Source organism: Alkalibacillus filiformis (genome assembly GCF_030814115.1).
GTDB lineage: Bacteria > Bacillota > Bacilli > Bacillales > Alkalibacillaceae > Alkalibacillus > Alkalibacillus filiformis.
On sequence record NZ_JAUSUP010000006.1, the window covers coordinates 57,672 to 110,685 of the forward strand.

The 53,014-nt window shown below is 38.1% G+C and carries 47 protein-coding genes, 9 tRNA genes, 1 rRNA gene and 1 riboswitch (1 of these 58 running past the window's edge); of the genes, 16 read left to right on the plus strand and 41 right to left on the minus strand.

Annotated elements, in window-relative coordinates; genetic code table 11:
- Together J2R98_RS10230 and J2R98_RS10235 are read right to left on the minus strand one after the other, a co-directional pair.
- Window positions 1-973, minus strand: partial view of a cation:proton antiporter gene (locus tag J2R98_RS10230; RefSeq protein WP_307068674.1) — the 5' portion only. It extends 176 nt beyond the left edge of the window; 973 of the gene's 1,149 nt are visible here — the first part of the coding sequence; the start codon lies at window positions 971-973; its stop codon lies off the left edge, out of view.
- Between the two features lie 5 nt (window positions 974-978).
- Complete coding sequence (locus tag J2R98_RS10235) at window positions 979-1,470, minus strand: cation:proton antiporter regulatory subunit (protein WP_307068676.1); 492 nt, start codon at window positions 1,468-1,470, stop codon at window positions 979-981.
- Between the two features lie 116 nt (window positions 1,471-1,586).
- Here J2R98_RS10235 and J2R98_RS10240 point away from each other — a divergent pair, with 116 nt between their 5' ends.
- From J2R98_RS10240 to J2R98_RS14540, 6 genes are all read left to right on the plus strand, one after another.
- A complete protein-coding gene (locus tag J2R98_RS10240; protein WP_307068678.1) occupies window positions 1,587-3,143 on the plus strand; it encodes a catalase in 1,557 nt (518 codons plus the stop codon).
- Between the two features lie 279 nt (window positions 3,144-3,422).
- Entirely contained in the window at window positions 3,423-4,187 is a 765-nt protein-coding gene (locus tag J2R98_RS10245) for a transporter substrate-binding domain-containing protein (protein WP_307068680.1), read from the plus strand.
- Window positions 4,188-4,305: 118 nt separating this feature from the next.
- Window positions 4,306-4,989: an amino acid ABC transporter permease gene (locus J2R98_RS10250; RefSeq protein WP_307068682.1), complete on the plus strand. Its 684-nt coding sequence runs from the start codon at window positions 4,306-4,308 to the stop codon at window positions 4,987-4,989.
- On the plus strand, window positions 4,990-5,712 hold the full coding sequence (locus J2R98_RS10255) for an amino acid ABC transporter ATP-binding protein (protein ID WP_307068684.1): 723 nt from the start codon (window positions 4,990-4,992) through the stop codon (window positions 5,710-5,712).
- A 29-nt stretch (window positions 5,713-5,741) separates the two neighbouring features.
- Window positions 5,742-6,131 carry an ectoine synthase gene (locus tag J2R98_RS10260; protein WP_017185189.1) on the plus strand — a complete coding sequence of 130 codons (390 nt, stop codon included), beginning with the start codon at window positions 5,742-5,744 and terminating at the stop codon, window positions 6,129-6,131.
- Window positions 6,132-6,211: 80 nt separating this feature from the next.
- On the plus strand, window positions 6,212-6,463 hold the full coding sequence (locus tag J2R98_RS14540) for a DUF5316 family protein (protein WP_370871976.1): 252 nt from the start codon (window positions 6,212-6,214) through the stop codon (window positions 6,461-6,463).
- 35 nt (window positions 6,464-6,498) lie between these two features.
- On the opposite strand, the gene J2R98_RS10265 is transcribed toward J2R98_RS14540, so the two are convergent.
- From J2R98_RS10265 to J2R98_RS10295, 7 genes are all read right to left on the minus strand, one after another.
- Entirely contained in the window at window positions 6,499-7,647 is a 1,149-nt protein-coding gene (locus tag J2R98_RS10265; protein WP_307068686.1) for a dicarboxylate/amino acid:cation symporter, read from the minus strand.
- A gap of 145 nt (window positions 7,648-7,792) precedes the next feature.
- On the minus strand, window positions 7,793-8,923 hold the full coding sequence (yfkAB, locus tag J2R98_RS10270; protein WP_307068688.1) for a radical SAM/CxCxxxxC motif protein YfkAB: 1,131 nt from the start codon (window positions 8,921-8,923) through the stop codon (window positions 7,793-7,795).
- Between the two features lie 79 nt (window positions 8,924-9,002).
- The gene (locus tag J2R98_RS10275) at window positions 9,003-9,980 is read right to left on the minus strand and encodes a homoserine dehydrogenase (protein WP_307068691.1); all 978 of its coding nucleotides are present in this window, start codon (window positions 9,978-9,980) and stop codon (window positions 9,003-9,005) included.
- 14 nt (window positions 9,981-9,994) lie between these two features.
- Complete coding sequence (locus J2R98_RS10280) at window positions 9,995-11,311, minus strand: O-acetylhomoserine aminocarboxypropyltransferase/cysteine synthase family protein (protein ID WP_307068693.1); 1,317 nt, start codon at window positions 11,309-11,311, stop codon at window positions 9,995-9,997.
- A gap of 12 nt (window positions 11,312-11,323) precedes the next feature.
- On the minus strand, window positions 11,324-12,379 hold the full coding sequence (gene metX, locus J2R98_RS10285) for a homoserine O-acetyltransferase MetX (RefSeq protein ID WP_307068696.1): 1,056 nt from the start codon (window positions 12,377-12,379) through the stop codon (window positions 11,324-11,326).
- 86 nt (window positions 12,380-12,465) lie between these two features.
- Window positions 12,466-12,573, minus strand: a riboswitch (SAM riboswitch).
- 76 nt (window positions 12,574-12,649) lie between these two features.
- Window positions 12,650-13,621, minus strand: coding sequence for an oxygen-dependent tRNA uridine(34) hydroxylase TrhO (trhO, locus tag J2R98_RS10290; protein WP_307068699.1), 972 nt, complete (start codon window positions 13,619-13,621; stop codon window positions 12,650-12,652).
- Between the two features lie 186 nt (window positions 13,622-13,807).
- The gene (locus J2R98_RS10295; RefSeq protein ID WP_307068701.1) at window positions 13,808-15,316 is read right to left on the minus strand and encodes a sodium/proline symporter; all 1,509 of its coding nucleotides are present in this window, start codon (window positions 15,314-15,316) and stop codon (window positions 13,808-13,810) included.
- A 264-nt stretch (window positions 15,317-15,580) separates the two neighbouring features.
- Here J2R98_RS10295 and J2R98_RS10300 point away from each other — a divergent pair, with 264 nt between their 5' ends.
- Window positions 15,581-16,621, plus strand: coding sequence for a C45 family autoproteolytic acyltransferase/hydrolase (locus tag J2R98_RS10300; RefSeq protein ID WP_307068703.1), 1,041 nt, complete (start codon window positions 15,581-15,583; stop codon window positions 16,619-16,621).
- 36 nt (window positions 16,622-16,657) lie between these two features.
- Here the strand turns inward: J2R98_RS10300 and J2R98_RS10305 are convergent, their stop codons facing one another.
- On the minus strand, window positions 16,658-17,263 hold the full coding sequence (locus J2R98_RS10305) for an alpha/beta hydrolase (RefSeq protein WP_307068762.1): 606 nt from the start codon (window positions 17,261-17,263) through the stop codon (window positions 16,658-16,660).
- Between the two features lie 247 nt (window positions 17,264-17,510).
- Entirely contained in the window at window positions 17,511-17,750 is a 240-nt protein-coding gene (locus J2R98_RS10310; protein ID WP_307068705.1) for a ferredoxin family protein, read from the minus strand.
- Between the two features lie 80 nt (window positions 17,751-17,830).
- On the opposite strand from J2R98_RS10310, the gene J2R98_RS10315 reads away from it, so the two are divergent.
- On the plus strand, window positions 17,831-18,613 hold the full coding sequence (locus J2R98_RS10315) for a hypothetical protein (protein WP_307068764.1): 783 nt from the start codon (window positions 17,831-17,833) through the stop codon (window positions 18,611-18,613).
- Window positions 18,614-18,661: 48 nt separating this feature from the next.
- On the opposite strand, the gene J2R98_RS10320 is transcribed toward J2R98_RS10315, so the two are convergent.
- The 3 genes from J2R98_RS10320 to J2R98_RS10330 are packed head-to-tail and all read right to left on the minus strand — an operon-like array spanning window position 18,662 to window position 20,609.
- On the minus strand, window positions 18,662-19,132 hold the full coding sequence (locus J2R98_RS10320; RefSeq protein ID WP_307068707.1) for an NUDIX domain-containing protein: 471 nt from the start codon (window positions 19,130-19,132) through the stop codon (window positions 18,662-18,664).
- 15 nt (window positions 19,133-19,147) lie between these two features.
- Window positions 19,148-19,618 carry a DUF4188 domain-containing protein gene (locus J2R98_RS10325; protein WP_307068709.1) on the minus strand — a complete coding sequence of 157 codons (471 nt, stop codon included), beginning with the start codon at window positions 19,616-19,618 and terminating at the stop codon, window positions 19,148-19,150.
- A gap of 13 nt (window positions 19,619-19,631) precedes the next feature.
- Entirely contained in the window at window positions 19,632-20,609 is a 978-nt protein-coding gene (locus tag J2R98_RS10330) for an HD domain-containing protein (protein ID WP_307068711.1), read from the minus strand.
- Between the two features lie 88 nt (window positions 20,610-20,697).
- Between J2R98_RS10330 and J2R98_RS10335 the strand changes: the two genes are divergently transcribed.
- A complete protein-coding gene (locus J2R98_RS10335) occupies window positions 20,698-21,111 on the plus strand; it encodes a DoxX family protein (RefSeq protein ID WP_307068713.1) in 414 nt (137 codons plus the stop codon).
- A 103-nt stretch (window positions 21,112-21,214) separates the two neighbouring features.
- Window positions 21,215-22,234 carry a S66 family peptidase gene (locus J2R98_RS10340; protein ID WP_307068715.1) on the plus strand — a complete coding sequence of 340 codons (1,020 nt, stop codon included), beginning with the start codon at window positions 21,215-21,217 and terminating at the stop codon, window positions 22,232-22,234.
- 89 nt (window positions 22,235-22,323) lie between these two features.
- On the opposite strand, the gene J2R98_RS10345 is transcribed toward J2R98_RS10340, so the two are convergent.
- From J2R98_RS10345 to J2R98_RS10355, 3 genes are all read right to left on the minus strand, one after another.
- Window positions 22,324-23,262, minus strand: a complete 939-nt coding sequence (locus tag J2R98_RS10345) for a F510_1955 family glycosylhydrolase (RefSeq protein ID WP_307068718.1) — start codon at window positions 23,260-23,262, stop codon at window positions 22,324-22,326.
- Between the two features lie 133 nt (window positions 23,263-23,395).
- The gene (locus tag J2R98_RS10350; RefSeq protein WP_307068720.1) at window positions 23,396-23,977 is read right to left on the minus strand and encodes a hypothetical protein; all 582 of its coding nucleotides are present in this window, start codon (window positions 23,975-23,977) and stop codon (window positions 23,396-23,398) included.
- Window positions 23,978-24,112: 135 nt separating this feature from the next.
- A complete protein-coding gene (locus J2R98_RS10355) occupies window positions 24,113-24,835 on the minus strand; it encodes an EAL domain-containing protein (protein WP_307068721.1) in 723 nt (240 codons plus the stop codon).
- Between the two features lie 214 nt (window positions 24,836-25,049).
- Here J2R98_RS10355 and J2R98_RS10360 point away from each other — a divergent pair, with 214 nt between their 5' ends.
- Both J2R98_RS10360 and J2R98_RS10365 read left to right on the plus strand, forming a co-directional pair.
- Window positions 25,050-25,301 carry a YuzB family protein gene (locus J2R98_RS10360; RefSeq protein WP_307068723.1) on the plus strand — a complete coding sequence of 84 codons (252 nt, stop codon included), beginning with the start codon at window positions 25,050-25,052 and terminating at the stop codon, window positions 25,299-25,301.
- A gap of 105 nt (window positions 25,302-25,406) precedes the next feature.
- Window positions 25,407-25,799: a DUF1189 family protein gene (locus J2R98_RS10365; protein ID WP_307068725.1), complete on the plus strand. Its 393-nt coding sequence runs from the start codon at window positions 25,407-25,409 to the stop codon at window positions 25,797-25,799.
- 39 nt (window positions 25,800-25,838) lie between these two features.
- Here the strand turns inward: J2R98_RS10365 and J2R98_RS10370 are convergent, their stop codons facing one another.
- The 3 genes from J2R98_RS10370 to J2R98_RS10380 are packed head-to-tail and all read right to left on the minus strand — an operon-like array spanning window position 25,839 to window position 28,070.
- On the minus strand, window positions 25,839-26,249 hold the full coding sequence (locus J2R98_RS10370; RefSeq protein WP_307068727.1) for a nucleotidyltransferase substrate binding protein: 411 nt from the start codon (window positions 26,247-26,249) through the stop codon (window positions 25,839-25,841).
- An 11-nt stretch (window positions 26,250-26,260) separates the two neighbouring features.
- Window positions 26,261-26,878, minus strand: a complete 618-nt coding sequence (locus J2R98_RS10375; protein WP_307068729.1) for an HD domain-containing protein — start codon at window positions 26,876-26,878, stop codon at window positions 26,261-26,263.
- Window positions 26,879-26,891: 13 nt separating this feature from the next.
- On the minus strand, window positions 26,892-28,070 hold the full coding sequence (locus tag J2R98_RS10380) for a CynX/NimT family MFS transporter (protein WP_307068731.1): 1,179 nt from the start codon (window positions 28,068-28,070) through the stop codon (window positions 26,892-26,894).
- Window positions 28,071-28,381: 311 nt separating this feature from the next.
- On the opposite strand from J2R98_RS10380, the gene J2R98_RS10385 reads away from it, so the two are divergent.
- Window positions 28,382-37,564: a carboxypeptidase regulatory-like domain-containing protein gene (locus J2R98_RS10385; RefSeq protein WP_307068733.1), complete on the plus strand. Its 9,183-nt coding sequence runs from the start codon at window positions 28,382-28,384 to the stop codon at window positions 37,562-37,564.
- A 52-nt stretch (window positions 37,565-37,616) separates the two neighbouring features.
- Here J2R98_RS10385 and J2R98_RS10390 read toward each other — a convergent pair whose 3' ends face one another.
- Complete coding sequence (locus J2R98_RS10390) at window positions 37,617-38,393, minus strand: YibE/F family protein (protein ID WP_307068735.1); 777 nt, start codon at window positions 38,391-38,393, stop codon at window positions 37,617-37,619.
- Window positions 38,390-39,523, minus strand: a complete 1,134-nt coding sequence (locus J2R98_RS10395; protein WP_307068736.1) for a YibE/F family protein — start codon at window positions 39,521-39,523, stop codon at window positions 38,390-38,392. Before J2R98_RS10395 ends, J2R98_RS10390 begins: the two co-directional genes overlap by 4 nt.
- Before the next feature lie 148 nt (window positions 39,524-39,671).
- Between J2R98_RS10395 and J2R98_RS10400 the strand changes: the two genes are divergently transcribed.
- The 3 genes from J2R98_RS10400 to J2R98_RS10410 all read left to right on the plus strand — a co-directional run bounded on the left by J2R98_RS10400 (window position 39,672) and on the right by J2R98_RS10410 (window position 42,668).
- Window positions 39,672-40,694 (plus strand): DUF3231 family protein, encoded by a 1,023-nt coding sequence (locus tag J2R98_RS10400; RefSeq protein ID WP_307068737.1) that lies wholly within the window; start codon window positions 39,672-39,674, stop codon window positions 40,692-40,694.
- Window positions 40,695-40,803: 109 nt separating this feature from the next.
- Window positions 40,804-41,457, plus strand: coding sequence for an SDR family oxidoreductase (locus tag J2R98_RS10405; protein WP_307068739.1), 654 nt, complete (start codon window positions 40,804-40,806; stop codon window positions 41,455-41,457).
- A gap of 53 nt (window positions 41,458-41,510) precedes the next feature.
- Window positions 41,511-42,668, plus strand: coding sequence for an MFS transporter (locus tag J2R98_RS10410; protein ID WP_307068741.1), 1,158 nt, complete (start codon window positions 41,511-41,513; stop codon window positions 42,666-42,668).
- A 38-nt stretch (window positions 42,669-42,706) separates the two neighbouring features.
- Here J2R98_RS10410 and J2R98_RS10415 read toward each other — a convergent pair whose 3' ends face one another.
- The 19 genes from J2R98_RS10415 to rrf all read right to left on the minus strand — a co-directional run.
- Entirely contained in the window at window positions 42,707-43,231 is a 525-nt protein-coding gene (locus tag J2R98_RS10415; RefSeq protein WP_307068744.1) for a GrpB family protein, read from the minus strand.
- Between the two features lie 142 nt (window positions 43,232-43,373).
- On the minus strand, window positions 43,374-43,556 hold the full coding sequence (locus J2R98_RS10420; protein WP_307068746.1) for a hypothetical protein: 183 nt from the start codon (window positions 43,554-43,556) through the stop codon (window positions 43,374-43,376).
- Between the two features lie 111 nt (window positions 43,557-43,667).
- A complete protein-coding gene (locus J2R98_RS10425) occupies window positions 43,668-44,180 on the minus strand; it encodes a GNAT family N-acetyltransferase (protein ID WP_307068748.1) in 513 nt (170 codons plus the stop codon).
- Between the two features lie 165 nt (window positions 44,181-44,345).
- Window positions 44,346-46,148, minus strand: a complete 1,803-nt coding sequence (gene glmS / locus J2R98_RS10430) for a glutamine--fructose-6-phosphate transaminase (isomerizing) (RefSeq protein ID WP_307068750.1) — start codon at window positions 46,146-46,148, stop codon at window positions 44,346-44,348.
- A gap of 399 nt (window positions 46,149-46,547) precedes the next feature.
- Window positions 46,548-47,903, minus strand: a complete 1,356-nt coding sequence (gene glmM, locus J2R98_RS10435; protein WP_307068751.1) for a phosphoglucosamine mutase — start codon at window positions 47,901-47,903, stop codon at window positions 46,548-46,550.
- 46 nt (window positions 47,904-47,949) lie between these two features.
- Entirely contained in the window at window positions 47,950-49,188 is a 1,239-nt protein-coding gene (locus tag J2R98_RS10440; RefSeq protein WP_307068753.1) for a CdaR family protein, read from the minus strand.
- Window positions 49,181-50,002, minus strand: a complete 822-nt coding sequence (gene cdaA, locus J2R98_RS10445; RefSeq protein WP_307068754.1) for a diadenylate cyclase CdaA — start codon at window positions 50,000-50,002, stop codon at window positions 49,181-49,183. The genes J2R98_RS10440 and cdaA overlap by 8 nt, the downstream gene beginning before the upstream one ends.
- Before the next feature lie 155 nt (window positions 50,003-50,157).
- The gene (locus J2R98_RS10450) at window positions 50,158-50,724 is read right to left on the minus strand and encodes a sigma-70 family RNA polymerase sigma factor (protein WP_307068757.1); all 567 of its coding nucleotides are present in this window, start codon (window positions 50,722-50,724) and stop codon (window positions 50,158-50,160) included.
- 171 nt (window positions 50,725-50,895) lie between these two features.
- Window positions 50,896-51,798, minus strand: a complete 903-nt coding sequence (gene rocF, locus J2R98_RS10455; RefSeq protein WP_307068759.1) for an arginase — start codon at window positions 51,796-51,798, stop codon at window positions 50,896-50,898.
- A 232-nt stretch (window positions 51,799-52,030) separates the two neighbouring features.
- Window positions 52,031-52,106, minus strand: a tRNA-Ala gene (locus J2R98_RS10460).
- Window positions 52,107-52,122: 16 nt separating this feature from the next.
- Window positions 52,123-52,198: transfer RNA gene (locus J2R98_RS10465), tRNA-Lys, on the minus strand.
- A gap of 21 nt (window positions 52,199-52,219) precedes the next feature.
- Window positions 52,220-52,294, minus strand: a tRNA-Gln gene (locus J2R98_RS10470).
- A 6-nt stretch (window positions 52,295-52,300) separates the two neighbouring features.
- A tRNA-Tyr gene (locus tag J2R98_RS10475) sits at window positions 52,301-52,386 on the minus strand.
- Between the two features lie 6 nt (window positions 52,387-52,392).
- Window positions 52,393-52,469, minus strand: a tRNA-Thr gene (locus J2R98_RS10480).
- 12 nt (window positions 52,470-52,481) lie between these two features.
- A tRNA-Val gene (locus tag J2R98_RS10485) sits at window positions 52,482-52,557 on the minus strand.
- Between the two features lie 31 nt (window positions 52,558-52,588).
- Window positions 52,589-52,660 (minus strand) — tRNA-Glu (locus tag J2R98_RS10490).
- A 19-nt stretch (window positions 52,661-52,679) separates the two neighbouring features.
- Window positions 52,680-52,752, minus strand: a tRNA-Thr gene (locus J2R98_RS10495).
- Between the two features lie 3 nt (window positions 52,753-52,755).
- A tRNA-Asn gene (locus J2R98_RS10500) sits at window positions 52,756-52,830 on the minus strand.
- A 94-nt stretch (window positions 52,831-52,924) separates the two neighbouring features.
- A 5S ribosomal RNA gene (gene rrf, locus J2R98_RS10505) occupies window positions 52,925-53,014 on the minus strand; the annotation flags it as partial.

A 53,014-nucleotide genomic window follows, 5' to 3' on the forward strand; every position in this document is an offset into this window, starting at 1 on the left:
AACCTGCCCGTAATGAAACTTTCTTCGACATACCATACATTTGGCCTCCCCAATAGCCTACAGCTATTTTAGCTATAATAGACCAAACTAGTAATACGATTAACATAGAAACCATCGGAATACCTTCTGCAAATTCTATACTCGTGCCAAAGTATACAAAAAACAGTGGTAGTAATAGGTCGCGGAAGTTAAGAACAAGGTGCTCAAGTTCATGTGTTCTTTTCAACTCAGCTAAAACAATACCTGCTAGAAACGCACCTAATACTTCCGATAAATCTAAGAATAACGCTAATCCCCCATATGTAAGTCCGATTCCAATGACAAATAGGACAAAAAAGTCTTCATTGATATATCGATCAACGAATGGTCGTAGTTTTCGGAACACAAACAAAGCTAAGAAAAGAGCACCAGCTGTTAATAATATAACCTGTAAAATGATTAAACTAATAGACCCAGCTGTTACTGCTGCCCCTGCTGTTAACCCAACTAAAATAGCTACTAGTACTGGAGCGACTAAGTCTTCAAAAATTAATAACCCTAAAATGAATTCTGATTCTTTGTTAGCCATTCTCTTCGTGCTTTCTAGAAGTTTAGCAGTAATCGATGAGCTCGTTGCATATGCTACACCACCAATTAACATTGCTGTAATCCAATCTAACCCAAACAACAACGCAATACCGAATGAAACACCAAAGCTAAGAACTAAATCAAGAATACCTGCTCCTAACACTTTTTTCGCTACTTTTACTAACTGATTAACCGGAAACTCCATACCTAACATAAAGAATAACAACACAATCCCTATTTCACCAGCGAACTCTAGTAAGTAGGAGTCAGAGAAAAAACTACCTATTACTAGCCCAAGTAATAGAAAGGTGATGACATTTGGTATACGTACTTTGAAGGAAATATACCCAACCATAAATAAAATTAAAAACAACAAACCTGCTAATAACATATCCGGGATATACATAGTTACTACCCCTTACAAATTCTTTCAAATTCTTCAATTACTTTTTTCTTGCCTAATGCCATAAGTGTATCTTTGGCTTCGATTTTCTCTTCATCATTTGGTTTTGTTATACACTCACCACCTCTAAATATTGCAACGATTGACACTTCATCGTCGACCATTTTTTGTGCTCGATCTACAGACTGGCCAATAATAGATGATCCCTTCTTCACTTCGACCCAATCGACAAGTGTTTTCTTCCTCACTAGACTTAACTGTTCAAACTGCCCTTCATCAACCCCCTCATCTCTACTACCTAACAATTTAACCCCTAACTCTTTCGTTTCTTCAGAAGTAAAAGTAGTTGAAAAAATCGGTTCATCATCATCTTCGTCTTCTAAAAAGTACAACTCCCTTTTACCACTGTGATGTAAAACTAATACTGTATATAGACCATCACTGTTTATAAATGATACTTTCTTTCCAACACCTGGTAGATCCGTTTCTTTAAATTCCATTAGGTTCCCCCCTCAAATCACTTTTACCTCAATTATATTACATTTGGTCATTTTTTCTAATAATAATTTTCTGAGTACACATACTACACAGTGAATTTGAAAGGAGGATTTGATCTATGAAAAATAAAGACAGTAAAGATGAGAATCAAAAATCAAAACTCACGAACCAACAAGGACATCCTGTCACAGACAATCAAAACACTAGGTCTGTTGGAAAACGTGGGCCTACAGTTCTTGAAAACTACGATTTCCTTGAGAAGATTAGCCACTTCGACCGAGAAAAAATCCCTGAGCGGATCGTTCACGCTCGTGGTGCCGGTGCACATGGTTACTTTGAGTCATACGGCGAAATAAATGGTGAACCTATTTCAAAATACACCCGCGCCAAAGTGTTTGAGAAAGGAAAACGCACACCTGTTTTTGCAAGATTTTCGACAGTTAACCACGGAAAGCATTCACCTGAAACGTTACGAGACCCTCGTGGTTTCGCGATCAAATTTTACACAGAAGATGGTAACTGGGACTTAGTCGGTAATAACTTAAAAATCTTTTTCATCCGTGATCCGATTAAATTCCCTGATTTCGTTCACGCGTTTCAACCAGATCATGTCACAAACATCCAAGACCCTGAAAGAATCTTTGACTTTATTAGTCAATCACCAGAAGCGACACATATGATTACATTTCTATTCTCACCTTGGGGTATTCCAGCAAACTTTAGACAAATGCAAGGCTCTGGAGTACACGCTTACCGCTGGGTTAACAAAGAAGGAAAAGCTGTATTAGTCAAATACCATTGGGAACCAGTACAAGGTATTAAAAACTTAACGCAACAAGAAGCTGACAAAATTCAAGGCATGAACTTTAATCACTCAACGCAAGATTTATATGAAGCGATTGAAGAAGGTAACTACCCTGAATGGGAGCTTTACGTTCAAATTATGGAAGATGGAGAACACCCACAGTTAGACTTTGACCCACTAGATCCAACTAAACTATGGTATCGCGATCAATTCCCATGGCACAAAGTCGGTAAAATGGTACTTAACGAAAACCCGAAAAACTTCCACGCTGAAGTTGAACAGGCTGCATTCGGCACGGGTGTATTAGTAGATGGATTAGACTTCTCAGATGATAAGCTCCTCCAAGGTCGTACATTCTCATACTCAGATACACAACGTTACCGTGTTGGGCCTAACTACTTACAATTACCAATCAACAGTCCAGTTAAAGGTGTCCGCACGAATCAAAACGGTGGACAAATGGATTACCGAACGGATTACGGTGAGGATAAAAACCCTCATATCAACTATGAACCATCCCTTCTTGGTGGATATACTGAAGATCAAAATAATGGTCAAGAACATGAGCCTTATGCGGAAGGAAATGTTGTAAGAGAGCCAATCGACCGTCAGAACAACTTCGGGCAAGCTGGTGAAACATATCGTCGTCTGAACGAATGGGAGCGTGATGACTTAATTAACAATTTAGTTGGCGCTTTATCTCAATGTCATAAAGATATTCAAAACCAAATGATTGAGAACTTTACAAAAGCCGATGAAGAGTACGGAAAGCGCGTCGCAGAAGGGCTTAACTCAATGCCTAAAGAGGACAAAATGGAAGAAGCCGTTCACGATGCTGAACAAATGGGACACCCATCCGATCCATATTAATTCTAGACAAAAGCTTTGCATGAGAAATCGTGCAAAGCTTTTTTTATATCATACTTTTAGTACAACTATCATAATTATTAATTAAGGGAAATGTAGATTAAACGAAAGGATTATTAAAAAAACGACAGTTATTTTATAAGTGATTGAGTTCTACTACGAAAAATCAGCTCAGATATCAGATAATTCATAATAATGTTGTTTAATGTCATTTTCCAAAACTATTAAAACCATGAGAAAATAAAGTTTGCAAACAAAATTTGGTAGGGGGTACATAATTTAATGAAAAAGTTAACTATTTTTCTTGTTGCGATGTTTACAATCGGGATTCTTGCAGCATGCGGTACAGATGGTGAAAGTGGAGACGGAGATATGGAAACATACTCAGTTGCCACAGATGCAAACTTCCAGCCTTTTGAATATTTAAATCCAGATACAGGTGAAATGGAAGGTTTCGACATTGATTTACTTAACGCAATCGCTGAAGAAGCAGGTTTCAAAGTTGAGTATGAAACTATGGAATTTGATGGTTTATTAGCTTCAATGAGATCAGGTCGTAACGATATCGGTATTGCTGGTATTTCAATTACAGAGGATAGACAAGAAACAATTGACTTCTCAGACGCTTATTATGATTCTGGTTTAATTCTTGCAGTTCCAGTTGATTCAGATATCGAATCCATTGATGATGTTGGTGGTCTTGAAGTTGGTGCTCGTCAAGGTTCTACAAGTGAGGAGTTCCTACTAGATAATACAGACGCTGAAGTTACAGCGTTCCCAGAGATCGTAACAGCTTATATGGACTTAGAAGCAGGTCGTTTAGATGCTGTTTTATACGATTTACCTAACGTTCAATACTACATTATGGAAAATGCTGAAGATGAGCTTAAAACGGTAGGCGACGTTTTAGAGGGTCAGCCATACGGGATTGCTTTCCCTAAAGACTCTGAATTAGTTGAGCCTGTTAACGAAGCTTTAGCTACAGTAAAAGAAGACGGAACTTATGATGAGATTTATGAGAAATGGTTCGGTGAATCTCCTGAGTAAAAATTAAATACAACACGTACACTACTATATTCAAGCGTAACAAGTACATGCTTGTTACGCTTTTTTCCATACTAAGTCGTGACCGTCATGCGACTTAATAGAAGGAGAGATTAATAAAATGCTAGATGCACTTAATAGCATGTTTGAAGCACTAATGGACTCGGCCTATATTAAATCGCTACCATTTTTATATGAAGGCTTAAAGCTAACTTTATTAATTACAATAGTCGGTTTATTTTTAGGTTTTATTCTCGGAGCGTTCACAGGACTTGGTAGATTATCTAAAAATGGGTTGATTCGAGGAATAAGCACCATTTTTGTAGAAGTTGTCCGAGGAACTCCCATATTAGTACAAGTTTTATTTATTTATTTCGGGATCTCAGAAGATTTAATTGGTGTTAATATCAGTGGTTTAACCGCTGCGATTATTGCGATCACTATAAACGCAGGTGCATACATCGCTGAAATTGTCCGCGGTGCTGTCCATTCAATTGATAAAGGACAATATGAAGCCGGACGTGCTGTGGGGTTAACAGAGAGGCAAACGATGCGTTACATTATTTGGCCTCAAGCCTTTAAGCGGATGATTCCACCATTAGGTAATCAATTTATCATTAGTTTAAAAGATACTTCCTTATTCTCCGTCATTGCAGTTGGAGAATTACTATACCAAGGTAGACAGTACTATAACGCAACATTCGAAGTTTTTGAGACTCTCGTTATGGTTTGTATTATATACCTTATGATTACAATTCCGACTTCGGTTATTTTACGTCGCATAGAAAGGAAGTTAGATGTATAAATGATTACTGTTAAAGATTTACACAAATCGTTTGGGAACCTTGAAGTCTTAAAAGGGATAAGTGCTGAAGTTAAAGAAAGCGAAGTGGTCTGTGTAATCGGGCCATCAGGTTCTGGTAAAAGTACATTTCTAAGATGTATCAATTTATTAGAAGATATTACATCAGGAGAGGTTACAATCGACCAAGATGTTATTAATGATCCTAAAACAAATATTAACCAAGTCCGTTCACAAGTGGGCATGGTATTTCAGCACTTTAATTTATTTCCACATAAGACGGTACTAGAAAATATTACAATTGGACCAATTAAAGTAAAAGGTATGAAAGAAGAGGAAGCTAAAGAGATCGCTTTAAAGCTTTTAGAAAAAGTAGGGTTATCTGATAAAGCTGATGCCTATCCTGAAAGTCTATCAGGCGGGCAAAAACAACGTGCAGCTATAGCGCGGTCATTAGCTATGGAGCCTAAAGTCATGCTTTTTGACGAACCAACATCTGCATTAGACCCAGAGTTGGTTGGGGACGTGTTAGAAGTTATGAAAGATTTAGCACGTGAAGGTATGACGATGGTCGTTGTCACACACGAAATGGGGTTTGCTCGCGAAGTTGGCGACCGCGTTCTGTTTATGGATGAAGGTATTGTGATGGAAGAAGGCGACCCACAACAAATTTTCGAAAATCCACAAAACCCACGTACACAAGAATTTTTGAGTAAAATTCTATAACAAACATATTTGAAGGGAGAAATCTACTAATGAAAATTGTAAAACTACAAGATGTAATCGGATCAGAAAACGAAGTAAAAGGTGAAAATTGGGAAAGTCGTCGTCTACTTTTAAAGAAAGATGGTATGGGCTTCTCACTACATGACACTGTCATTAAGGCAGGAACTGAAACTCACATTTGGTACAAAAACCATTTAGAAGCTGTTTACTGTATTGAAGGTGACGGTGAAGTTGAGACATTAAAAGATGGTAAAGTCTATAAAATTACACCAGGTACAGTATACTCTTTAGATGAACATGATGAACATTTATTACGTGGTGGTAGTGAAGATATGCGCGTTGTTTGTGTATTTAATCCACCTCTATCAGGTAAAGAAGTTCATGATGAAAATGGCGTCTACCCTGTAGATGAAGACTAATAAATTATAAGGGGCGATTTATTATCAAGCATTTTTCTTATGTTGGATTTGGGTTAGCAATAACAATTGTCGCTTTATTAATTGGGACTTTTACTGGTAATTGGAATGTTCCACTGACTATCATTAGTGTAGGTGCAATTGTTCCACTGATTATAGCAGGTATATTAACAGGTGCTCTTAATCGCGGAGATCGCGTAAGAGCTAACTATCATACTGAAACACAACAAGATCGCTACAGTAGAGATACGTGGATTAAAAGACTTCTACTCATAAGCTCACCCAATGCAACATTACTAGTCTTGATGATTATAATCGGATTATTGACATATTAAAATAAGGCAACCTCACTGTCGAGGTTGCCTTTATTTTATCCTTTAAATTTACTTGTAAATTTATCAACGAACAGTGCAATAGCACCATCACCTGTAACGTTAGCTGCTGTTCCAAAGCTGTCTTGCGCCATGTATAAAGCGATCATTAACGCAATTGCTGCTTCAGTAAATCCTAGCATTGAACCTAAAATTCCAATTGCCGCCATAATCGCACCACCTGGAACACCTGGAGCTGCAATCATAATAATACCTAACATTGCAATAACCGGTAACATCTCAAAGAAGCTCGGTACAGTGTAGCCATCTAATACAGCCATCACTGCAACTGTACAGCTGACAATTGTAATAACACTACCTGATAAATGAATCGTTGCACTTAACGGAACACTAAAGTTCGCTACTTCTTCACGCACATTGTTTTGCTTTGATTGTCTTAACGTAACCGGAATGGTCGCAGCACTACTCATTGTACCTAAACCAGTAAAGTACGCTGGTAACATTGTTTTAAGCAAGCTGAATGGATTTCTACCAATATAAAGTCCAGCAGCTGTATACTGTAGTATAATCCAAGCCCAGTGAGTTGCAATCGCTACGACTAATACAACACCAAACACTCTTAACGTATCAAAAACTGTACCTTCTGAGGCAAGCTCAGCAAAGATACCAGCAATGAAGAATGGAAGTAATGGAATAATCACTTTCACAATAACTAACTCCACTACAGACTTACCTTCATCAAATACACGAATTAACGTCTCACTATTTAACTTAGCCATCGCAATACCGAATGTGAAGGCTAATATTAACGCTGTAATAACACCCATTAAAGGATCAATAGCTAAATCAATATAACCTTCTAATGCGCTACCTTCTTCTGGTGCAGATCGCTCCGAAGCTACCATTGGCATAATTAACGTTGCGATAAAGAAAGCAGCAATACCTGCTAAAATCGTCGACGTGTAAGCTGTACCAACTGTTAAGCCTACTAACCTACCAGAACCTTGCCCAAGCTTTGATACACCTGAAGCAATAAAGAACAGTATAATTAATGGAATCATGAACTCAATAAACTGTCCAAATAAGTCGCTAAATGTAATTAACGATCTTGTTAACCATTCAATCCCTATAAGTCCAACAATAATACCTAGTATAATACCAGCAATTAATTTGATGATTAACTTCATTTCTTGTTGCTCCTTCCTCTTTCATGACAATTTTATGAATATTAACTCTATATTACTGTTTAATGTCGGAATATACAATGGTATTTTAAATAATCAGAATTATCAAATTTATATTACAAAAAAACTCGGCCATTCAGACCGAGTTTTAACGATTTTTTATTTCAATTTTTGCCTGATTTTGTTGAAAGTCAACTTCTTGATAATACGTATTTTTCACTAACACGTTAGGGCCTAAACATTTAGCGATTGGACAATGACAATTCAACGATTGGGCTGTCTTTGTGCTTAACCATTGATGATATGAATCTAAAAGTTTTGTGTCCTGAACATTGCCTAAGGAAGGTTCATCTCCAAAATCTGTTACTGTCACTTCGCCCGTAAAAATATTAACATTTAAACGAGAACGCCCATCTGGGTCATTGCGAACTGTTACATTGTTTGCTTGGTCTAACCTTTTCAATAGTTCTAAGTCTTTCTCCGAATGATTACAAGGGTAAAACGGCATTGTACCAAACAGCATCCATACCTTTTCATCACGGTGATTAAGCAGGCGGTTAATCGCTTCTTGCATTTCATCTAGTGACAACGTTTGTAAATCACTAGCGAAGTCGACTGGATACATTGGGTGAATTTCATGTCGTGCACATCCCATTTCTAGTATGTGATCATGTATCTTTTCTAAATAAGGGAATGTTCGCTTATTTAACATCGTTTCAGCCGAAACCATGACGCCTGCTTCTGATAATTTCTGACTGTTTTCGACCATTCTATGAAAATACATTTCACGGTTTTCATACGATGGCTTACGATCCATTAGAGCGAACCCTGTCTCTGCGAACTCTTCTACTGTTCCCCAGTTATGCGAGATGTGTAAAACATCTAAGTATGGAATAATCGCTTCGTAACGACTATATGGTAACGTCAAGTTAGAGTTGATTTGTGTACGTACACCTCGTTCGTGTGCATACTTCAATAAAGGCACAACGTATTCATCTACTGACTTTTTCGATAACATCGGTTCGCCACCTGTTATACTTAACGTTCTAAGGTGGGAGACTTCATCGAGTCTTTTAAGTAATAAATCAATTGGCAAAGCGTCTGGATCCTTCTTCATTAACGTGTCACCTACCGCACAATGACGGCAACGCATATTACATAAATGAGTCGTTGTAAATTCAATGTTCGATAACACCATTTCACCATGTTCTTCAATATCCATATAGGCTTCCCAAGGGTCATATTGAGGTGAAAGTGGGGTTTTGTATGTTGTGCTCATTGAAAAACGTCCTTTCTCATAGGAAAATCCTTCACTATTCTAACACAAATTCTATGAGATGAACGCATGCCACTCGCAACTAGTTAACGACTATTTTTGGTTCATGCCTAAATATATGGACTAAATCTTCAACGACTACACTAGCGGTTGGAAGTTTACCTGCACCTGGACCTTCAAGTTTAAGTTGGCCGTTGTATTGACTAGTTATGAGAACACCATTGTTAACCCCTTCTACATCATATAAAGGGTGCTCTGTCGTAACCCATCTAGGTTCAACTGTTACATTTACTTCACCTTGTTCAATTGTTAACGTAACAATATGTTTTGCACGGTGACCTTTCAAACTTTGATTAACCACATCTTCTTGTTTTAAAGCTGTAATCCCGTGACGAAATACCCGATTGAAATTAACACGCTCTTCCGTTACTAACTCTGCTAAAATAACCGCTTTATAAAAGGCATCGAACCCTTCAATATCATTAGTTGGATCAGCCTCTGCATAACCAAGTTGTTGAGCTCCTTGTAAAGCTGTATTTAGATCAATCTGTTTATTTCTCATTTCACTTAAAATGTAGTTTGATGTTCCATTTAAAATGGCTTCGACATGAACAACTTTGTTAACTGAAATCAACTGACTGATCGTTCGAATAACAGGCACACCACCAGCAACTGTCGCTTCATAGTGAACAGCTACACGATGCTCTTTGGCCTTTTCCTTAAGTTCAAACCCCTTATAAGCGAACATTTCTTTATTCGCCGTAATAATATGACACCCTTGGTCAATCGCCTTACACAAGTAAGTAAAGGCAGGTTCAACACCAACAATAGCATCAACTACAACATCTACAGGTTGAGCTAATATATCATCAATATTAGATGTTACTAAAACATCGTTAGGCACATTTCGCTTAATCGAGTCATCTTTTACTAGTACGGCGACAATATTAATCGAGCCACTTAACGATTCAGACAACCTTTTTTGCTCTCGTTCAATTAACTCATACACACCACTTCCTACTGTGCCAAAACCTAACAAAGCTACGTTAACCGAACCCATTTGTTGCCTCCTTTTTATGAATTCACACGCTCAACTTGTGATGATTCACCAGTTGCAGCTTTAATCGCTTGCTCTAAGTCTTCAATTAGATCATCAACATTTTCGATTCCAACTGATAAACGAATGAGGTCGTCAGTGACACCTGTTTGAACAATTTCTTCTTCACTTAGCTGTTGATGAGTCGTACTTGCTGGGTGAATAATTAAGCTTTTTGCATCACCTACGTTAGCTAGATGAGACCACAGTTCCACTTGATTAATCACTTCAGACCCTGCTTCTCGACCACCTTTAATACCGAAAACAACAATTGACCCAGCACCTTTTGGTAAATATTTTTGCGCTAACTCATTGGAAGGATGATCATCTTTTTCTGGATACAATACCCAATCTACACCCAGATGTTGTTCTAAATATTCAACGATCCGTCTAGCGTTTGCAACATGCTCTTTCATACGAACATGTAACGTTTCTAACCCTAATGCGATTTGAAACGCATTGTATGGACTCAAAGAAGCCCCTGTGTCGCGTAACACTTGAACACGCGCTTTCGTAATAAAAGCTGCTTCAGGTAATGCTTCAGCATAAACGATCCCGTGATAGCTTGGATCAGGTTGAGTGAACCCAGGGAACTTCGAGGAATTCCAATCGAACTGACCGGCATCAACGAGCACACCACCTAATGTTGTTCCATTACCGCCTAACCATTTTGTCGCTGAATGAACAACAATATCCGCACCAAACTCAATTGGGCGTAGTAAATATGGTGAAGGGAACGTGTTATCTACAATTAACGGCACGCCTGCTTCATGAGCAATTTCTGCGACACGTTCGATATCTAATACGTGCAAGCCAGGATTTCCGATAGTTTCAGCAAAAATAGCTTTCGTTTTTGGTGTAATCGCCTGACGGAAGTTATCTGGTTCAGTTGGGTCAACGAAATGTGTCGTGATACCATGTTTCGGTAACGTTGTTGAAAATAAGTTATATGTTCCCCCATACAGCGTTGATGCAGCAACAATTTCATCACCCGCTTCTGCAATGTTAAAAATCGCTGCTGAGATTGCCGCCATACCACTAGAGAATGCTAATGCGCAAACTCCACCTTCTAACTGAGCCACACGTTCTTCTAAAGCACCAACTGTGGGGTTACCGATACGAGAATAAATAAAACCTTCTTCTTGTAATGAAAATAAATTAGCTGCATGTTCTGTACTATCAAACTTATACGAATTCGTTTGATAGATCGGTAGTGCTCTTGCACCTGTTGTCGGATCCGCTTCTAATCCACCATGTACTCCAATTGTCTCTAATCGATAATCTTTTTGACTCATTACTCACCACTCCTATTTATTAATTTTAAATGTAAACTTATTTAACGCTTTCTCAATGATGTGACCCCACTTGTCAAACTCTACTAAAAACCCGTCGTGACCAAAGATTGTCTCAACTTCATAATAGTCAGCTGAACCGCCTAATAAGTTAATGTCGTCAACAAAGTATTTAATTGCTTCCGGTGCATACAGTAAGTCATGTTGAAATCCAAGGGCCACAACTGGAACTTCTAACTGTTCTAACGTCACTTCATAACTCCCTCTTCCACTAGCAACATCATGGTTGTTCATTGCATTTAACAATGTTAAATAACTGTTCGCATCAAAACGTTCAATGATTTTATCAGCTTGATAATTTAAGTAAGATTGAACTTCAAACTCTTCATTTGTCTTTTTTCGATTGAACCTTTCTTGAAACAGTGGCGCTGAACGATACGTAATCATACCAATTTCACGCGCTAATCCTAATCCCTCTTTAGGTATCTCACCCCTCTGCCAACTAGGGTCTTGCTTTATAGCCTTTGCTGAAATGTGGTTAAAAGCAATAGCGTAATCACTAAACTGAGGGGTTACTGCAATTGGAACGATCATACCGACAAAGCCAGGGTACATAAACCCCCATTCCAACACTTGCATCCCACCTAAAGAACCCCCGATGACAGCACGTAAATAATTAATCCCTAACTTCTTCAATGCTAAAAACTGAATCTCAACTAAATCACGAACAGTGACGTTTGGAAAGTTAGCTTCGAATGGCTCATTTGTCTGAGGGTTAATCGATTTCGGCCCTGTTGAACCATCACATCCCCCTAACACGTTAAACGTGATCACTTGGTAATGATTTAAATTAATATAACCGTCCTCATGGATTAGACCACGCCACCATCCAGGCTCACCACCTGTACCAACCGTTTTATGGTTTCCTGTTAAAGCGTGGCACACCAAGATGACTGGTCCTTCATTATTGCCTGCTTTTTCATAAACCAACTCAACTTCTTTAAACGTATAACCTGATTCTAAAGTGAAATTAGGGATGACAACTTTTTCTTCACTTTTGCTAATTGTCATCACCTCCTCCTTTTCAAAACTTTTGAAACGCAAAAAACCTCCCTACCTTTGAGATAGAGAGGTCAAATATACAAAACTATTTGTCTCTCTCATCTCCCAAAGCAAATGCTTTGCAGGAATTAGCACCTTTCAAACCGTTGTTTGAAGGTTGCCGGGCTTCATCGGGCCAGTCCCTCTGCCACTCTTGATAAGAGTCAAAATTGTTATTCAATTATTAATATTAAATTATATGCATAGTATCATGGCATTTATAACCATGTCAACGAATATTTATACTTTCTGTTTTTCGTACTCTTCAATTGACGCCATTTTCGCTTGTACTTCCTCTTCTGATAAACCGTGTTCTTCAATATAACGGTTGCGAGGGTGTACACGACATTCATGGGAGCAACTTCTTAAAAAGAAATGTTCATTTTCTTCTGAAGAAAGAATTTGTTCGTTACAATCCGGGTTCGCACAATTAATATAACGTTCACAAGGTTCACCAGTGAAATAGTCACGACCTACAACGTTGTGCTCCACTTGGTTGATTGGAACACTAATACGCTCATCAAACACATAGCATTGTCCATCCCATAGTTCACCTTTTACTTCAGGATCTTTACCATAACTGACAATACCACCATGAAGTTGACCAACGTCATCAAAACCTTCTTCTTTCAACCAACCTGAAAACTTTTCACAACGAATTCCACCTGTGCAATACGTTAACACACGCTTACCTTCTAATAATTCTTTATTTTCTTTAATCCATTCAGGAAGCTCACGGAAGTTGCGAATATCTGGACGAATCGCTCCACGGAAATGTCCAATGTCATACTCGTAATCATTACGTGCATCTAAAACGATTGTATCTTCCTTTTTCATCTCTTTGTAGAAATCTTTAGGATCTAAATACTCACCTGTTTGCTCATTAGGGTTGATGTCATCATCACCTAAACTTAAATTAACAATTTCGTCTTTATGACGAACATGCATTTTCTTAAAGGCATGTTCATCCGCTTCATCAATTTTGAAAGGCATATCTTCAAAACGCGGATCAGCACGTAACCCTTCCATATATTGATTCGTTTGTTCAACAGTTCCTGAAACAGTGCCATTCAGACCCTCTTCAGCGACGATAATTCGACCTTTTAAACCAAGATCTTCGCAGAATTGTAAATGCTCATCACGAAACGTTTCTGGGTCATCAATTTGAACGTATTTGTAATAAAGCAACACTCTGTAATCCTTATTAGACATATTGACCACCTTGCTTTAATATATTTTATAGTTTATTTTATATAGACAAATCAACACTGTATTATACAATAACATTGCTCAAGGTTCAATTAAATAAACTGAGTGATTTTATGGAAACGTATTGAGTTTTTCATACCAATAAAAAAAGCCCTCACAGTGAGCTTACTCACTTGTGAGGGCTTGGTTTTACTTTAACTCATCTACAACTTGTTCAGCGTCTTCTGGTTTTTTTGTAAATAGGCTGACAATGACTGTCGATAAGGTTGCGACGATAAAGCCAGGAACAGCTTCATACGTTACACCGAAAAGTAGATCGGCTGATAACTGTTCAAAATCAGCAATAGCATATGTCCACTCAGGTTGCTGTGCTACTAACACGACGGTTAATAATCCTAAGATCATGCCGGTTAGTACCCCTGCACCAGTTGTTCGCTTCCAATAAAACGTTAATAATAAGGCAGGGCCGAAACATGCACCTAGTCCACCGAATGCAAATAATACCATCCAGAAGACAAACTCTTCAGCGGAGAATGCCAACCATACTGACAGTGCCATAATTCCTAATACAGCAAACCGACTATACGTGACGAGCTTCTCTTGAGACATTTCTTTACCTTTACCAAACAGTTTATCAATAATGTCACGAACTATAGCACTTGCCCCAACTAGTAACTGACTATCAGCACTCGACATGATCGCCGCTAAAATCGCAATTACAGCGATTCCCATAAAGAATGGATTAAAAACAGCATCTGCTAGTTGGGTAAAGATTGCTTCGTGGTTTCCGTTTGGCATCGCCTCAGGTCCTTCGAAAAAAGCACGACCTGCAAGGCCAACCCATACAGCACCCCAACCAACGACAACGTTCCAAATAGTCCCGATTAAAGCTGCTTGTTTCATCTCTTTGACATTGTTTAATGACATATAACGCACTAAAATATGAGGGTTACCAGGACTACCAAACCCAATACCTAATAAACCAACGATCGCACCAAAACCGAACGTCATTAAACTCGTAAATCCATCACCTTGTGCATGCATGGCATCTAAGATCGGCCCTACGCCACCTAGTTGAAAAATCGCAACAATTGGTAAAATGACAAGCGAGAAAAACATCAAACTAACTTGAAGTACGTCTGTTTTACTAACAGCATGAAATCCACCTAATAACGTATAAGTTAAAATAATAATAGCTGTTAGCCACATACCCGCACTAGAGGAAATCCCTAAAGTAGAAGAGAAAGCTGTTCCTCCCCCAACAATCTGGCTTCCAACATAAGCAACCATGAAAAATACGATAATACCCGCACTAACAATTCTTAATAAACGGAAACGGTCGCGATAACGACTTTCTAAAATATCTGGAACAGTAATACTTCCCGTTTTCTCACTATAAATTCTAAATCGCCTTGCAGCATAGAAAAACATAAATACTTCAACAGTAATATAACCAGCAATCGCCCATACAGCGTTTAAGCCGGTTGCAAAGGCAGTACCAGTTACACCTAAAATTAACCACGAACTTCTTCCTGAACTTACAGCACTTAAAGCAACGACAAATTTGTTTAACTTTCTCCCAGCTAAAAAATAACTCGTTAAACCGTGTGAACTTTTTCGCGCCGACATTAAACCTATAAAAACTAATAAAAGCAAATAAACGACTAACACTGTGATCGTCATCGGATGCGCGCTCATGTACGATCACGCTCCTTTTTAGATGAATGTACATAGGCTAGTACACCCAAAAACAAAATAAATAGAGGAATAACAAACAAGCCTAAAACCATATCTAGATTAAATCCCATCTAACTCCCCCTTTATAAAAGTTATAAATACGTTTAAATAGTAACAAAATATTTTAAAAATTCAACAAAATAAAATGTAATTCTACAAATTTTCGCCTATTTCGACTATTTCTTGTATAATTAAAACACCATTTTTGAAAAGGATTGAACTAAGATGAAGCAAATATATAGTGAAATTATTCAATTTAGAGGTAGTCACTACGACTTTGGTTATGAACAAGGAAAGCAATTAAAAGACACACTAACAATCCAAAACCGCCTGAAACATTGGAAGATTAGAAGACCACGGTTTTCAATTGATGTATATGAAGCTAAGGACAAGTTTATGCTGTTTGCACCTAACATGTGGCAAGAGTTAGAAGGGTTGCGCGAAGGATTAGAACTACCGATGGAAGAAGTGTTACGTGATTTTGGAGGTTACCGAACTGAGATTAGAAAAAGTGGCTGCTCAATTATGACTGAAGAAGATTACATGATTCGAAATTACGATTATCAGCCACAAACTTACGAAGGACGATATAGCCTGTTTCAGCCAAATGACGACGGTTACGCAATAATTGGCCCCACTTCTCGTGTTACCGGACGAATGGACGGTATGAATGAAAAAGGGTTAGTCATGGCATACAACTTTACCCACCGAAAAAGCCCAAAAGATGGGTTCGTCTGCTATATGATTGGTAGAATTATTTTAGACACGTGTGCAAATGTTGATGAAGCTGTTCAATTACTAAAAGACATTCCACATCGGAATGCATTTAGTTACATATTACTTGATCCAAGTGGGCAAACGTATGTTGTCGAAACGAGCCCACGTGGGGTACACGTTCGTGAATCAAATGTCTGCACCAATCATTTTGAACATTTAACGAAAGAAAATCGCCATCATTTGGATGATTCGTATAAGCGAATGGACACTATTAACTCACAAAGAAAAGCGAACATGAGTGTAAATGACGCATTCAGATTAATGAATGACCGCAATCAAGGCGTTTTCTCTGACAAATACAAAAGTTGGGCTGGCACCATCCACACTTCTGCCTACTTACCAAAACAACGTGAAGCTTGGTTTGCTCTAGGTGGAGATACAGAACCCGTCAAATTTAATTTTGATACATGGTTGAACGGAAATGACTTTAGCATTAGCAAAATCAAAGGCGAAGTTGATACCGCTCTTCCGTTTGCTCATATGGATTAAAAAAAGCCTGAAGCTACTCTGCTTCAGGCTTTTTCATTATAAACTTTTATACCATTCAGCTGCTGCTTTTACTTCACCTAAGTTTAATTGGTGTCCCTGGTTTTCCCAGTGTAATTGGACATTAGCACCAGCATCGTCAAGCAGCTCTTTAAGGTCTTCTGATTCTTGAGCTGGACAAATTGGATCATTTGTTCCTGCTGCAATAAAGACGCTTTTACCTGTTAAACCCGGCAATTCGACTCCACGTCGAGGAACCATTGGATGATGTAAACTTGCTGCTTTTAACGCGTCTTGATAATGGAACATTAAGCTTCCAGCAATATTAGCTCCATTTGAATAACCAACTGCAATTACGTTATGACGATCGAAGCCATAATCCTTTGCTGCTTGATCTAAAAACTCATATAACTCTTTCGTTCTAAAAATGAGGTCCTCTTCATCAAAGACCCCTTCTGCTAAACGTCTAAAGAAGCGTGGCATTCCATTCTCTGATACGTTCCCACGAACACTTAAAACGTTCGCCTCGGGATCAATATGATCAACTAACGGTAGTAAATCTTCTTCCGTCCCACCAGTTCCATGTAATAGCAAGAGTGTCGGTTTAGAAAGATCTGTACCCTCTTTAAATATATGTTTCATTATTACGCGCCCCCTTTTATCATTCCGAAAATGGTAGCTTCATAATACCATAACAATTATCTTGAATTCAAAATAAACACACCAATGTTTAAATTTCATTTATTTAGGGGAATTTACGAACAAAGCCTTTCAAGGAGTGAAAGTTATGATTAGAACCATTTTAATGATCATCGGTGCGATCGTTGTTATTAGTTGGATTATGTCAATGCTCTAAACAGAAAAAAGTTCTCTTCTAAAATGAAGAGAACTTTTATTTATTCTTAAAAAATTCTTCTGCCTTTTCTAAATATTTCTCATCAGCTGGAAGCATCTCTAGATCTTCAACTATTGCGCTAACCGGACATACAGAGACACACGCACCGCAATTAATACATATATCAGGATCAATATAAAATTGATCTTTCCCCTCTTCTATACAATCAACTGGACATACATCGACACATTCAGCTGCCTTTTCCATTTCACAAGGGCTTGTAATTACAAATGCCATCTTTTTTTACCCTCCTTCTATCTTAATTTATTCTAACTTAAAAGTAACCCATTGTTAAAGTACTAACTCCACTATCCTTTATACTAGTCACTTATTCTGAAGGCGATAACGAACTAACAGCTGTCACTTATGCTAATGATGAGTTAGCGAACGAATCTGAAAGTGTTACAGTAACACTAGATACCGAAGCTCCTCACCTAACGGTTGATAACCTAGAAGATGGTGACAAATTAAACACAGAAACCTTCACTGTTGAAGGTGAAGTTTCAGATGAAAACTTAGATACTGTTAAAGTTAACGGAGAAGACGCGTCAGTTGAAGACGGCCAGTATTCTCACCGCATCATGCTTGATGAAGGTGAAAATGACATTGAAGTCATCGCGACTGACAAAGCTGGTAACGAAACAGTTGCGTCGTTAACAGTTGAAGTTAACTTTACAGCACCTGAAATCGAAAATGTGACACCAACAGAAGACCAAACAGTTAAAGTTGGTGAAACAGTGATGATCACATTCGATAGTGAGCCTGGTCTTGATGCATCATTCAAGGTGTACATGCCGCTAACGAATATCCAAAACACTGAGGAACTTCCTATGCAAGAAACTGAGGAAGGTCATTATGTCGGTTATTGGACAATTCCACAAGGCCTTGAAGCTGACGGCGCTGTAATCCAAGTGATTGCAGTAGATGACTTCGGTAATGAAAGCACAGCTGAAGCTGAAGGTAAACTTACGATTGTAACTGATCAAGGACCTGGTAACGGAAACCCAGGCGGGCCTGGTAATGGCAACCCTGGAGGTCCTGGAAACGAAAATGGTCCCGGTAATGGCAATGGCCACGGACCTGGTGGACCTAACAGATAATTAAAACAGATAGCATATTAAAAGCAGGTGTCGTTTTCCGACACCTGCTTACTTTTTTTCTAATAAACGCTCTTCAATAAACTCCACATGGCTAGGGTCCTTTACATAACTCAATATTTGTTGTTTCATGTTTGGAAATAAACTTATTTTATGTAGGTCTTTTAAAGGAACCCATTTCACATCCGTTTGATGAGGATCGGGATTCATTGGAAGCTTAGGATTGGAACCTTCTTTAATCGAACAATTAAAAAACACCCCAACTTGGTGCAATTCTCCAAAACGATAGTTACATAAATGAGGAGCATACTCATAAGTGAAGGCTAATGAACCAACTTCAACATCAACTGTTGCTTCTTCCATCGCCTCTCGCTTCACCGCTTCAACAACTGATTCATTCGGCTCTACACCACCTGCGGGAAAATTATAATGTACACCTGTTTCATCATTAAACTCTACTAATAGTATCGATTCATCTTCTATAATAATTGCTCCAGCTCTAATTCTAATGTGCGTACTCATATAAACCTCCTATTACTATAACCTAATTCTTTGTTTAGCTGTTGCTGTATCATTATTCATCGGTTGTTTTCCTACAGCTTTCCCCAAACCAAAGCGAGGCATATTAACATAAGCTGACTCGAAATTGCCTTCAGTAACAATATAATTCTCGTGATAGATTCCAACACTAGTATTATTTCGAGCTTTACGATTAAACCTTTGCCATGCCTTTAAGTGTTTCTCACTCCTTGAATAAGCTAAAAGCTCCTCTTCTGACCTCCAATACTGAACTGATAATGTCGTTCTAAATCGCCAAAAGTTTTCGAAAGCTAAGCAACCCAACTCTTCATGTTCACTTAATTCCTTTAACATAGGAGGCATTGCCAACAAGACAGGGAGCCATTTGTGAACAGCCCACCACTTTTTAATATGCATGCCAATTAGAAACACAACAACTTCTTCACGTTCTTGATTGTTTGTATATCGTCCTTTGTCAATACTAGCCACTTACTCTCCTCCTCTATTTTATAAGCACTTTAACGTATGCTCCTGCAACTGACTTTTTGTATGCTTCTTGATTCATCAACTCAATTTGATTAGAACGCTTTGATGCTTTAACCAACTTTCCTTCACAAAGAATAGATGGATCTATAAGTCTAACTTTACCTTGTTTATGTATATCATAATCGTTTTCATCACTCATTACGTGAGCGCCAGGCTGCAATTGTTCTAGCAAACTCATAACCTCTGAATCGTTTGAACTTCTAACTTTTTCTAATAACTGCTCATCTTCTTTCATAAAATCTTCGCGGTGAATAATCCCCTTGTTTAATGCAAGTTTTAATGCTCTTGCCAGCAGGTCGTTTCCATATATGTTAAGAGGATCCATGAAAAAGTCGATCACTTCTTTGTAATAAGTTTCAACAAACCATTCCGCTACTCGTAAATTATCCAAATACATCTTCCCATCAACTACAATTAAGTGTTCTAAAAACGTATGAGCATCATGAAGCGTTATTTGCCCGTACTGTGTCATATCTCTTAACGTATAATCGACTCGATCTGCACATAATTCAGGTGCCGGCTGTTCTAACAAAGTCCACTTCGAATCATCTAGCAAAATGTCTTCGTATTGAAATCCATACTTCTTTAATATAACTGGAATGCCTGAGTGTTTTATAAACTGCTCATAAATCTGTTCATGATAATCCTCATTGTCATGCTCTAGTAAATAATCCACGACGTGAGAAAACGCTGTGTGAGAAACATCATGTAAAAGTGCCGCAATCTGTTCTTCTAGTGAACCACCAAGCTTTCTCACTAGTAACATAACGCCTAAAGAATGATCAAAGCGTGTCACGTCCCACTTCGGTTTTACTAAATAACTAGCTCCCCCTTGATGAACCCCTTTCAACCTTTGAACTCGCTTACTTTCTATTAATTCCTGTAATACATCTTCTAACTCGTAACTGCCGTAAAGTTGATCTGTAATTAACATAATTCCAACCTCCAAACTTATAAACTAGTATAATATTTTTTCTACCTTCATGAATACACTTATGATAAAGAGGATTGGAGGGACAAGTATGAATCATCAAACAACGAATGCGGTGTTAAGAATTGTGTTAGGTTTAATTTTTCTCGTTCATGGATTGGACAAGTTTCAAACAGGTCTTGATCAAGTGGCGATGTGGTTTAGTAGCTTAGGCTTACCAGGGGTGTTAGCATACTTAGTTGCTTGGTTAGAAGTCATTGGTGGTATTGCATTGATTATAGGATTTCAGACACGCTTTTTTTCAGGTGCTTTCATATTGCTGTTAGTCGGAGCTCTATTCTCAGTGAAGTTAAGTGCTGGTTTTCTTGGGGATGGAAGCTCAGCAGGATATGAGTTTGACTTAGCTCTCTTGGCTATCGCGATTCACCTACTAAATGTCGGACCAGCTTCACGCTATTCTTTAGATTTTTACCTTTTTCAAAGGAAGGATCAACTCAGTGAATAACATTATACAGGATAGTTAAATAATTTGGAACATTTTTCTAAAAACCCTCTATTCAAAACAAATACTTATGTTATGATATTAAAAACAATAAGGGGGAGCCAAAATGATCCAATACCCAAATCTTCCTAATCAAGCTACAATCGGTGTGTCTGCACCTTCTTCTGGTGTGCCTGAACCATTACATCATCTACTTTATGAAGTACAAACAAGTATGCAGCAAAAAGGTTATCAAACTATTTTGGGTGATACGGCATGGACCCAAACTAAATCGAAGTCAGCTACAGCTAAAAAGCGAGCAAAAGAGCTTGAAGAAATGCTCCTCAATGATTCTATTGATGCGATAATCCCGCCTTGGGGTGGAGAGCTTTTAATTGAAGTTTTAGAACATATAGATTTTAGTAATATTCCCCCAAAATGGATTTTAGGTTATTCTGATACGAGCGCGTTACTTTTGTCGATCACTCTAAAAACTGGTATTGCTACAGCTCATGGCACAAACATTGTAGACATCCGCGGAAAATATTCAGATCCAACCACATCAAAATGGGAAGACGTTTTAAAAACCAAACAGAATGAAACTATTAAACAATACAGCTCGGAACAATACCAAAAAGAGTGGGATTTTAACAACCCAACATATCACATTTTTCATTTAACCGAGAGAACCAACTGGAAAGTCATCAACGGGGATTCTCTTCATGTTGAGGGACGTTTACTTGGAGGCTGCATTGATGTGATTCATCACCTAGTAGGAACGCCATATGGCGATGTGGATCACTTTAAACAACAATACTTAAAAGAAAACGAACCAATTATTTGGTACTTAGAAAACTGTGACCTTGCTACACCAGACTTGAAAAGAGCGTTAACACAAATGCGTTACGCAGGCTGGTTTGATCATTGTAGTGGCATACTTTTCGGTCGAAGTAATGCCAACACACCAGTAGATGGATATTTAGCCGAAGACGTATACAAAGAAATCTCTTCTGAATGCGGCGTACCAGTCGCATATGATATCGACTGTGGTCACATGCCACCTCAAATTACTTTTGTAAATGGAGCTATTGCAACGGTTCACGTGAAGGAAGGAAAAGGGACTATTAATCAAACTTTCAAGTCATAGAAACACTTTAACGACCAATTCATTTTTTCAAGATCGACTTATTACAGAAAGAAGCGTTAACCTGTATGGGTTAACGCTTCTTCTTCACATTATTGCACAGCTTTACTTTCTTCAACACTAATTTCCCAAGTTTGACCACCGTCTTCGGTAATATAAATATATAAGTTTTCATCTGGCTGATTCGGTATAAAAGATGCAACTGCATATAGATCTGAGTCAGAAGGATCATTAGCAATATAATTTATGATATCTTCACCAGTTGGTGGAGCTGTCATCGACTCACTTTCCAAAGTATCTAGGTTTACCTTTATTAATTCTGACGAAACAGTAGATATAACCAATTGGTTATTAAAATCAAATGTTACAGCTACCCCTCCAGGGATATCACTAATTTGTTCAAAGGTTTGTCCATAATCATCTGAAATATATACGCCATCAAGAGATGAAACAGCAAATACACCCTCTTCTTCTGGGTGTACAGCAATATCAACTTCAGGATTATGAACATTCGTGATCTGCACACTCTCTAAACCATTAGCTTCTACTTCATCCCAACTTTTCCCTTGATCAGTTGAATAATAAAACCCAACTTCACCTAAATTAGGATGATTTTCCGGATTAAATAGTAAAATGTCCTCAGTGTAATACCCTACGGTTAAGCGGTGGAAATCAATCTCACCATGAAACCCAAGGACATCTAGTGTTTGGCCTTGGTCATCACTATGCACTAGCCCTAAAGGGTTTTCTAAATCAGAACCTGGCTCTGGGTGTCCACTACTATAAAAACCTGAGTCATAAACAGAAAAACCCATGTAATCATGCAACGGTCGATCATCAGCCTCGTACCAATCAGAATCTTTTATATTCAAACCATCGTGAGCAGCTACTAAAAGTTCTCCATTCTCAGAAAAGCCTAAACCATGTATATGTTTAAAAGAAATATCATCACTTGATTCACTATCTTGAATAAACCAAATACTACCTAACAAAACAACAACTACACTAACCATTACAACCAATACTCGCATAACTTTACCTCCAACCATTATAAAATATCCCATATTTATTATACTCACTTCTTTCGGCCAAAGGAAAGTTATCATTTTGAAATTTTTTTGAATAAAAAAATCTTGACTACACACATGTAGTCAAGATTTAATATTATTCTTCCTCTTCTTCCTCTTGGTCATCAGGATGCTCACCATCTAAATAACCGAAGTGGAAGTTATCAATTAACCATTCACCATCAATATCTCTTACGTTATAAATGTAATGACCACGGTTTTCTTCAACGTCACCGTCAATTGTTTTACTAATTTGAACGTTACCTTCCATTAGCTCAACAACATCAAGTCTTGATGCACCGTCTTCTTCAAGTGTTAAAGCGTGATCTAATTCAACCCATGTTCCATCTTCTTCAAGCGCAAGGCCAGCAATTTCATCAGCCTGACGCTCAGAAATCGGAGCATTTTCAACTAAATAATCAGCTAACTCCTCTGCAGAACCAAAGTCAGACTCTGCACCTGGCTCATAAACCTCACCAATTACATCACTGTAAGTACGAACAGCTTCTAAGCCGATGTCTTCAACACTCTCTTCTGTTGCAGCCTCTTCTTCAGAGCCGTTTTCTTCTACTTCTTCTGTCTCGTCTTCATTTTCTTCTGGCTCTTCGACTTGGTCTTCGCCATTACATGCTGCTAATACCATAATCGCAACAAGTAAAAACGCTAAGTATTTTTTCATCTCTGAAACCCCTCCCAAAATTCAAAAAATTTTAACTAGGGCTAATTTTAAACCTTGTATACTACAAATGTCAACAAAAAACTACGTGGTTCGAAATAAATTTACAAAAAATTCAACTAAAAGTAACATAAAAACCTATGACTTCACTTCTAAAGGAGCAGGCTCTCCTAAATAATAACCTTGACCCTTTCGTACCCCTAGCTGCTTGGCAACTTCCAATTCTCGCGCCGTTTCTATACCTTCTAATATAAAATCCGTTTCAGTTTCATAACAATAACCAACTAATGATTCAATCATTTTTTGCTTTAACGTCGAGTGAGGTAACTCCCTAATAAAATATTGGTCTATCTTCACAATCTGAGGTTCTAATTCAATCATTAACCGAAAGGAGGAAGAACCTTTTCCAACATCATCAATCGACAACTTAAACCCGCTATCCTTTAAGTTTCTCGTATTATACTTTAAATCATCCAAGCTTTTTATAGCTTCAAGTTCGACTAATTCTATTACGACCTGACCTCTCCTTAGACTTGTACTGTCTACTAAATCAATTATGAAAGGAACAAACTCAGGTCGCCCTACCGTTGAGGGAAAGACATTAATGTATAACAATTCGCCTCCTTCTAAGCGGAAATTAGAAAAGTATTTGACCGCATTAGTTACCGATAACTTGTCTAACTCAAATAACTGATCATACGAATCCGCTGAACGAAATGCTTGTTCTGGTGCATCAAATAACTGTGAACGAAACAACGCTTCATACCCTATAATTCGTTTCTCTATTAAATTGTGAATCGGCTGAAAAACATGAAAGAAATTTTTACCTTCAATTAACTGCTTCACTCTTTTATTAGACATATTTAACAACCCCTTTTTAAAGGTTTTTTATCATTACCCGTTACCAATAATAGGTAAACTTGTTCACTTCAATATACCTATAAAACTTTTATATGAATATATTACACTAATCGACAACTGTTTCGCCACAGAACTGTTAAGTTTTTCTTTTGGGTAATAATAAAAAAGACGATATAATAGGGGTTGGCCCACTATATAGTTGGGAGGTATTAAGATGGGTATTGTTTTAGTTGAAATATGTGATGGGAACTTAATGACTGAAGTAGATCTTGAAGGAATCATTGAATCAGAATACCCTGAAGTCGACGTAATTGAAAACACTTGTTTAAATCAATGTGGCATGTGTGCCGTGCGCCCGTTTGCCCTTGTGAATAATAAACGAATTTTCGGGAAAACACCTGAACAATGTGTTGAAAAGATTAAAAAAGCGATCGATGAAGAATTGACAGCATTTAATGAATTCTAATAGAGGATGAACAATATGGGGTTAGTTAGAATTTTCAAGAACAGCCTGAAGCTTCCAAGCAAAAAGGCTCTATTTTCTCTAAATCGTGAAAGCATGCGGGATACAATGATTTACATTCTAGTTTTAATGTTTTTAATTTGTTTACCTGATGCGACTAGAATCACGTATAATTATATAATTGGTGAACGCTCTATTCCAGTTGATTTATTTATTACGCAACTCATTATCATTTATCCTTTTTTAGTTGCTTTTTTAATGGTTGCAGGTGTATCGCTTCACGCTGGCATTGCTTATGTAACTCGATCTTTCATGAGACGTAAGCTTGCTTTTCAACAACTTTGGAAAATGACAGCATACGCACTTACGATCCCTGTAATGTTAACCATTATACTAAGAGCGCTACAATTAGATTCTATTCTTTTATTAGTTTTACCTTTTATACTATTGCACGTATTGCTATATCAAATGATCACTGTATTCCCTAAACGAAAAACATGAGTTGTTTTGAAACCTATTCGATTTCAAAACAACTCTTTTTTATGACTCTTTTTCCTCTTTTAACGTTACATAAAAGTGCTTTAACTGCTCATAGTATTGAGCTTGAATATCGACAACCAATTGTTCAATGACTTTCTTCGTATGAATATAGTAAGTGAGGTTCTGCCTGTTTAACGCCTTCATCCAATCATGTTCCTTTGCAATGAAATCATATTGAGCGGATTCTTTAATAGCCTGTCGGTGTGATGACACTTTGACTCCATTTTTAGCGTCTAAATAATCAATGATTGTAGTTAATCCATGCTCTAACGCCACTTCAAACATATGAATAAAGCCCGCTTTTTCTAAGTCATCTTCAAATATTTCTTCACTATACTGAGCCAGCATTAGAAAGCTTTGTTCAAACGTATCAAATCGCTGTTTCCATCTTAGTTCTTTACTTGACTCCATCATATTTCTCCTTATAGCTTTGCTTTAATTTCACTAACATCAACATGTGCTTCTTTCATTTTTTGCTCCGCTTCTTCTTCAATTAAGTCTTTAAGCGTTGTGATCGCTTCATCAAATCCAACATGTCGATCTAATAAGTAACTCATCTCGTACTCAATCTCTAACCACGTATTTATAGACGCTTCATTATGTTGAATTTGAGCTTCTAGTTTATCTAGAGCATTAGCGACTTTAGCTTCGTATGTTTCCTTCTCTTCAAACTCATACCATAGTTGTTCAACTTCTTCGCCCAGTTTATGATTTAGTTTTGTTCTAAAACTCTCAATCGCCTTTTGTTCTTGATGTGCTTTAGCCGCTTTCACTTCTTCATTCGTTAGTGTATCAAAAGCAGGGATATCGCCTGCTTCAATCTCTACTAAATCATGGATTGTAATCATCTTCAACAATTTTAGCATATTAACTTTACGTTCTAAAAATGGCTCAATTAAAATGGCCATTAATGACAGACGCCATGTATGTTCAGCTACGCTCTCCCGCCTTCCATTAGATAACCAACTATGACGCATTTCACCTTTTAACTTTTCAGCTAAATGAATCACTTCTAATACATTTTTCATCTCCTGCCTCATATACCTTCCCCCTCTACACATAAACATTTCGACTAGCTTTAATGCCAAAGAACGTCATGACAACACATACAATAAGTAAAGTTATGATTGGTCCATTCCAAGAACGTGTTAAATCAAACATAAAACCAATAACAAACGGTCCAACTGCTGCTAATAAGTAACCAACTGATTGTGCCATACCAGATAAATTAGCTGCCTGCTTCGCATTACGTGCTCTTAAGCTTAAAAACGTAAGGGACAAGCCGATTGTCGCCCCTTGTGCAACACCTAATAATACAACACTTGCTACGACGATCCATATATGTCCGCCAATCAAAAGTAATATAAAACCAGGCAAATACAAAATACCAACGACGATCATAATCGGCTTTTGGTTAACTAAACGGCCAGCTAAGTAAGGTGCAATCATCGTTGACGGTAACCCTACTATTTGTAAAATAGACACCATCCAGCCTGATAAAGTTAAACTCATACCATCACTATGCAAAATTTCAGGTAACCAAGTAACTAAACAATAAAATAAAAAAGACTGCAAGCCCATAAATATAGTGACTTGCCAAGCTAACTTAGATGACCAAACAGAACTCTCTGTCGGGTTTACAATTTGTTTATTATTTTCATTTTGATTTGGCTTAAGTTGAGGAATCCAAAAAATGATCGCCACTATTGTTATGACGCCCCAAAACAACAACGCTCCTTGCCATCCGAAATTCAAATCATGAGCTATTGGAACACTAATACCTGAAGCAATACTCGCCGCTCCACTCATCGCTAACGTATACATCCCCGTCATAAGACCAACTTGGGCAGCAAATTTATGCTTAACGATACTTGGTAAAATAACATTACATATAGCAATACCTGAACCAACTAAAAAAGTACCAATAAACAATAACGATACAGCATCTGTCGGTCGAACAACGATTCCAATGCCAAGCAAAATTAACCCAATAAAAATCGTCCACTCATTACCAAAACGAGCAGACAACTTAGGAGTAAATAAAGATAATCCAGCAAAAGCGAGCAACGGCAAAGTAGTGAGCAACCCTGCTACACTATTACTGATTCCTATATCCGCTCTTATATCACCAATAATCGGCCCAACCGCTGTAATCGATGGCCTTAAATTAAAAGCAACGAATATGATTCCTATAATTAATAATATTGTTTTGAGTTTGTTTTCTTTAAACATATATTAACCTCTTTGTTTCATACATTCTCCGTTAATTATCATAACACGGTAAACTGAACTAATTTATTTAAACTTATTATAACAAATTTCATTAAGAACCATTTAAGATAACCTCTCCACAAAATACTTCGTCAATCCACACTATTACCATAAAGCTTTAAATAACGACATTTTTCAATCAATAAATAGCACTACTAAAAAATGAATTAGTAATACTTTGGGTTCATTTGCAACCATTCTTGAAGGAGATTTGAGAGCTTTAATGAATGTACTATACCAAGGGGATGACTATAATTTTAAGGAGGGTATTTATGAAAAAGCTCAACCGACATAAATGGTTGCACTTATTACTCATTATTGTGATTACGTCATCGAGTTTCCTTTCCAATGGTGCGTTCACAATGTCTGCTCAAGCAGATGAAATCGCACAAAACGATGAAACTGTTGAACAAGAACGAGAACTCGCTTATCAAGAAGAACAACAATCACCTAACAGCATTGAAGAGGAAGACTTATCTTCAATCCTCGATGGATTAGGTTTCGAACCTAACCTGCAAGATCCATCTTCTCAAGAAAGACCAAACGCCCCACCGAAAGTTGACCCTAATATTAAGACACAATTAGAACAAAACGAAAAAGTCGATGTCATTATTCGATTAACTGAGCAAGAAAATATGAACACACTTTATGAAGAAATTAGTAATCAACCTCGCGAGCAACGAATTGAATCAATTAAACAAAACCTCCAAGCGAAAGCAGAAACCTCACAAGAATCTTTTATCCGAGAAATTAATCATTCTACTGCAGACGAACAAGTCGAAATTCAAAAGCAATTATGGATTAATAATAGTATTGTTGCTACTGTCGACAAAGACGCTTTAGACACCATTGAACAGCACGACGACGTTAACCAAATCACACTCGACAAAGTCATCGAACTCCCAGAAATTACAATTGAATCAACTGAACCTAGGCTTCCTGAATGGGGATTAGAAAAGATTTCAGCTCCTGATGTATGGGGAGACTATGGAATTAAAGGTGAAGAAGTTGTTGTTGGAATTATGGACACAGGAGTTGAAGTCGAGCACGAAGCTTTAAAGCACAACTACCGCGGACGAGATGGCAATCATGAATATTCTTGGATAGATGTTTCAGGTCACGGATATGACAACCCAACTGATGGTCATGGACATGGAACTCACGTCGCTGGGACTGCTGTTGGCGGTGGCGATGGCGAACCAATTGGTGTTGCACCAAAAGCCGATTGGATTGCAGCGAAGATTTTTGATGACAGCGGTGCCACAACAACATCAGCTATTCATGAAGCTTTTGAGTGGTTTTTAGCCCCTGGCGGTGACCCAAGTAAAGCTCCTCACGTCGTTAACAACTCTTGGGGAAATAACAACACTTACAACACTGAGTTTTATGAAGGTGTACAAGCATGGGTAGCAGCCGGTATTTTTCCTCTTTTCTCAGCTGGTAATAGTGGGCCTGGTGCTGAAACAATTGGTTCACCTGCCAGTTTCCCTGAATCTTATGCCGTTGGTGCCACAAACATCCACGATCAAGTCGCAAGCTTCTCGAGTCGAGGTCCCGTATTTTGGGAAAATAATGACGGTGAAACTGTCAGATATACTAAACCCGAAATATCTGCACCTGGACATGAAATCTACTCTGCTTGGCCAGGCGGGGAATACAACACCATTAGTGGAACATCTATGGCAAGCCCACATGTAGCTGGCTCAATTGCTCTATTACTAAGTTCTAACCCAGATTTAACAATCGATAATATAAAAGATCACCTTGAACGAACAGCTAGAATAGAACCACACATGAGTGAAACTCCAAATGATTTATATGGATATGGAATTATTAATATTCATCAAGCGGTTACTGAAGTTGCCTTCTCTGGTCAATTAATAGGCCAAGTTTTAAATAAAGAAGGAGAGCCAGTCCCTGCGACCATTAAATTACCGGAACAAGATTTAACTTACACGCTAGAAGATGACGGTCACATCGACTTAACAATCCAAGAAGGTAATCACGAAGTTATTGTTGACGGATTTGGCTACGAAACACTTGAAACAAACATCACCATTGAAAAGGACGATACAACAGAGGTGAACTGGACTCTTTCTTCTTCTGAACGAGATAACTTAACAGGAGAAGTTTTAAATGAAGATGGTGAACCGGTCTCTTATGCATTTGTTCGACTAAAAGATACACCACTTCAAACCGAAAGAACAGACCAAAACGGGCACTTCTCTTTTGAACATTTACCGATCGATACTTATGAATTACAAGTAAGTGGTCAAACATTTGACGGTGTAACAAAAGCTATAAATCTAGCAGAAGAACAGCATCTTACAATTGAAGTTCATGAACAATTACAAATGAGCCATGAGGATTGGAGGACAGCTAACCATAACTATGAGCGTAATGCTGTCTCACCAAATGTTATTGATGAAAACAACTTAGATTTAGATTGGACTTACGATACTGATTCGCGTGGACAAATTCTCTTTTCCACTCCAAGCGCCACCAATGACACTATTGTTCTAACAACAGACCGTGGCTGGATTGTAGCTTTAGATGCAAAAACTGGTGAAGAATCCTGGGCTGTACGTTTTGGTAGTACAAACCGCTCTACACCAACTATTGAGGGTAATATTGTGTACGTTTCTGGCGGTGATGACCAGTCAATCTATGCTTTAGATTTAGAAACTGGGAGTACGATTTGGAGCCGCTTCATCGGACAAGCTGCTATATATGCATCTCCAATAGTTGAAGGTGACACAATATATGTGAGCTCTGGTCTTAATGATGATGCAACTTTATATGCATTGGATAAAAATAGTGGTGATACGTTATGGGCAAACGATTTAGGCGGCTCATCATTTTTCGGGTCTGCCTTAGGTGACGATTATTTATATGTTGGTACCTATGATAATCGGACACTACGCGCTTTTGACCCTGATACTGGTGAAGAAGTTTGGACGTTTACGACTGAACAAAATGAAGGGTTTGCATCTAGACCTGTATACGAAGACCAAACACTCTATGTAACGAGTGCAAACTTAGATCATGGCTCTGCTACTTTATATGCAATTGATGCTCAATCTGGCGAAGTGTTATGGCAACAGCAAGGGTTAGGAGACCCACAAGCTGGTTCACCGATTGTTTATGAAGATCTCCTTATTATAAGTTCTTTAGCACAACCGATTTTAAGAGCATTTGATAAAAATACTGGTGAAGAATTATGGAGTAACCAGTCGTATGGAACAAGTTATCACAATGGTGCTGTTAGTAGTAATGGTGTTTTATTCTTAACAAACTCTAACGGTTCATTTTTCGCAATTGATGTGTACACTGGTGAGGTCATGGATGAATATAATATGCCTAACTACAGCACATCTGGAACTTTAATACTACCTGGTACTGTTATCGTGCCAAATGTTACTAGCGTACAATCTTATTCGTCCCCAGGCATACTTACAGGTACGATTACTGACGAAGACGGACAACCTCTTGAAGGGACAGTCAGTGTAAAAGACACAGATCAATCGGTTGAAGCAAATGAAGATGGGACCTTTACTTTAATGCACCAGCCTGGTGAATATGAAGTAAAAGTTGAGTATTATGGCAAAGAACAAGTATATGAACACGTGGACTTTGTATCAGGATATGAAGTCGAAAAGGCTTATACATTAACTGATGCACCGGTCGGTTCATTTGAAATAACTGTTATAGATGAACGAACGAATAATTCACTTGAAGATGTTACTGTAAATTTAACCAACACACCCATTAACGGTAGTACTAATTCAGATGGTGAGTTTCATGAAGAAGAAGTATACACTGGAAGTTATGACCTTAACCTCCAATTAAACGGCTATGTTGAGATCACTGAAGAAATTGAGATATCAGCTGGTACAGACAATTCGTTTGAATTCGATTTACAACCTTATGATATAGCCGTTTTAAATGATTTTGAGTCAGAAATAACCAACTTTTTAAACACGAACGGATTTGCGGCTGAAGAGCGTGATTGGGATGTCACCGAAGACCTGGACCGCTATGACATTCTTTATTTAAATGGTGCTTACACGAGTGGCGGTTGGCAGCCAGATGAAGAAACTTTTAATGAATTAGTTGAACAAGCCGAAGCAAATAATGTTCACATCGTATTTGCTGATACTTGGGGACCTAGTTACGGGTCAATTAGGCATTTAGTAGATTACTATAATGATCCTGAAGAGATCTCTCACACTTACAATTCTGGAACGGTTTCTATGCAAGTTGACGAATCACACCCAATCTTTGACGGGTATGATGTTGGAGACACACTCACGCTCTATGAACAAGGTGGAGATTTCGCTTGGTTCAATGAATACTCTGGCCGTGAGATTAGTAGCATTGGCTCTTCTCAACTTGGCATGGTCGGAACAGGGGTCGGTTATAAAGCTATTACAGAAGATAGCGCACACCTTTTACTCGCTTCACATGCCGCTTCACCATGGGTATCACCATACCAAGGCTGGCTACCTGATATGCAAAATACCTTCTTAAACAGCATCGAATATTTACAAAATGTAGAGTTCGGTGAAGTGAATGGCACAATTGAAGATCAAAGCGGTAATCCAATTAGCGCTACAGTAATGGTCGATGAAACGAACCAAACTTTTGAAACTGATGGAGAATTACAGTTCTACCATGATGAAGGTAACTATTCGTTAACAATTAGATCAGCAGGATTCGAAACAGAAACATTAGACGTTGAAGTGGAACACGGTGCACCGTTTTCGTTTAGTGCTGAATTGCAATCAACTGATGGAGGTTCCGTGTCAGGAACAGTCATAAATGAATACACTTCTAACGCCTTGGAAAACGTTGCGGTTGAAGCTGTTAATGATGATGAAGTCATCGCAGAAACGGAAACTGACGAGACAGGGTACTATGAACTATTAAACTTAGATGAAGGTGATTACGAACTAACATTTTCACTAGAGGGCTACTTAACTGAAACTACTGGCATCGAAGTCGAATCAAGCCCTATAACCATTGATCAAACATTAAGAGAAACACCTGACATTGCTGTGTTAGCAGACTACTTCTCTAGTAGTCGTAACTTCCAACATGTATTTAGCGAATATGGCATTGAGGTTGAGCAGTTAACTTACAATAACGTACACGAACGTGTTGGCGATTTTGATGTTATTTTCATTAATGCTATGAGTAGCTTTTCATTTGGAGAAGAAGACATTGATGAACTATTTAAATTAGCTGATGAAGAAAAAACTAGTCTAATAATCGGTGAAACTGATTCATCAACTTCTCCACTTCCAGCTATTGTAGAACATCGAAATGACCCTGAATATAGTGACACCGTAAGTGATACGTCAAATCCATCTGGTTATTTCGTAACTGAAGATCATGACTTGTTCAGGAATTATGAACAAGGAGAGTTTATTGAATTATTAGTTCCCTCTAATAGTAATATTGGGTACTTCGAGAATTATAGTGGTTACACGATCGCAGAAAGTCAGCACCAAGGATCGAATCGATATGGTCCTGCAGTAGCTTATAAACCAAGAACAGATTTAAGTGTTGAACTTTTAATGGCTGGTCACGGTTTTTCATTTAGGCATCACGCTGACCATTACACTGACGAAGCGAAACAACTTTTAATCGACTCAGTCATTTGGGCAGCTCATGCTGAATTTTCAACGATTGATGGAACAGTTACAGATGAAGATGGACAACCGTTACTAGCAACCACCCATGTTGTTGGAGAAGAAATCGAAGAAATGACAGATCCTAACTCGGGAGAATTTTCGATTCCTATTTTGGATGGGGATTATGAATTAGAAGTCAGTTCATTTGGTTATGAAACTAAAACGGTCTCTGCCTCTGCAGGACAAGATGGCGAACCTTTAAATATTACGATGCAAGTGAGTGAAGACGCTGGAACAATTACAGGGCATATTGAAAGCGAAGTGGATGCGAGTGCCATTTCAGATGTGTCGGTTAATTTAGAAGGTTTTCCAAGATCAACAATTTCAAATACTCAAGGTGCTTATACACTAGAAAACATCGAACCTGGAACTTACTCATTAACATTTGAGTCTGAAGATCATGTCTTAAAAGAAATTGAGGTAGAGGTACAACCAGGGGAAACTACAACACAAAACATCGAGTTAAAACCATCCCCTACTGTAGGAATTATTGTCGATAACACCTCCTCTTCTGGCGTAACGTTAAGTGAGTATCTTGAGGAGAGAGGATATAACACAACAGACCTTTTATACACTGATCTTGATCAGCTTAGTGAAGTTGATTTAATCTTCGCCAACTCGGATTACGGACATGAGTTCAATCCTACTCAAGAAGAATTTGATCGATTCGTTGAAAGGATAGATGAGGAACAGTTACCTATTATTTGGACAGGTCACACCGGTGATAGAGGCGCTATTCGTTTCCTAAATGAATTCGAGAATAACCCTGGTACAGAAATAACTGGACAAGATTCCAATGTTGCCGGTATAGCAACTGAAGCTCACCCGATTGTTGAAGGTGTTGAGCTTGAAAACCCATTCCCAATGGAGGCAAGTTTTGACCGTTATTATGCCTTTGATGATTATGACGGCGAAAGCATTGCACAAGTTGAAATTGAGGGTGAAAGAATTGGTGATTTAGTCGCGTATAAAGGACGCACTTCTGAATCAGTCGAGATTCTGTTAGGTAATATGACGATTAGCCACTTATTCCACCCTGGCGGTGACTTTGATGAAAACAGAGAAACAATTATTAACAATGCCATTCTTTGGGCGTTAGACAATGAGGAACCTTTAGCTGGAGACTTACATGGTACTTTAGAAAATGACTTAGACCAAACAATCCAAGGAACTATTACCGTAGCAGAAACAGGGAAAACTGTTACAACTGATCAGCAAGGTGAATTTTTCTTAGGTTTACCTGCTGGTGATTACACTTTATTAGTCGAAGCTTATGGCCATGAGACGACTGAATTCCAAGTTACTATTGATAACGGTTCCGTTTATGATGAAGTGTTTACACTAGAGTCAAATGATGTCGGTGTCATAAGTGGTACAGTATATGATTCACAAACTGAAGAAAGCATTCCAGGAGCTACGATTAGCTTACTCGGTACACCGATTGAAGTTGAGGCTGATGAGAATGGTTATTATGAAGCTGTTGCGCCAGTTGGCGAATACGATGTTCGCGCAAACGCACCTGGATATATGGGGCAAACGACTTCTAACGTTGAAGTTGTTAAAGGCGAAGAAGTTACAACTAACTTCTATATGAGTGAGTCAGAAGAAATCGCTGTTATAACGACAACGACTAATCAAAGCCGCTTTGACGTGTTGTTTGATGAAATTGGTTATGAAGTCGATTACTTCTCAAGTGCTAATACCGAAGAACTTTTAGAAGTAATTGATGAATACGCTCTAATTATCTTCAACAACCGCTCTTCTAGTATAAGTAATGAAGAGTTTCAAGAGTTAATTGATGAAGCAGATGAACGTGAGATTAGTATGATCTTTGCCTCACAATTCGGCGGTGGTACGATTGCTGATCTTAGAGATATTTACAATAATCCAGAGTCTGTTAATTGGAGCTTTGTCCCAGGCCACGTTAATTTAACGGTAGAAACGGGACATCCTTTATTTGCAGGAATTTCAGAAGAAGAATTCAGTATTCTAGAAAGTGGCTCTAGTAACCAGCAATATGCCGTTTATAACAATTATAGCGGCACAACAGTTGGTCAAATATCGCATAATGAAGAGGGAAGTTTAGGTGAAGGTATTGGATATGACTTTAGAACAGCCAATAGCGTCCACCTCCTTCTATCTGGATTACAAGTGGGAACTTATGCAGATGTAGAGTCAAACTGGACAGATGAAGCAAAATTACTCTATGCTAATTCGATTGACTGGGCAATATCCGCTAGCTTGGGCGAAGTTACTGGTACTGTAACAGACGAAGATGGTAACCCAATTGAACAGGCAACCGTGTCTATTCCAGACAATGATCTAGAGGTTGTCACAAACGCAAACGGAGAATACCGCATAGGCGTTGGCAGTGGAACTTATGAAGTAACCGCTCAAGCAACTGGATTTCATGAGAAAACTCAATCAGTCACAATTGAAGAACAAGGCGATACAGTTGAGTTAAACTTCTCATTAGAAGAAATCGAAGGAACATCAATCTCTGGTGTCATTATCGATGATGAGACGAATGAGCCGATTGAAGAAGCGACTGTCACACTAACTAAAGACGATGAAGAGTTAGAAATAACTCAATCGAATGCAGATGGTGAATATACTTTCGATCAACTACTTCCTGGTGAATACAGCGTCAGTGTAGAAAAGGATGGCTTTATCGGTTCAGAAAAAGAAGTTACTGTGGAAACAGAACCAATCAGCATTGACTTAATGCTTAACAATATTATTGTCGCAGTCATTGACGATCACAACCATGAGTTAGAAAGTTTACTCAATGAACATGACCTTTTCTCTGAATCAGTTAGTTGGGATGTATTAGATCGCATCGAACAATTCGAACTCGTTGTCGTCAATAGTAACCAAGCTGATGATGAACAAGTTGAACAATTAATCGAACGAACTGATGAACTGGAAATCAGTGTTATGTTCTTAGGAACTTGGGGGCAAAATGACGGTTCGATTCACTTGCTTGAACAATATGCTGGATACCCTACTCATGACCAGCACGGTTATGATGAAGGTGAAGTAATCTTAAAACTAGGTGAGGTAGACCACCCTATTTTCAATGATTTGCCTGACTCTTTCGTCATACACGGAGAAGGAAGTCCATACTCAACGTTTAGGGACTATCCTGGTTCTAATCTTGCTAACCTTATTGTTAATGATGAGGACTTAGGGACTGCCATAGCTTATGAGTATCGTAGCGAACAATCCATCCATCTTTTATTATCATCTTTTGCTGCAACTAACATGATTGCACCAACTTATGGTTGGACGGAAGACGCTAAAACACTATTTGTACAATCTGCTCAATATGCTATGGAAGCTGAGACAGAGTTTGAAGAACCATCAAAGCCAGCCTTTGATGAGGAACAAATTCGTACAAATGAGCGAGGAGTTGAAATCACTGGAACTTCAGACCCTAATGTGACGATCAACATCTACGAAAAGAAAGATGACCATGAGTCATTGGTCAAAACGGTTACTTCTGATGATGAAGGTATCTTTGAAACAACAATCGACTTTGACCATAACGGAAATACATTCTTGTATGCAGAAGCAGAAAATGAAGTAGGGCAATCGGAAATGAGTGACCGTCTGCAAGTGATTATTATTGGAAATCCTAATAGAAACCAACCTAATCAAACAGATGTTGAAAGTGAAGAAATAAAAGAAGACTATGATGATGAAGCTGAAGAGCAAGATGAGAATGCAACAGAATCTCAAGACAAAGATGAACTATAAATTACTGTAACAAAAAGGTCCAACTAGTCACTAAGGCTAGTTGGACCTTTTTTTACTCTTCTACTTCCTCTTTTACACCAGACTTTATTAAGACATATGCCGTCACCCACGATGTTATAGGGATCACTAGGGCTACACCAATACCCGCCGCTAAAATCGTCACCATTTCAGCACTAAAGATTTTCGAATTAACAATTTCTCCAAACGAATAATTAAGGTCCATAAACCAAATAAGAAGCGCCATGTATCCCCCGAAAAATGCAAAGAAAAGCGTGTTTGTACTTGTTCCTAAAATATCTTTTCCAATACTTACACCTGATTGATATAGAGATCTTCTACTTAGATCAGGGTTGTGTCGATAAATTTCACGCATTGGAGAAGAAATTGAAATTGCTACATCAGTTATAGCTCCGATTGTACTCATGATAATTACTGAGGCCGCAATTTTAACGAAATCAACCCCTAAGTAAACAGAGAAACCTTTAATCTCCTCTATTTGTTCTTCGCTAAACCCTTGAATCATTGCGCTTTCAGTCATAAAGATAATAAATAAAAGCAAAGCAATGATTGTTGCCATTGTTGATATGAATGCGGTTTTCGTTTTAATGTTTATTTCATTTATATAAAATAAGTTAACACAACTTAAAATCGTCGTCGCAATTAATGTAACTATAATAGGATCAATATTTGGGTCAGCCATAAATAAAATTGAAATGATTAAAATAACGAAGTTGAAAAACAGTGCAATAAATGACCGTGCCCCTTTTTGTCCTCCAATCACAACCATTAAAATGAATAAAATAATCGCAAACCACACTAACACACTCATACTCTAGCCCTCTTTCGATTGATAAAGAAGATCGTCAAATAAACACCAATTGGAATCGTAACGACAATACCAATGCCGCCAGCCAGTGCTCGCGCTAATTCTAGTGTTAAATTCATATTTAACGTAAACCCTAGCGCTGCTGAGTTCTTTAAATACAAGATGATCATTGGAATTGAACCACTAATATAAACAAAGAACAAAATATTCGTCATCGTCCCCATAATGTCTTTTCCAATATCCATTCCTGATTTTCTTAAAGCTTTATTCGAAATGTTGCTATTCTTCTCGTATAAATTGAATAATGATGAAGACATTGTAATGGCAACATCCATAATAGCGCCTAACGCACCAATTAACACACCAGCCATAAACACCATTTCTGGCGCACGTGTAACAAATTGCATCTCTTCATAACGTAATCCTTCTCCTGCTGTCCCCCACATAACAAAGGACGTAACCGCAAACAAAAACAATGTCCCCAATAAAGTGGCAGCTATTGCGGCATACGTTTTTTCATTGTTTCCATTAACTAGAAGTAACGATATAACGGTAAATAAAACAATACTAACCCCACTAATTATAAGTAAACTAATATTAGCCGTTTGAATATAAAAATCTAGTGCAAACGCAATGATGACAGCATTAATCGCTAAACTCACTACAGAATAAAAACCTTGCCTTTGACCAACTAATAATAAAATAATGATAAACACCCAAGCAATCATCAACGTATAATGATCCCGTTTAACATCTAAAATTGAACCTGTTAACTGTTCAGATTCATTCGTTGAGTCAACCGACACAAACAACTCATGCCCAACACTATATTCATGATCATAAGCTTGTGATGCAGCATACTCATTATCTAGCTGAATTACAGCACCTTGATCCTCACCATTTTGAATAACACCTTCTAACCTTTGTGTTACTAGCTGGTCTTCATTACCATGTGGGTCTGTAACTTCTTCACTTTGAACCGTTTCAACTTCAACGATTTCAGCGATTGAACGTTCATAAAACTCATGGTTATGATTCACAAACCAAAACGAACTAATGATTAGAAGAAAGGTTAATATGTACAAAGCGATGCGCTTTTTCGTCATAAATTGCTTTACACTGTTCTTTCTCACAACAAAACCTCCACGATTCTCTTATCTTTTATTATTTCACAGAAACTGTGGAGCTTCAAAAAATGTTTTAAAAGAAATTAACCCTTTATTCATAACTCACCTTTATATTGTTAACACTACAGGTATATAACAATTTGGAGGCTTAATTATGATTGAAAACCAACCGAAATTAACTTCATCTGAAATTACAGGTGCTTGGACTGCTTATATGAACGACAGTATGTCTAAATGTGTATTAAGCTATTTACTGCAACATGTTGAAGATGATGATATTAAAGAGGTCGTACAGTTCTCATTAGACTTATCAACTCAACACATTCAAACTTTAACGGACTTGTTTAAATCTGAAAAACTCCCTTTACCTAAAGCTTTTACGTATGAGAACGATGTGAATTTAAATGCAGCTAGACTTTACACAGATCAATTTATGTTAACTTATATTAACCAAATGGCCAGAGTAGGATTAGTTTCTTATGGTGGATTCATTTCGATGAGCGCACGTAAGGACATCAGAAGTTACTATATGGAATGTCTACAAGACTCCTCTGATTTGTATGACAGATCAACGCAAACAATGTTAGATAAAGGTATTTTTGTTAGACCACCTTATGTAAACTATCCAACCTCAACTGATTTTGTCGATAGTAAATCTTATTTAAGTGGACTCAACCCTTTAAGCCAAAAGCGCCCATTAAATACTGTAGAAATTTCTCATTTGTTTATGAACGTTCACACGAACACAATCGGCAGTAAGTTATCACAAAGCTTTGCCCAAACTTCATCGAACGAGAAAGTTCAAAAATGGATGAGTAGAGGTAAAGAAATATCTCAAAAACATATCGAAATCTTTACTAAAAACTTAACAAATGATGACATTACGCCACCGAATTCCTCAGATATCGGCGTCACAGACTCAACGACGCCACCTTTCTCAGATAAATTGAATATGTTCCACAATGCACTTTTAAGTAGCGCAGGTATAGGGAACTATGCAACAGCTACTGCGGCTAGTCAACGTCTTGACTTAATCGTTAACTACGAACGTTTAGCAGTTGAAGTCGCAAGATACGCTTTAGATGGAGCGGAACTAATGATCAAAAACAACTGGTTAGAAGAGCCACCAGGTACAATCGATAAAAAAATCTTAACTAAAAAGAAAGATGAACATTAAGGAGATGCTTTCAACCCATCTCCTTATTTTTCTGTAAGCTTATTAATAGACATTAGACTTAAATTCTTTATACGATTAAGGTAGATGATTATGATGAAAGGGTGAGAATATGAAAAAAGTTTTAGTCGTTGGAGCAAACGGTCAAATTGGAAAACACTTAGTCGCGTCCATTCAAGAGAGTGATCAACTAGAGGCAAAAGCAATGATTAGAAAGAAAGATCAAGCTTCGTTTTTCAAGGATCTAGGTGCAGATGTAGCTGTCGCGGATTTAGAAGGAGAAATTGAAGATATAAAGAAAGCCGCAGAAGATGTTGATGCCATTGTGTTCACAGCAGGATCAGGTCCACATACTGGGAAAGATAAGACAATCATGATTGATTTAGATGGTGCTGTTAAAACAATTGAAGCTGCTAAACAAGCAAATGTAAAGCGCTTTATTATGGTTAGCTCATTTGATACGACACGTGAAGCGATTCAATCAGCTCCAGAATCTTTTGCGCCATACGTTGCAGCCAAACACTATGCTGACGAATGGCTAAAAGACACTAACCTTGATTACACGATTGTTCACCCAGGCATTTTAACGAATGACGACGGAAAAGGACAAGTCAGCTTATCTGGGAAAAGTGAACCAACAGAAGTGCCACGTGAAGATGTCGCTAAAGTCATTAAAGCAGCTTTAGAAAATGACAATACGATCGGCAAATCTTTTAAAGCCATTAAGGGCAACCAAGCCATTGAAGACGCAATTAAAACTGTTTAATTTGCTTCATAAATGATATGATGACATAGGAAAACAAGCAATGGAGATATTCTATGTCACAAAACAAATCATTAACACCGCTAAAATCGTTTTTATTCGCGTTTTTTGCGACAAATACCATTATACTAAGTTTTATACCAATATATTTAAAAAAAGAGTTAGAGTTGAGCGGTACTGAAATCGGTTGGGTTTTGGCAATCGGTCCTTTAGCAGCACTAATCTCTGAGCCATTTTGGGGCTATATGAGTGATAAGTTCAAGACCGTTAAACGCATTTTAATTATTTTATTAACGGCTTTACTGTTATTCAGTATCGTCTTTTTTAATGTTTATAGCTTAGGGCTAATTCTGACCTTTGCTTTCTTTATGTATTTCTTCTCTGCACCTGTTGGGGCGTTTGGTGATAGTTTAGCCCAACGTCGTGCAGATGAGCTCTCAATTTCATTTGGAACGATCAGAACGTGGGGGTCAATTGGTTTTGCTGTGTCTGCACTCCTTGCTGGTCAGTACTTAACGTGGGCTGGAATAGATAACATTATTTGGCCTTACTTACTGTTTGGCTCATTTGCTCTTTTAGTTGCTTTTCGACTGACAGATGCAGAACCTTCTAAAGAATCGGTTAGCCTTAAAAGTGTTAAACTACTTTTTCAGAACAAACGCTTAATGTTATTCTTGCTATTTATTATGTTCATTACAATCTCACATCGTACGAGTGATAGCTTTATCGGAATTTATATCGTTGAATTAGGCGGAACTGAAAGCTTGCTCGGTATATCATGGTTTGTTGGTGTGATCAGTGAAGCTGCTATATTTGCAACAGCTGCTTTCTGGTTTAAGAAATATCACACGCTAATGTTCATTATTGTAGCGGGAGTCCTTTATACCATTCGTTGGTTTTTATTTGGCGTAATCCACGACCCTTGGGTTGTAATCGGACTACAGTTCCTACATGGTCTAACTTTTGCTGTTCTTTATTTAGCAGCATTCGATTATATTACAAGACTTATTCCAAAGGTTGTCCAAGGAACAGGTCACCTCATGTTCCACACTGTCTTTTTCGGTGTATCTGGTATTATTGGATCACTTATGGGTGGACCTATTATTGATCACTATAGTGCTAATGCACTTTATACTGTATTAGGCGTCTTTGCTTTAGTTGGAACGGTATTAATCATAATATATCACGTAATACTAAATGTAAGAAGAGCCTAAAAAGAGGCTGTCTCGCTATTGAGACAGCCTTTAGTTTATTATTTTAGAACCGATTGGATAAACGTTTCTTTGCTTTCAGCATAAGCGATCACATCTTTAGCGTGCTCCTTTGCTAACTTAAGTTTAAGTGCTTCGTACTCTTTAGCAAGGGATCGGTCAGTATTCAGTCGGTCTCGAAATTGAATGTGTGCATTCCACCAATCACCATTATACTCAACAACGTGGAGATAATGAGTCTTCGTATAATCCTCGTCTTCTATATAAGGAAACTTTGCAAAGACAATTTTCCCTTCTATCTCTTGTTTCTGTAACATGTAATAATTCGCTTCACTCATTCTCTTTAGACCAAGTGATTGAACATCATCTAAACTTTTTAGACCAACAACTAGATCAATGATCGGCTTTGCCTTTAAACCTTTTATAGCTGTACTGCCAATATGCTCAATACTTAAGACGTGTTCTCCTACCAATTTTTGTAGCAGTTGTTTTTCTCGTTGGAATAGTTGAGGCCATTCTGGGTTGTAATGAACAAGCTTTACTTCACCTTTGTTTAACCCTAACATTAAATACCCCCTAAATAATGGTGTATTACCATCATAAGAGGTTTCTTACTTGAATTGTAGTCTAATAATTATTTCTAAATTATGGTATAATAGAGTTGTAAAATAAAGCCCTTCAAACAGTTAAATTTGAAGAGCTTTGTTTTTATTTTTCATCAAAATCATCTGGATTTAGTTCATCTGTAATATCATCATTTAAACGCCCGCTTCTCGGCTTGCCATCCTGCTCATTAAAGTCATCTGGATTTAATTCATCCGCTGTTTCTTCTTTCGTTTTGCGATATTGATTATGATCTTGGCTTTGTTTTTGTTTTTGGTTTCGGTTCATCTTGTCGATCCCTCCATCATTTTTACGCTATGCTTAGTTTGAGGAGAGGAAAAAACAATATACATAAAATGTTATGACAAAATATTAAGCCTTAAATAGACCCCACCATGCTTACTCATTGTTATAATCTTTTCTCAGCAACCCCATCATCAAGGCGTCGTGGTAACTTCCATCGACGAAGAAGTGCTCTTTCAGCTCTCCTTCAATTTCAAATCCGACCTTTTCATAAAGGTGAATGGCTTTTTCATTATGTTTGACGACGTATAAATAGATCTTATGCAAGTTTAACTGGTTAAAGCCATACTCAACGGTTAGTCTTGTAGCCTGTGCTGCATAACCTTTACCTTGGTGAGCGGGATCAAACATAATAGCAAACTCTGCATTTCGATGACGCTTATCAATATCAAAAAGCCCAAGATAACCGACCCTCTCATTTGCGTGATACAGGATAAACGATCGGTGTGAATCACTATTAAGCGAGTTCTCATACTCCTTGTTCATTTTCTCTTTCGTTGTATAAGGTTCTTCAAACCAATAGTCCATGATGTTTGGATTAGTTCTCATGTTGTATATGAAATTTAAATCTTCTTTCTCTAGTGGGCGCAGTTGTAGGTTGTTGTCCATTTGTATCCTCCTAGTATGTATTATATTTTTATGGATTAGATTTTCAAATACATTAATATAAACGAATACATTATAAAACTAAGTAAACGCTAATTACTATTTAAAATTTTAAACAATAAGCACCGAGGACATCCACTTGAACTCCTCGGTGCTACTTTTTGGCTTTTATTCTACTGTAACACTCTTAGCCAAATTCCTTGGCTTATCAACATCACAATCGCGGTGTAGCGCTGCATAGTAAGAGATAATTTGTAATGGTAGCACTGAAACTAACGGTGTTAGTAATGGATGCACTGTTGGAATGACAAATGCATCACCTTCACGATAAAGGTCTTCAGGGCTAATGATACATGCATTGGCACCACGTGTTACAACTTCTTGGACGTTTGAACGAATAGAGCTGTTGACATGGTCTTGTGTTGCAAGTGCAATGACAGGTGTGCCGTCTTCAATTAAAGCAATTGTACCGTGTTTTAACTCTCCACCAGCAAAACCTTCTGCTTGAATGTAAGAGATCTCTTTAAGCTTTAGCGCACCTTCTAAACCGACGAAATAATCTAATCCACGTCCGATGAAGAAGCAATTGCGTGTTGTAGATAAATAGTCACGTGCAACTTGCTCTAATTGATCTTTCTGGTCACATAACGTTTCCATTGCATTACCAACAATCGCTAATTCTTTTAACGGATCGAAATCTAACGTTAAACCTTTAGCGCGTGCTGTATCAACAGCTAAGATCGCTAAGACAGCCATTTGTGCTGTGTATGCTTTCGTTGAAGCAACAGCGATCTCTGGTCCCGCGTGTAAATGTAATGTGTAATTCGATTCACGAGAAAGGGTTGATCCAGGTACGTTTGTAATCGTAAGCGCTGGATGACCTAATTTATTTGTTTCAACTAATACTGAACGTAAGTCTGCTGTTTCACCACTTTGTGAAATAAAGACAAATAATGGCTTCTCAGATAGTAATGGCATGTTGTATGAGAATTCGCTTGCGATGTGAACCTCTGTTGGAACTTGCGCAATCTTTTCTAAAAACTCTTTACCAATTAAGCCTGCGTGATAGCTCGTGCCTGCTGCAATGATATAAACGCGATCACAATCTGCCATCGCCTGACGTACGTCTTCGTCTAGCTTAATTTGGTCATTGTCATCTTGGTACTCTTGAATAATTTTACGCATAACAAAAGGTTGTTCATCGATTTCCTTAAGCATGAAATGAGGGTACGTCCCTTTTTCAATGTCGCTAGCGTCAATTTCTGCAACAAATGGGTCACGTTCCACTTTTGTACCATCAAGCTTTTGAATTTCAACACGATCTTTCTCAACTAATACAATCTCTTCATCCATTAACTCAACAAATTGATCGGTTACTTGAAGCATCGCCATTGAGTCACTCGCAACAACGTTGAACTCTTCGCCTAAACCAACAAGTAATGGACTTTTGTTTTTCGCAACGAAAACAGTGTCTTTCTGATCACGATCTAATACAGCTAATGCATAAGAACCGTGTAGTAAGCTTACCGTTTTACGGAACGCTTCAAGCGCGTTACCTGTTTCCTTTTCAAATTGCTCAATTAGTTGGACGATCACTTCTGTATCTGTTTCACTTACAAAGTTAACATCTTGCAAGTACTCACTTTTTAGTTCTTCAAAGTTTTCAATAACACCGTTGTGAACTAAAGTGAATCTGCCTGAAGTACTTTGGTGAGGGTGAGCATTCGTTTCGCTTGGCTCACCGTGAGTTGCCCAACGTGTATGTCCAATACCGATGTTAGCTGATACCGATTCATCAACAGCTTCACGTAAGTTTGCAATACGCCCTTTCACTTTGAATAAATCTGTATCCTCTTCACTTCGTACTGCAATACCTGCTGAGTCATACCCACGATACTCTAATTTCTCTAAACCTGCTAAAAGGATTTCTTTTGCATCTTGATTCCCGATATATCCTACAATTCCGCACATAATGTGTTACCTCCTATTTTGAAAGAGGCAAACAAATGCATTCCTTTACAAGGGGCGATTGTTTGCCCCTTTCTCGTGTTAGTTATTTATACACCTTGTAAGAAGTGGTTGTGCATAGAGTTGCCTCTATGTTTTCACTTCTAACTCTACAGTTGAGGTGCTACAACCGGGAGGCATCCGCCGAATACTCGATTAAACCTCCTCCTCGTCAACTATTTCTCTTCTCCGTCCTGAGAATAGCCCTGGCGCTTTAAAAATATACTTTCACTCTACGCTCCTTTCTATTCTTGAATAAAACTGACTGTTCCTATTTTACTTATATTTGTAAAACAGGTCAATTACTACTGTTGAAAGAGTGAAGCACAAGGAATGAATTTCATCCCTCATGCTTATTATATTCTATGCATCTTTTAAGCCATATGTTTCTTCTATAACTTTAGAAACTTGTGCAACATAATTCTCACAATCGTCTTTCGTTGGAGCTTCAACCATTACTCGGACGACTGGCTCTGTTCCTGACGGGCGAACTAACACGCGCCCTTTACCATCTAGCTCACTTTCTACTCGATCGATTGATTCTTGAACTGTTTGATCAAGATGAACTTCATGCTTATTCACAACACGAACATTTTGTAGAACTTGAGGGAACTTCTGCATTTCCTCGGCTAATTCAGATAACGGCTTTTTCGTTTCGTGCATAGCATTTAGTAACTGTAATGCAGATAACATGCCGTCACCTGTCGTAATGTAATCTAAGAAGATAATGTGACCAGACTGTTCACCACCTAAGTTAAAGTCATTGGCTAACATTTCTTCCATGACGTAACGGTCGCCAACAGATGTTTTCACTGTATCAATACCTAACTCATCAAACTTACGGTAAAGTCCGATATTACTCATGACAGTCGTTACAACGGTATCTTTTTTCAGACGCCCTTGTTGCTTAAGGAACTTACCGCAAATATACATAATCTTATCCCCGTCGATGACATTACCTTTTTCATCTACAGCGATTAGACGGTCCCCATCACCATCAAAGGCTAAACCAATATCTGCGCCTTGTTCAATAACAGCTTGACGCAAGTTGTCTGGGCTTGTTGAGCCATAACCGTCATTAATATTAGTACCATCTGGTGATGAACCTATAGATACTAGATCTGCCTCAAGGTCTGCAAACAGATGTGATGCTAGTGATGAAGTAGCTCCATGGGCACAATCAATAACAATCTTCATACCTTCAAAGTCTGTATCAACCGTCTGCTTTAAATGTTGCAAGTACTTCTGACCCGCTTCAAAGTAATTCATTGATTGTCCTACATTTGTTCCGATCGGTCTTGGTAAGTCATCAGTTTCCGCATCAAGTAAGTTTTCAATTTCATGTTCTTGTTCGTCATTAAGTTTAAATCCGCTTTCGCCGAAAAATTTAATGCCGTTATCTTCTACTGGGTTATGAGATGCTGAAATCATGACACCTGCTTGAGCACCTGAAGCTTTCGTTAAATAAGCTACACCAGGAGTCGATATTACACCTAGGCGCATGACATCTACACCAACAGATAGAATTCCAGCTACTAAAGCACCTTCAAGCATCTCACTTGATATACGTGTATCACGTCCAACTAGTAGCTTTGCTTTCTCTGTTGCATCTTTCGTTAGTGAGTAGGCACCGTAGCGCCCTAATTTGAAGGCTAGCTCTGGTGTTAATTCTGTGTTAGCTACCCCACGTACTCCATCTGTCCCGAAGTATTTTCCCATGATCATTCCGCTCCTTCATTCATTCCATCATATCATTCGTCAAGATCTATTCGATTCTGACCCTTACTCGTTCTTCTTCTGTAGAAAGTCTAATACCTTCAGGGCCATCTAATTGTAAATCCGCATAAAATTCACCTTCTACTTGACCATCAACATCAATCCAAACTCTTATATCATCTGAACTTAAATCGTCCAAATCACCTTGAGTTCCAATTACATTGACATCAATTAAAGCCTCTTCTGGGTCAATGAAAGTGATTTCTTGGTTGTCTTCTAAGTTGTCAACTTCTATTTCAACGTCTTCTAATGTGTCTTCGATCGCTTCTTCTACTGCAACCTCTACCTCAACTGCTTCAGGTTCTGCTCTAGTAATACCAGATGGTACAGGCACATCAACTTCTAATAAGGTCGTCTCTTCAATTTCACTTAAATCTATTTCTAAAGGCTCTAGCATATTAATCTCATCTAAACGTTCAAGACTACCGTATAAAGTAGCGGAAACAGGATTTAAATTAACCCCTTGAAGTACCAAGCTGTCATCTAATTCTCCAGTTAACTCATATGTTAACGGATAACGCTTATCATTAATCGATACATCCGCTTCAACCGAAACTGTTGATGGGTCGACATAAACACTTAATTCATTACCCTGTGCATCATAAACACGAATTGGAGCATCATTAACTACTCCATCTTCTGCTAGTTCTGTTAGGCCGACAATAGCTTTTACCATCGCAATTCGTTCCACTTCCGCACTCGAACCTGTAATATCAACCTCTTCTGGCGCGACAACTGGCTCACTAGCAAACGCATCAGTCTCACCTAATTCATCATGACCGAAAAAGTCCACTTCAACTGGAAATGACACAGTTGAACGTTCCTCGATGGTAACATCTACTGTTCTAGGTTCAATATAAACAGACAATTGATTGGATATACCAGCATGCAAAACATCAACTTCATGTTGGCCAGGTCCTAGCTCATTTAAATCAATAAACACATCAAAATTACGCTGTCGTACCGTTTGAGTTATAACACTACGCGGACCTTCAACTGTCACATTAACCGTATCAGGAACACCCCTTACGACATAATCATCTTCATCTAGATCAACTTGTAATGGTACGTTTTCCATCGTTTCCACATCTGATGAACCTGTTGGAAGAAAGATATCGTTTGATCGAGATGTATTTGCTTCATCAATTGCTACTGTTGTGTAAAGCAAAATGGCTAGAAATAGTGATACGATTCTTGTAAACCACGGGCTTTTAATCCAATTATCCATTTCGCTTCCCCCTCAAACTCCACGACTTTGATGAAGACGTACCTTCAGCAGGGTTTAACTCTTTCATTAATAATTTACGTAAATCATCTTCATCAAGTTTTCGATGAAGTTCACCATTTTTGGTGGCAGATATATTTCCAGTCTCCTCTGAAACGATTAATGTTAAAGCGTCTGTTACTTCACTGACACCCATAGCTGCTCTGTGTCTTGTCCCTAATTCTTTTGAAATAAAAGGACTTTCACTTAACGGTAAATAACAAGCTGCCGCCACAATTTCATCGCCTTTAATAATTACAGCTCCATCATGTAATGGCGCATTCGGAATAAATATATTCGTTAATAGCTCACTCGTTAACTTGCCATGAACGTCAACACCCGTTTCAACATATTCACTCATACCTGTTTCACGCTCAATTGTAATTAGAGCACCGATTCTTCTTTTACTCATATAATTACACGATTTAACAATTGCATCGATCGTTTCGTGGATTGCTTTCTCTTCAGATTGGGTATTTCTCGCAAAGAAGCTCCCTCGTCCAAGTTGTTCTAATGCACGTCGAATTTCCGGCTGGAACAAGATAATAACAGCAAGAAAACCCCATGTTATCGCTTGATAAACTAACCATTGAACAGTTTTAAGCTCTAAAATTGAACTAAAAAACCATATACCTAATACGACGAAAATCCCTTTCAACAATTGAACGGCTTTCGTCCCTCTTATAACTGAAAATAATTTATATATAACAAACCATACTAATGCTATATCAACGACGATTCTAAGCACTTGTATGAGATCTAATTCTTCCCACGACATGCCTACACTTCCTTCACGCACTTATATTCATTAGAAGCTTTTTAAACTGTTTTCATTATATCACATTTTATATTGACTTAAATAAATGTAAGTTGATTAAATTCCTATTTTTCTTTTGTAATGATTCAATTATAAAAACGCTAATTCAGACCATTCTAAACTAGCGTTTTCCCATTAACGAATTTCTTCTTCAAAACCTCTTTCCCTCTATATATTCTAGTCTTTACTGTTCCAACTGGAATATTAAGTGTTATAGATATTTCATTAATCGAGAACTCTTGGAAGTATCTAAGTAATATAACAGAGCGATACTTCGGTGGTAGTGCTTTTATGTAATCCCAAATTTGCTCATCCCGTTCGTTTGTAATGACAGATTGTTCTGGGTTAAGTGCTTGACCTTCAACTTGATCCAATCGGGTAGCATACTCAGAACCTTTAATGGCTTGGTCAAGAATCGCGAGTGGCTTTTTCTTGCGCATTTTGTCGATACAAAGATTAGTAGCAATTTTAAAAAGCCAAGGCTTAACCTGTTTAATTTCTTTAAACTTATATAGGTTTTGATATACTTTTAGAAAAGTTTCTTGTGTAACTTCTTCAGCATCGTAAAAACACCCTAAAATCTTATAACAATGGCGAAATAAATCACTGTCATAAGTTGTTAAGATTTCCTCATACAACACCAACTCCGAGTTATTTACTATATGATCCCCCTGGTTAGACACTGATATCCTTCTCCTCTATTCATTCAATCACTAATATTATACAACATTTACCAATAATTTCATATTACATTTTAGGAAGGATTTTTATGTCTGTTCGAAAATTTAGGGCCGTATAAACTCTTAAAGAGTGCAAAAAGCTTCATTTCATAACGAAACGAAGCTTTTTACTAATTAAATATATTTCTCACCAAATACAGCTGCAATCATATCTGCAGCGACTTCTGCTGTTTTATTCTTGTTGTCTAATAAAGGGTTGACTTCTACCACTTCAACCGAAGTAAGAATTTGAGAATCGTACAAGGCTGACATCGCATGAAATGTTTCTCGATACGATGGCCCTCCAACAACGGGTGTGCCTGTTCCTGGTGTATGTAAAGGATCGATTCCATCAACATCAAGACTTAAATGTACCCCATCTACCCTATTGCTTAAATAATCTATTGCCTCTTTCATCACAGTATCCATACCAAGTTTCTCAATATCACGCATAGTATATACTTGTATACCACGCTCTTTTATAAATTCCCTTTCACCTTCATCAATAGAACGAGCACCAATAATAACAGTATGTTCAGGCCTAACTTTAGGACCTTCTCCATTAATCGATGTAAGATCTTTATGCCCTTCCCCTAGACTAGCTGCTAGTGACATACCGTGAATATTACCTGATGGAGAAGTTTCGCCAGTATTTAAATCAGCATGGGCGTCAAACCAAATAACCCCTAAATCTTTATAATGATTATACAGACCAGAAATAGTTCCTATGGCTATACTATGATCCCCACCTAAAATTAACGGGAAATCTCCCCTAGATTTAATCACCTTTATTTCATCTGCAATTTTTTGGTTTCCATTAACAACTTCTTTTAAGTTTTTTAGATTTGTTTTGGAGTCTTTTTCGTTAGTTCCCACGTTTTCTATATCGATATTTCCATAATCTTTAAAGTTTACATTTAGCCCATCTAAGCGTTTATGTAAACCAGCATACCGAATAGCATTTGGACCTAGGTCAACGCCATAGTTCGGCTGTGCAATTGTAATTGGAGCTCCGACAATCCCTATTCTATTTTTCATCTAAATGCCTCCTTTTAACCTGAAGTCATTTTATATTCATTATCTCAATGGTTCAACTGGACAAAAAAGTGAATATTTATGCAAAATAAATACGCTTTCAGCAATATATTTCATTTCACTTCACTATACCAATCTTAGTTTGTGCAAATCAAGTTGAATTAACTCCTAGCATAAGTCTACAATATAAAAAAAGTTGCTTCCCAAACCAGGAAACAACTTTAAATCAATGATATGGTGGAGCCTAGCGGGATCGAACCGCTGACCTCCTGCGTGCAAAGCAGGCGCTCTCCCATCTGAGCTAAGGCCCCTTGTCTCTTATGTAAATGGTGAGCCATGGAGGATTCGAACCTCCGACCCTCTGATTAAAAGTCAGATGCTCTACCAACTGAGCTAATGGCTCTAACTTGCACTAAACTATATATGGCTGGGCCACCAGGATTCGAACCTGGGAATCACGGGACCAAAACCCGATGCCTTACCGCTTGGCTATGGCCCAATAAGATGGTGGAGGGGGACGGATTCGAACCGCCGAACCCAAAGGGAGCGGATTTACAGTCCGCCGCGTTTGGCCAACTTCGCTACCCCTCCAACTACTGGTGCCGACCGAGGGACTCGAACCCCCAACCTACTGATTACAAGTCAGTTGCTCTGCCAGATTGAGCTAGGTCGGCAATAAAGTTAGATGGTGGAGGATGGCGGGCTCGAACCACCGACCCCTTGCTTGTAAGGCAAGTGCTCTCCCAGCTGAGCTAATCCTCCAAAGCACACACGGTGCAATGAATATGTAAAATGACCCATAGGGGATTCGAACCCCTGTTACCGCCGTGAAAGGGCGGTGTCTTAACCACTTGACCAATGGGCCGTATAACAACTCTCCACAAAGCTTCCTACCGGACTTGAACCGGTGACCTCATCCTTACCATGGATGCGCTCTACCGACTGAGCTAAGGAAGCATATGGCTCCAGCGGCAGGATTCGAACCTGCGACCAATTGGTTAACAGCCAACTGCTCTACCTCTGAGCTACGCTGGAATAATAAGCAAAAATAATACCCTGAAAACTATTTTATCCAAAATCCATATACATATTAGTATATTTAAATGTTGTAGTCAAGGGTAATTTAACTGCCCGGCGGCGTCCTACTCTCACAGGGGAAGAACCCCAACTACCATCGGCGCTAGAGAGCTTAACTTCTGTGTTCGGCATGGGAACAGGT

Excerpts from the sequence above, each read along its gene's own strand:
- J2R98_RS10250 (WP_307068682.1), top strand. The coding sequence starts at position 4,306 with ATGCTAGATGCACTTAATAGCATGTTTGAAGCACTAATGGACTCGGCC.
- J2R98_RS10355 (WP_307068721.1), bottom strand. The coding sequence starts at position 24,835 with ATGTCTAATAAAAGAGTGAAGCAGTTAATTGAAGGTAAAAATTTCTTT.
- J2R98_RS10235 (WP_307068676.1), bottom strand. The coding sequence starts at position 1,470 with ATGGAATTTAAAGAAACGGATCTACCAGGTGTTGGAAAGAAAGTATCA.
- J2R98_RS10265 (WP_307068686.1), bottom strand. The coding sequence starts at position 7,647 with ATGAAGTTAATCATCAAATTAATTGCTGGTATTATACTAGGTATTATT.
- rocF (WP_307068759.1), bottom strand. The coding sequence starts at position 51,798 with ATGAAAAATAGAATAGGGATTGTCGGAGCTCCAATTACAATTGCACAG.
- glmM (WP_307068751.1), bottom strand. The coding sequence starts at position 47,903 with ATGGGAAAATACTTCGGGACAGATGGAGTACGTGGGGTAGCTAACACA.
- yfkAB (WP_307068688.1), bottom strand. The coding sequence starts at position 8,923 with ATGAGCACAACATACAAAACCCCACTTTCACCTCAATATGACCCTTGG.
- cdaA (WP_307068754.1), bottom strand. The coding sequence starts at position 50,002 with ATGTCGTGGGAAGAATTAGATCTCATACAAGTGCTTAGAATCGTCGTT.
- trhO (WP_307068699.1), bottom strand. The coding sequence starts at position 13,621 with ATGTCTAATAAGGATTACAGAGTGTTGCTTTATTACAAATACGTTCAA.
- J2R98_RS10420 (WP_307068746.1), bottom strand. The coding sequence starts at position 43,556 with ATGAACCGAAACCAAAAACAAAAACAAAGCCAAGATCATAATCAATAT.
- J2R98_RS10400 (WP_307068737.1), top strand. The coding sequence starts at position 39,672 with ATGATTGAAAACCAACCGAAATTAACTTCATCTGAAATTACAGGTGCT.
- J2R98_RS10330 (WP_307068711.1), bottom strand. The coding sequence starts at position 20,609 with ATGTTAATTACAGATCAACTTTACGGCAGTTACGAGTTAGAAGATGTA.
- J2R98_RS10345 (WP_307068718.1), bottom strand. The coding sequence starts at position 23,262 with ATGCGAGTATTGGTTGTAATGGTTAGTGTAGTTGTTGTTTTGTTAGGT.
- J2R98_RS10310 (WP_307068705.1), bottom strand. The coding sequence starts at position 17,750 with ATGGCATTTGTAATTACAAGCCCTTGTGAAATGGAAAAGGCAGCTGAA.
- J2R98_RS10320 (WP_307068707.1), bottom strand. The coding sequence starts at position 19,132 with ATGAGTACGCACATTAGAATTAGAGCTGGAGCAATTATTATAGAAGAT.
- J2R98_RS10410 (WP_307068741.1), top strand. The coding sequence starts at position 41,511 with ATGTCACAAAACAAATCATTAACACCGCTAAAATCGTTTTTATTCGCG.
- J2R98_RS10240 (WP_307068678.1), top strand. The coding sequence starts at position 1,587 with ATGAAAAATAAAGACAGTAAAGATGAGAATCAAAAATCAAAACTCACG.
- glmS (WP_307068750.1), bottom strand. The coding sequence starts at position 46,148 with ATGTGCGGAATTGTAGGATATATCGGGAATCAAGATGCAAAAGAAATC.
- J2R98_RS10255 (WP_307068684.1), top strand. The coding sequence starts at position 4,990 with ATGATTACTGTTAAAGATTTACACAAATCGTTTGGGAACCTTGAAGTC.
- J2R98_RS10340 (WP_307068715.1), top strand. The coding sequence starts at position 21,215 with ATGATCCAATACCCAAATCTTCCTAATCAAGCTACAATCGGTGTGTCT.
- J2R98_RS10425 (WP_307068748.1), bottom strand. The coding sequence starts at position 44,180 with ATGGACAACAACCTACAACTGCGCCCACTAGAGAAAGAAGATTTAAAT.
- J2R98_RS10415 (WP_307068744.1), bottom strand. The coding sequence starts at position 43,231 with ATGTTAGGGTTAAACAAAGGTGAAGTAAAGCTTGTTCATTACAACCCA.
- J2R98_RS10380 (WP_307068731.1), bottom strand. The coding sequence starts at position 28,070 with ATGTTTAAAGAAAACAAACTCAAAACAATATTATTAATTATAGGAATC.
- J2R98_RS10440 (WP_307068753.1), bottom strand. The coding sequence starts at position 49,188 with ATGGATAATTGGATTAAAAGCCCGTGGTTTACAAGAATCGTATCACTA.
- J2R98_RS10245 (WP_307068680.1), top strand. The coding sequence starts at position 3,423 with ATGAAAAAGTTAACTATTTTTCTTGTTGCGATGTTTACAATCGGGATT.
- metX (WP_307068696.1), bottom strand. The coding sequence starts at position 12,379 with ATGACAATTAGCAAAAGTGAAGAAAAAGTTGTCATCCCTAATTTCACT.
- J2R98_RS10370 (WP_307068727.1), bottom strand. The coding sequence starts at position 26,249 with ATGGAGTCAAGTAAAGAACTAAGATGGAAACAGCGATTTGATACGTTT.
- J2R98_RS10295 (WP_307068701.1), bottom strand. The coding sequence starts at position 15,316 with ATGAGCGCGCATCCGATGACGATCACAGTGTTAGTCGTTTATTTGCTT.
- J2R98_RS10390 (WP_307068735.1), bottom strand. The coding sequence starts at position 38,393 with ATGAGTGTGTTAGTGTGGTTTGCGATTATTTTATTCATTTTAATGGTT.
- J2R98_RS10405 (WP_307068739.1), top strand. The coding sequence starts at position 40,804 with ATGAAAAAAGTTTTAGTCGTTGGAGCAAACGGTCAAATTGGAAAACAC.
- J2R98_RS10375 (WP_307068729.1), bottom strand. The coding sequence starts at position 26,878 with ATGAGGCAGGAGATGAAAAATGTATTAGAAGTGATTCATTTAGCTGAA.
- J2R98_RS10260 (WP_017185189.1), top strand. The coding sequence starts at position 5,742 with ATGAAAATTGTAAAACTACAAGATGTAATCGGATCAGAAAACGAAGTA.
- J2R98_RS10280 (WP_307068693.1), bottom strand. The coding sequence starts at position 11,311 with ATGAGTCAAAAAGATTATCGATTAGAGACAATTGGAGTACATGGTGGA.
- J2R98_RS10385 (WP_307068733.1), top strand. The coding sequence starts at position 28,382 with ATGAAAAAGCTCAACCGACATAAATGGTTGCACTTATTACTCATTATT.
- J2R98_RS10365 (WP_307068725.1), top strand. The coding sequence starts at position 25,407 with ATGATTTACATTCTAGTTTTAATGTTTTTAATTTGTTTACCTGATGCG.
- J2R98_RS10350 (WP_307068720.1), bottom strand. The coding sequence starts at position 23,977 with ATGAAAAAATACTTAGCGTTTTTACTTGTTGCGATTATGGTATTAGCA.
- J2R98_RS10360 (WP_307068723.1), top strand. The coding sequence starts at position 25,050 with ATGGGTATTGTTTTAGTTGAAATATGTGATGGGAACTTAATGACTGAA.
- J2R98_RS10300 (WP_307068703.1), top strand. The coding sequence starts at position 15,581 with ATGAAGCAAATATATAGTGAAATTATTCAATTTAGAGGTAGTCACTAC.
- J2R98_RS10335 (WP_307068713.1), top strand. The coding sequence starts at position 20,698 with ATGAATCATCAAACAACGAATGCGGTGTTAAGAATTGTGTTAGGTTTA.
- J2R98_RS10275 (WP_307068691.1), bottom strand. The coding sequence starts at position 9,980 with ATGGGTTCGGTTAACGTAGCTTTGTTAGGTTTTGGCACAGTAGGAAGT.